Annotated in this window: 54 protein-coding genes and 5 tRNA genes (1 of these 59 only partly in view); 34 read left to right on the top strand and 25 right to left on the bottom strand. The window is 66.3% G+C overall.

What is annotated here, in order from left to right; translation table 11 throughout:
* From RWX87_RS00915 to RWX87_RS00900, 4 genes are all read left to right on the top strand, one after another.
* On the top strand, positions 1-1,065 hold the 3' portion of the coding sequence (locus RWX87_RS00915; RefSeq protein ID WP_314685910.1) for a phosphoglycerate kinase. Its footprint begins 141 nt before the window's first position; the window shows 1,065 of its 1,206 coding nt (coding positions 142-1,206); its start codon lies off the left edge, out of view; it ends in the stop codon at positions 1,063-1,065.
* 163 nt (positions 1,066-1,228) lie between these two features.
* Entirely contained in the window at positions 1,229-2,041 is an 813-nt protein-coding gene (gene tpiA / locus RWX87_RS00910; protein WP_314685908.1) for a triose-phosphate isomerase, read from the top strand.
* A 144-nt stretch (positions 2,042-2,185) separates the two neighbouring features.
* Positions 2,186-2,434, top strand: coding sequence for a preprotein translocase subunit SecG (secG, locus tag RWX87_RS00905; protein ID WP_314685928.1), 249 nt, complete (start codon positions 2,186-2,188; stop codon positions 2,432-2,434).
* Between the two features lie 89 nt (positions 2,435-2,523).
* Positions 2,524-3,351: an HAD hydrolase family protein gene (locus RWX87_RS00900; protein ID WP_314685906.1), complete on the top strand. Its 828-nt coding sequence runs from the start codon at positions 2,524-2,526 to the stop codon at positions 3,349-3,351.
* 219 nt (positions 3,352-3,570) lie between these two features.
* On the opposite strand, the gene tal is transcribed toward RWX87_RS00900, so the two are convergent.
* Together tal and tkt are read right to left on the bottom strand one after the other, a co-directional pair.
* Positions 3,571-4,674 carry a transaldolase gene (tal, locus tag RWX87_RS00895; RefSeq protein WP_314685904.1) on the bottom strand — a complete coding sequence of 368 codons (1,104 nt, stop codon included), beginning with the start codon at positions 4,672-4,674 and terminating at the stop codon, positions 3,571-3,573.
* Positions 4,675-4,786: 112 nt separating this feature from the next.
* Entirely contained in the window at positions 4,787-6,889 is a 2,103-nt protein-coding gene (tkt, locus tag RWX87_RS00890; protein ID WP_314685902.1) for a transketolase, read from the bottom strand.
* A 292-nt stretch (positions 6,890-7,181) separates the two neighbouring features.
* Between tkt and hrcA the strand changes: the two genes are divergently transcribed.
* Both hrcA and dnaJ read left to right on the top strand, forming a co-directional pair.
* Complete coding sequence (hrcA, locus tag RWX87_RS00885; protein ID WP_314685900.1) at positions 7,182-8,246, top strand: heat-inducible transcriptional repressor HrcA; 1,065 nt, start codon at positions 7,182-7,184, stop codon at positions 8,244-8,246.
* A gap of 49 nt (positions 8,247-8,295) precedes the next feature.
* Positions 8,296-9,444 carry a molecular chaperone DnaJ gene (gene dnaJ, locus RWX87_RS00880; protein WP_314685899.1) on the top strand — a complete coding sequence of 383 codons (1,149 nt, stop codon included), beginning with the start codon at positions 8,296-8,298 and terminating at the stop codon, positions 9,442-9,444.
* Positions 9,445-9,478: 34 nt separating this feature from the next.
* On the opposite strand, the gene RWX87_RS00875 is transcribed toward dnaJ, so the two are convergent.
* Positions 9,479-10,279, bottom strand: coding sequence for a fructosamine kinase family protein (locus tag RWX87_RS00875; protein WP_314685898.1), 801 nt, complete (start codon positions 10,277-10,279; stop codon positions 9,479-9,481).
* 224 nt (positions 10,280-10,503) lie between these two features.
* Between RWX87_RS00875 and RWX87_RS00870 the strand changes: the two genes are divergently transcribed.
* Positions 10,504-11,367, top strand: a complete 864-nt coding sequence (locus RWX87_RS00870) for an undecaprenyl-diphosphate phosphatase (RefSeq protein WP_314685896.1) — start codon at positions 10,504-10,506, stop codon at positions 11,365-11,367.
* An 85-nt stretch (positions 11,368-11,452) separates the two neighbouring features.
* Here the strand turns inward: RWX87_RS00870 and RWX87_RS00865 are convergent, their stop codons facing one another.
* Positions 11,453-12,334, bottom strand: a complete 882-nt coding sequence (locus RWX87_RS00865; protein ID WP_314685894.1) for a PAC2 family protein — start codon at positions 12,332-12,334, stop codon at positions 11,453-11,455.
* Positions 12,335-12,505: 171 nt separating this feature from the next.
* Here RWX87_RS00865 and RWX87_RS00860 point away from each other — a divergent pair.
* The 18 genes from RWX87_RS00860 (at position 12,506) to RWX87_RS00775 (ending at position 26,629) form a co-directional block, all read left to right on the top strand.
* Positions 12,506-12,578, top strand: a tRNA-Gly gene (locus tag RWX87_RS00860).
* Positions 12,579-12,606: 28 nt separating this feature from the next.
* Positions 12,607-12,677: transfer RNA gene (locus RWX87_RS00855), tRNA-Cys, on the top strand.
* A gap of 42 nt (positions 12,678-12,719) precedes the next feature.
* Positions 12,720-12,791, top strand: a tRNA-Val gene (locus RWX87_RS00850).
* A 54-nt stretch (positions 12,792-12,845) separates the two neighbouring features.
* A tRNA-Val gene (locus RWX87_RS00845) sits at positions 12,846-12,918 on the top strand.
* Positions 12,919-13,114: 196 nt separating this feature from the next.
* Positions 13,115-13,426, top strand: coding sequence for a hypothetical protein (locus RWX87_RS00840; protein ID WP_314685892.1), 312 nt, complete (start codon positions 13,115-13,117; stop codon positions 13,424-13,426).
* Between the two features lie 128 nt (positions 13,427-13,554).
* Positions 13,555-15,585: a threonine--tRNA ligase gene (thrS, locus tag RWX87_RS00835; protein WP_314685890.1), complete on the top strand. Its 2,031-nt coding sequence runs from the start codon at positions 13,555-13,557 to the stop codon at positions 15,583-15,585.
* Between the two features lie 100 nt (positions 15,586-15,685).
* The gene (pgsA, locus tag RWX87_RS00830) at positions 15,686-16,348 is read left to right on the top strand and encodes a phosphatidylinositol phosphate synthase (protein WP_314685888.1); all 663 of its coding nucleotides are present in this window, start codon (positions 15,686-15,688) and stop codon (positions 16,346-16,348) included.
* Between the two features lie 88 nt (positions 16,349-16,436).
* Positions 16,437-17,195, top strand: coding sequence for a YebC/PmpR family DNA-binding transcriptional regulator (locus RWX87_RS00825; protein WP_314685886.1), 759 nt, complete (start codon positions 16,437-16,439; stop codon positions 17,193-17,195).
* Between the two features lie 2 nt (positions 17,196-17,197).
* Positions 17,198-17,785 (top strand): crossover junction endodeoxyribonuclease RuvC, encoded by a 588-nt coding sequence (ruvC, locus tag RWX87_RS00820; RefSeq protein WP_314685884.1) that lies wholly within the window; start codon positions 17,198-17,200, stop codon positions 17,783-17,785.
* A gap of 123 nt (positions 17,786-17,908) precedes the next feature.
* The gene (gene ruvA / locus RWX87_RS00815) at positions 17,909-18,556 is read left to right on the top strand and encodes a Holliday junction branch migration protein RuvA (RefSeq protein ID WP_314685883.1); all 648 of its coding nucleotides are present in this window, start codon (positions 17,909-17,911) and stop codon (positions 18,554-18,556) included.
* Positions 18,557-18,558: 2 nt separating this feature from the next.
* A complete protein-coding gene (ruvB, locus tag RWX87_RS00810; protein ID WP_314685881.1) occupies positions 18,559-19,665 on the top strand; it encodes a Holliday junction branch migration DNA helicase RuvB in 1,107 nt (368 codons plus the stop codon).
* A 59-nt stretch (positions 19,666-19,724) separates the two neighbouring features.
* Entirely contained in the window at positions 19,725-20,228 is a 504-nt protein-coding gene (gene yajC, locus RWX87_RS00805; RefSeq protein ID WP_314685879.1) for a preprotein translocase subunit YajC, read from the top strand.
* Positions 20,229-20,324: 96 nt separating this feature from the next.
* Positions 20,325-20,906 (top strand): adenine phosphoribosyltransferase, encoded by a 582-nt coding sequence (locus RWX87_RS00800; RefSeq protein WP_314685877.1) that lies wholly within the window; start codon positions 20,325-20,327, stop codon positions 20,904-20,906.
* Between the two features lie 56 nt (positions 20,907-20,962).
* Complete coding sequence (gene sucC, locus RWX87_RS00795) at positions 20,963-22,171, top strand: ADP-forming succinate--CoA ligase subunit beta (RefSeq protein ID WP_314685876.1); 1,209 nt, start codon at positions 20,963-20,965, stop codon at positions 22,169-22,171.
* On the top strand, positions 22,168-23,094 hold the full coding sequence (gene sucD / locus RWX87_RS00790; RefSeq protein ID WP_314685874.1) for a succinate--CoA ligase subunit alpha: 927 nt from the start codon (positions 22,168-22,170) through the stop codon (positions 23,092-23,094). The genes sucC and sucD overlap by 4 nt, the downstream gene beginning before the upstream one ends.
* Positions 23,091-24,503 (top strand): DUF6350 family protein, encoded by a 1,413-nt coding sequence (locus tag RWX87_RS00785; protein ID WP_314685872.1) that lies wholly within the window; start codon positions 23,091-23,093, stop codon positions 24,501-24,503. The genes sucD and RWX87_RS00785 overlap by 4 nt, the downstream gene beginning before the upstream one ends.
* Positions 24,451-26,073, top strand: coding sequence for a bifunctional phosphoribosylaminoimidazolecarboxamide formyltransferase/IMP cyclohydrolase (gene purH / locus RWX87_RS00780; protein ID WP_314685926.1), 1,623 nt, complete (start codon positions 24,451-24,453; stop codon positions 26,071-26,073). Before RWX87_RS00785 ends, purH begins: the two co-directional genes overlap by 53 nt.
* Positions 26,074-26,344: 271 nt before the next feature.
* Entirely contained in the window at positions 26,345-26,629 is a 285-nt protein-coding gene (locus tag RWX87_RS00775) for a DUF3017 domain-containing protein (protein WP_314685924.1), read from the top strand.
* On the opposite strand, the gene RWX87_RS00770 is transcribed toward RWX87_RS00775, so the two are convergent.
* A complete protein-coding gene (locus RWX87_RS00770) occupies positions 26,546-27,481 on the bottom strand; it encodes an aquaporin (RefSeq protein WP_314685870.1) in 936 nt (311 codons plus the stop codon). The genes RWX87_RS00775 and RWX87_RS00770 overlap by 84 nt on opposite strands.
* Positions 27,482-27,668: 187 nt before the next feature.
* Here RWX87_RS00770 and RWX87_RS00765 point away from each other — a divergent pair, with 187 nt between their 5' ends.
* The 9 genes from RWX87_RS00765 to RWX87_RS00725 all read left to right on the top strand — a co-directional run bounded on the left by RWX87_RS00765 (position 27,669) and on the right by RWX87_RS00725 (position 38,893).
* Positions 27,669-28,472 (top strand): pseudouridine synthase, encoded by an 804-nt coding sequence (locus RWX87_RS00765; RefSeq protein ID WP_314685869.1) that lies wholly within the window; start codon positions 27,669-27,671, stop codon positions 28,470-28,472.
* A complete protein-coding gene (gene der, locus RWX87_RS00760) occupies positions 28,469-30,598 on the top strand; it encodes a bifunctional cytidylate kinase/GTPase Der (RefSeq protein ID WP_314685867.1) in 2,130 nt (709 codons plus the stop codon). The genes RWX87_RS00765 and der overlap by 4 nt, the downstream gene beginning before the upstream one ends.
* Positions 30,599-30,723: 125 nt before the next feature.
* Positions 30,724-30,797: transfer RNA gene (locus RWX87_RS00755), tRNA-Pro, on the top strand.
* A 145-nt stretch (positions 30,798-30,942) separates the two neighbouring features.
* On the top strand, positions 30,943-32,373 hold the full coding sequence (locus RWX87_RS00750) for a UTP--glucose-1-phosphate uridylyltransferase (RefSeq protein ID WP_314685865.1): 1,431 nt from the start codon (positions 30,943-30,945) through the stop codon (positions 32,371-32,373).
* A gap of 273 nt (positions 32,374-32,646) precedes the next feature.
* A complete protein-coding gene (locus tag RWX87_RS00745) occupies positions 32,647-34,602 on the top strand; it encodes a WYL domain-containing protein (protein WP_314685863.1) in 1,956 nt (651 codons plus the stop codon).
* A gap of 1 nt (position 34,603) precedes the next feature.
* Entirely contained in the window at positions 34,604-34,969 is a 366-nt protein-coding gene (locus RWX87_RS00740; RefSeq protein ID WP_314685861.1) for a hypothetical protein, read from the top strand.
* A 49-nt stretch (positions 34,970-35,018) separates the two neighbouring features.
* Positions 35,019-37,574: a DEAD/DEAH box helicase gene (locus RWX87_RS00735; RefSeq protein ID WP_314685860.1), complete on the top strand. Its 2,556-nt coding sequence runs from the start codon at positions 35,019-35,021 to the stop codon at positions 37,572-37,574.
* Positions 37,575-37,713: 139 nt separating this feature from the next.
* A complete protein-coding gene (locus RWX87_RS00730) occupies positions 37,714-38,061 on the top strand; it encodes an RNA polymerase-binding protein RbpA (RefSeq protein WP_314685858.1) in 348 nt (115 codons plus the stop codon).
* Between the two features lie 91 nt (positions 38,062-38,152).
* Positions 38,153-38,893, top strand: a complete 741-nt coding sequence (locus tag RWX87_RS00725; protein WP_314685856.1) for an HAD hydrolase-like protein — start codon at positions 38,153-38,155, stop codon at positions 38,891-38,893.
* 273 nt (positions 38,894-39,166) lie between these two features.
* Here the strand turns inward: RWX87_RS00725 and RWX87_RS00720 are convergent, their stop codons facing one another.
* The 20 genes from RWX87_RS00720 to pyrH all read right to left on the bottom strand — a co-directional run bounded on the left by RWX87_RS00720 (position 39,167) and on the right by pyrH (position 56,511).
* Positions 39,167-39,538, bottom strand: a complete 372-nt coding sequence (locus tag RWX87_RS00720; RefSeq protein WP_314685854.1) for a hypothetical protein — start codon at positions 39,536-39,538, stop codon at positions 39,167-39,169.
* A 15-nt stretch (positions 39,539-39,553) separates the two neighbouring features.
* A complete protein-coding gene (locus RWX87_RS00715) occupies positions 39,554-40,204 on the bottom strand; it encodes a MerR family transcriptional regulator (RefSeq protein ID WP_314685852.1) in 651 nt (216 codons plus the stop codon).
* A gap of 139 nt (positions 40,205-40,343) precedes the next feature.
* Positions 40,344-40,781 (bottom strand): FHA domain-containing protein, encoded by a 438-nt coding sequence (locus RWX87_RS00710; RefSeq protein ID WP_314685850.1) that lies wholly within the window; start codon positions 40,779-40,781, stop codon positions 40,344-40,346.
* Between the two features lie 5 nt (positions 40,782-40,786).
* On the bottom strand, positions 40,787-41,614 hold the full coding sequence (locus tag RWX87_RS00705) for a DUF881 domain-containing protein (RefSeq protein WP_314685847.1): 828 nt from the start codon (positions 41,612-41,614) through the stop codon (positions 40,787-40,789).
* A 4-nt stretch (positions 41,615-41,618) separates the two neighbouring features.
* Positions 41,619-41,951 (bottom strand): small basic family protein, encoded by a 333-nt coding sequence (locus tag RWX87_RS00700; RefSeq protein ID WP_314685921.1) that lies wholly within the window; start codon positions 41,949-41,951, stop codon positions 41,619-41,621.
* Entirely contained in the window at positions 41,951-42,910 is a 960-nt protein-coding gene (locus RWX87_RS00695; RefSeq protein WP_399552262.1) for a DUF881 domain-containing protein, read from the bottom strand. The genes RWX87_RS00700 and RWX87_RS00695 overlap by 1 nt, the downstream gene beginning before the upstream one ends.
* 2 nt (positions 42,911-42,912) lie before the next feature.
* A complete protein-coding gene (locus RWX87_RS00690) occupies positions 42,913-43,524 on the bottom strand; it encodes a CDP-alcohol phosphatidyltransferase family protein (protein ID WP_314685844.1) in 612 nt (203 codons plus the stop codon).
* A 10-nt stretch (positions 43,525-43,534) separates the two neighbouring features.
* Positions 43,535-44,386, bottom strand: coding sequence for an ATP phosphoribosyltransferase (hisG, locus tag RWX87_RS00685; protein ID WP_314685843.1), 852 nt, complete (start codon positions 44,384-44,386; stop codon positions 43,535-43,537).
* Between the two features lie 30 nt (positions 44,387-44,416).
* Entirely contained in the window at positions 44,417-44,680 is a 264-nt protein-coding gene (locus RWX87_RS00680) for a phosphoribosyl-ATP diphosphatase (protein ID WP_314685842.1), read from the bottom strand.
* 35 nt (positions 44,681-44,715) lie between these two features.
* A complete protein-coding gene (rpe, locus tag RWX87_RS00675; RefSeq protein WP_314685841.1) occupies positions 44,716-45,381 on the bottom strand; it encodes a ribulose-phosphate 3-epimerase in 666 nt (221 codons plus the stop codon).
* A 66-nt stretch (positions 45,382-45,447) separates the two neighbouring features.
* On the bottom strand, positions 45,448-46,476 hold the full coding sequence (lgt, locus tag RWX87_RS00670; protein WP_314685840.1) for a prolipoprotein diacylglyceryl transferase: 1,029 nt from the start codon (positions 46,474-46,476) through the stop codon (positions 45,448-45,450).
* A gap of 97 nt (positions 46,477-46,573) precedes the next feature.
* Positions 46,574-47,482 (bottom strand): tryptophan synthase subunit alpha, encoded by a 909-nt coding sequence (trpA, locus tag RWX87_RS00665; protein ID WP_314685839.1) that lies wholly within the window; start codon positions 47,480-47,482, stop codon positions 46,574-46,576.
* A 5-nt stretch (positions 47,483-47,487) separates the two neighbouring features.
* Positions 47,488-49,581: a tryptophan synthase subunit beta gene (gene trpB / locus RWX87_RS00660; RefSeq protein WP_314685838.1), complete on the bottom strand. Its 2,094-nt coding sequence runs from the start codon at positions 49,579-49,581 to the stop codon at positions 47,488-47,490.
* A gap of 111 nt (positions 49,582-49,692) precedes the next feature.
* The gene (gene trpE, locus RWX87_RS00655) at positions 49,693-51,249 is read right to left on the bottom strand and encodes an anthranilate synthase component I (protein WP_314685837.1); all 1,557 of its coding nucleotides are present in this window, start codon (positions 51,247-51,249) and stop codon (positions 49,693-49,695) included.
* Positions 51,246-51,659, bottom strand: a complete 414-nt coding sequence (gene hisI, locus RWX87_RS00650) for a phosphoribosyl-AMP cyclohydrolase (protein WP_314685919.1) — start codon at positions 51,657-51,659, stop codon at positions 51,246-51,248. Before hisI ends, trpE begins: the two co-directional genes overlap by 4 nt.
* A 115-nt stretch (positions 51,660-51,774) precedes the next feature.
* Positions 51,775-52,560, bottom strand: coding sequence for an imidazole glycerol phosphate synthase subunit HisF (gene hisF, locus RWX87_RS00645; RefSeq protein ID WP_314685836.1), 786 nt, complete (start codon positions 52,558-52,560; stop codon positions 51,775-51,777).
* A 96-nt stretch (positions 52,561-52,656) separates the two neighbouring features.
* Positions 52,657-53,799, bottom strand: a complete 1,143-nt coding sequence (gene rlmN / locus RWX87_RS00640) for a 23S rRNA (adenine(2503)-C(2))-methyltransferase RlmN (RefSeq protein ID WP_399552263.1) — start codon at positions 53,797-53,799, stop codon at positions 52,657-52,659.
* A gap of 302 nt (positions 53,800-54,101) precedes the next feature.
* A complete protein-coding gene (locus RWX87_RS00635) occupies positions 54,102-55,094 on the bottom strand; it encodes a phosphatidate cytidylyltransferase (protein WP_314685834.1) in 993 nt (330 codons plus the stop codon).
* 34 nt (positions 55,095-55,128) lie between these two features.
* Positions 55,129-55,683: a ribosome recycling factor gene (frr, locus tag RWX87_RS00630; protein WP_314685833.1), complete on the bottom strand. Its 555-nt coding sequence runs from the start codon at positions 55,681-55,683 to the stop codon at positions 55,129-55,131.
* An 81-nt stretch (positions 55,684-55,764) separates the two neighbouring features.
* Positions 55,765-56,511 (bottom strand): UMP kinase, encoded by a 747-nt coding sequence (gene pyrH / locus RWX87_RS00625; protein ID WP_314685832.1) that lies wholly within the window; start codon positions 56,509-56,511, stop codon positions 55,765-55,767.
* Positions 56,512-56,871: the final 360 nt, after the last annotated feature.

Genomic DNA, 56,871 nt, shown 5'->3' with positions numbered 1-56,871 from the left:
AAGGAGGGGGCCAGGGTGATTCTCATGGCCCATCTCGGACGCCCGAAGGGCAAGGTCGTCCCCTCCCTGTCCCTGGCCCCCGTCGCCGCCCGTCTCGGCGAGCTGCTCGGCGTGAACGTCCCGCTCGCCGCGGACACCTACGGTCCCGACGCCCAGGCGAAGGTCGCCGCGATGCGGGACGGCGACGTCGTCCTGCTGCAGAACGTCCGGTTCAATCCCGAGGAGACCAGCAAGGACACGGCCGTGCGCGCCGCGTACGCGAAGAGGATCGCGGCTCTCGGCGAGGTGTTCGTCTCCGACGGCTTCGGCGTCGTCCATCGGGCGCAGGGTTCCAATTTCGACGTGGCCGCCGACCTGCCGTCGGCCGCCGGTCTGCTCGTCGAGAAGGAGGTCAGGGCCCTGTCGCGTGCGACGGTGAACCCCGACCGTCCCCTCACCGTGGTGCTCGGCGGCTCGAAGGTCTCCGACAAGCTCGGCGTCATCGAGAACCTGCTGGACAAGGCCAACCGTCTGGTCATCGGCGGCGGGATGGTCTTCACCTTCCTCAAGGCCGAGGGCCATGACGTCGGCACGTCGCTGCTCGAGGAGGACCAGATCGACAAGGTGAAGGGCTACATCGCGACCGCGAAGCAGCGTGGCGTCGAGCTCGTGCTTCCCACGGACATCGTCGTGAACGCCGGATTCCCCACAGGCGACACCCCGATCGACCCTCAGATCGTCCCCGCCGACGCCATTCCCGCCGACCGCATGGGTCTTGACATCGGACCCGCCTCGGCGAAGCTGTTCCACGAGGCGATCGTCGATTCGAAGACCGTGGTCTGGAACGGCCCGATGGGCGTCTTCGAGGTCCCCCAGTTCGCAGAAGGCACCCGTGCCGTCGCACAGGCCCTGGTCGATGCGACCGCCGCAGGCGCGTTCACCATCGTCGGCGGCGGCGATTCCGCCTCCGCGGTGCGCAACCTCGGATTCCCGGAAAGCGGCTTCTCGCACATCTCGACGGGCGGCGGCGCCTCGCTGGAGTTCCTTGAGGGCAGGGAGCTTCCCGGGCTCAAGGTCCTGGAGTAGCATCGACCCCGACGTTCCGGGCACGTCAGGCGGAGTTCGTTCCGACCTGACGTGCCCGTCCGTTATGTGGCATGGGGGAGCGCGCATCGTCATGGGCGCCGGCGACCGAAGCGCTTCGCGGAACGTGACGAAGCGTGGATCGCCGAAAGGGCAGGAGGCGTGGATGACCCGCAAACCGCTGGTGGCCGGAAACTGGAAGATGAACTTCGACCATCTCGAGGCCACCTACTTCGTGCAGAAGCTGGCCTGGCTGCTTCGTGACGCGCGCTTCGACGCACGGCGCTGCGAGGTCGCCCTCATGCCGCCCTTCACAGCCATCCGCAGCGTCCAGGTGCTCGTCGAAGCCGACCGTCTGGACCTCAGCTACGGCGCCCAGGCCGTCTCCGTCACCACGCAGGGGGCGTTCACCGGTGACGTGTCGGCCGACATGCTGTCAAGTCTCGGCTGCACCTACGTGATCGTCGGGCATTCGGAACGGCGTCGGTACCATCCCGAGGACGACGCGAACATCGTCGACCAGGTCAGAGGCGTCCTTGCCGCGGGGATGCACCCGATCCTGTGCGTGGGGGAGGGCTTCGAGGAGCGTCGTGAGGGGATCGCCCTGGACTTCGCCGTCGGACAGGTCAGCGACGTGACGCGGGACCTCTCCGACGAGCAGGCGGCGAACATCCTGGTGGCCTATGAGCCGGTGTGGGCCATCGGCAGCGGTCTTGTCGCGACGCCGGATTCCGCGCAGGAGGCCGCCCGCGCGATCCGTAGGCATATGCGCGGCGTCTTCGGCGACCAGGTCGCTTCCGACGTGAGGGTGCTGTACGGGGGGTCGGTGACCTCCCGCAACGCCGCAGAGCTTATCGCCGAACCGGACGTCGACGGCTTCCTCGTCGGAGGCGCCTCGCTGGACGCCGAGGAGTTCGCCTCCATCGCGCGCATCGTCGAGAAGTCCACGCGGAAGGGCCATGCCGGCCTCGGTCGATAAAGCCGGCGGGCGGTCCAAGGCGGGCGGTGCCGAATCATCACCGTCACATCCGTCGGCGCCCTTCAGGAGAGGACTCGCAGCGGGCGCCCCCGTGGAGTATGGTGGTGTCGTACTCATCGAGTGGGAGGTCCATCCGTGTCAGCAATGGCCGTCGTCAAGCTAGTCCTGCAGATCGTGCTCGTTCTCACGAGCGTGCTTCTCACCCTTCTCATCCTTATGCATAAGGGCAAGGGCGGCGGGCTTTCCGACATGTTCGGCGGCGGTCTGACGCAGAACGCCGGCACTTCGGGCGTCGCCGAGAAGAACCTCAACCGCTGGACCGTCATCATCGCGCTGATCTGGGTGGCCATCATCATCGGTCTGGGACTCATAACCAAGTTCAATCTCGTCTGAGGGCCTATTCGGGCGTGCGTCCATCGTCATCTGGACTTGCCGGTCATGTCGTCGCATCGCACGACCGTATCCAACGCCGTTCCTCTCGTATGACTCCCCTGCTCGTCATGGCCGACCTTGACGGAACCCTTCTCCATGACGCCCCCACCTTCGAGGAGAGGTTCCTCACTCCGCGAACCATCGAAGCGGTGCGCGCCCTTCGTGATGCGGGAGCTCTTTTCGGCGTCTCCACCGCCCGTCCGGTGAGCACCGGACTCCCTCTCGTCGATATGCTTCACCCCGACGTCTGCGTGTATCTCAACGGCGCCCTGATCGATCTGGATCCGCAGTCCTCGGACTTCGGACTGCTCACGTCGGGCAGCCTCCCGGATGACGGACACGTGCTGTCCGTCGGGTTCCCCTCGGCCCGCGGATGCGAGGTATGCCGCATGCTCCTGTCCCGGATACCGGGGCTGCGCATCGGTCTGGTGATGAATGACGTGAGGTACACGAATTTCGACGTTTCCGTGTACTGGAAGACGCAGGTCTTCCGGTACACGGACTTCACCGACGTGCCCGACGGAATGGCCGACAAGATCATCGTCTTCCCCCAGGCGGGCCAGGAGGATATCCTGCGTCCTCTGATTCCCTCCGACTTCGCCGTCGGAGTCTCCGAGGGGGTGATGTGGATGCTCATGCACCCCCGAGCCAACAAGGCTGATTCGCTGCGCACCGTCTGCTCCCGTCTGGACGTTCCCGAAGCGGCGACGGTGGCCTTCGGCGACGACCTCATCGACATCCCCATGCTTCGCGAATCCGGTCTGGGGGTGGCCGTGGCAAACGCCGTGCCGGATGTCCTCTGCGCGGCCGATGCCGTCTGCCGCTCCAACAACGAGGATGGGGTGGCCCGATGGATCGAGGACGAGCTCAGCCTCTGAAGCAACGGACGACCCCGGATGCCCCCGAGACATCACGACCCCGAAACCCACGGACTCACCGGAGGACGAAGGACTCGGCTCAAGGAGGCGTCGTGGTCGACGAACGGACGAGGAAGCCGGACCGAACGAGGAAAAAAGAAGAGACCGGTGGGGTTTCCCACCGGTCTCTTCTCATTCCGTGGCGTCCCGAATGCGGTGCGTCACATCAGGGAATCGGAATCAGGCGTTGACCCGGTCGATCCCGGCCTGGGTGTCGGACAGCACCGAATCCCAGGAGGCGATGAACTTGGCCACACCGTCGGCCTCGAGCTCGTCGGTGACGTCCTTGATGCTGATGCCGAGATCGGCGAGCTTGTCCATGATGGCCTTGCTCTCCTCATAGCTCCCGACGATCGTCGGAGCGCCGTCGCCGTGGTCGGCGAGGGCGTTGAGGGTCTTCTCCGGCATGGTGTTGACCACGAACGGGGCCACGAGCTCGTCGACGTACTTGCAATCGGAGTAGGCGGCGTTCTTGGTGCCGGTGGAGGCCCACAGCGGACGCTGCTTCTTGGCGCCCTTGGCCTCGAGAGCGGCCCAGCGCGGGTCGGAGGCGAACTTCTTCTCGAAAAGCTGGTACGCCAGCCGCGCGTTGGCGACGGCCGCCTTGCCTTCAAGGGCCTTGGCCTCCGCGGAGCCATTGGCCTCGAGCAGCTTGTCGACCGCGGTGTCCACGCGGGAGACGAAGAAGGAGGCGACGGAGCCGATGTGCCCGAGGTCGTGACCGTTGGCGTCAGCCTGCGAGATGCCCTCGATGAAGGCGTCGATGACCTGCTCGTAGCGCTCGATGGAGAAGATCAGGGTCACGTTGACGGAGATGCCCTTCGCCAGCGTCGCGGTGATGGCCGGCAACCCCTCCAGGGTGGCCGGGATCTTGATCATGGCGTTGGGGCGGTTGACCTTCTCCCACAGCTCCACGGCCTGCTTCTTCGTGTTCTCGGTGTCGTGGGCCAGGCGGGGGTCGACCTCGATGGAGACGCGTCCATCGACGAAGTCGGTCCGCTCGGCGACCTCGCGGAAGATGTCGGTGGCGTTGCGCACGTCGGTGGTGGTCAGCTCGCGGACGGCGGTTTCGACGTCGACCCTGCCGAGCTCCTTGAGCTGGGCGTCGTACGGACCGACCTGGCTCAGGGCCTTCTGGAAGATGGAGGGGTTGGTGGTCACGCCGACGACGTTCTTGTTGGCGATGAGATCCTGCAGGGAGCCGGACTCGATGCGGGTGCGGGACAGGTCATCCAGCCAGATCGAGACGCCGGAGTCGCTGGTGCGCTGCGTTGCTGCTGTCATTGTTGTTGTTTCTCCTTCGTTTCCATGGTCATGGAAAACATTCATGGGCGGCGGGGCCCCGCACCCGAAGGGAGCGTCGGACCCCGCCATGGGGATGCTGCCGGATCGCGGGTCAGGCGGCCTTCGCGTCCTCGATGGAGGCCTTCGCCGCCTCGACGACGTGCTCGGCGGTGATGCCGAGGTCGATCATGTTCTGCGCCCCGTCACCCTGCAGGCCGAACTGCTCGATGGAGATGGCCTTGCCGTAGTCGCCGATGTACCTGTACCACGGCATGGCGATCCCGGCCTCGATGGAGACGCGGGCACGGACGGACTTCGGGAGGACCTCCTCCTTGTATTCCTCGTCCTGCTCCTCGAACCACTCCATGGACGGCATCGACACCACCCGGGCCTTGATGCCCTCGGCATCCAGGGTCCTGGCGCCAGCGACGGCCCACTGGACCTCAGAACCGGTGGCGATGATGATGACGTCGGGGGTTCCGTCGGCGTCGACGAGGACGTAGGCGCCCTTGCGGACTCCCTCCCTGGCCTTCGCCTTGGTCTCGTCGAGAGCGGGGACTCCCTGGCGGGTGAGGATCATCGCGGTGGGCAGCGTGTTCTTCTTCTCGAAGAACGCGCGGTAGGCCTCGGCGGTCTCGTAGGCGTCGGCAGGACGCACGACCTCAAGCTGCGGGATGGCGCGGAACGCCGCCAGATGCTCGATGGGCTGATGGGTCGGGCCGTCCTCGCCAAGGGCCACGGAGTCGTGGGTCCACACGTAGAGATTCGGGATCTTCATCAGCGCCGCGAGACGGACGGAGGGCCGCTCGTAGTCGGAGAACTGGAAGAAGGTGCCGTTGAACGGGCGGGTGTCCGAACCGAGCAGGATGCCGTTGGTGATGGCGCCCATGGCGAACTCGCGCACGCCGAAATGCAGCTGGCGTCCGTATTCGGAGGTCTCGGGCCATGTGCGGGTGGCATCGGCGGACGGGCCGAAGGACTTGGCGCCCTTGATATCCGTCTTGTTGGAGCCGCCGAGGTCGGCGGAGCCGCCCCAGAGCTCCGGCATGACCGCGGCGACGGCGTTGAGCACGGCGCCGGAGGAACCGCGCGTGGCGGCCTTGGATCCGGGCTCCAGACCCGCCTCCAGGTCGTCGATGGCCTTGTCGAAGCCCTCGGGCAGCTCGCCGGCCTTCAGACGGTCGTACAGGGCGGCCTTGTCGGGATTCGCCTTGCGCCAGGCGGAGAACCTCTCGTCCCAGGCCTTGTGAGCGGCAAGACCGCGCTCGGCGACCTTGCGGGCGTGGGCCAGGGCATCCTCGTCGACGGGGAAGTCGACGTCGGGGTCGAAGCCGAGAAGCTTCTTGAGCCCCGCCACGGCCTCGGCGCCCAGCTTGGAGCCATGGGCGGCCTCGTTGTTCGTCTTGCCGGGGGTCGGCCACGCGATGAGGGTGTCGACCTTGATGAACTTCGGGCGGTCGGTGACCTTCGCGGCCTTGTCGAGCGCGGCGGCCAGAGCCTGGACGTCCTCCTTGTAGGAGCCGTCGGGCTGGATGAAGCTCACCTCGTCGGTGTACCAGCCGTACGCCTCATAGCGCCTGAGGATGTCCTCGGAGAACGTGAGCTTGGTATCGCCCTCGATCTGGATGTGGTTGGCGTCGAAGATGACGGTGAGGTTGCCGAGCTTCTGGTTGCCGGCGAGGGAGCTGGCCTCGGAGGAGACGCCCTCCTCGACGTCGCCTTCGCCGCAGATGACCCACACCTTATGGTCGAACGGGGAGGTGCCGGCGGGGGCGTCGGGGTCAAGCAGACCGCGCTCGAAGCGCTGGCCGTAGGCGAAGCCGACGGCGGAGGCGAGTCCCTGGCCGAGCGGGCCGGTCGTCATCTCGATGCCCGGGGTCAGGCCGTACTCCGGATGGCCCGGCGTGCGGGTGTCGGAGCCGCCGCGGAAGTACTTGAGGTCATCGAGGGTCAGGCCGTAGCCCGAGAAGTACAGCTGCACGTACTGGGTGAGCGAGGCGTGTCCCCCGGAGAGGATGAAGCGGTCGCGGCCGGCCCACTGCGGGTCGTTGGGGTCATGCGTGATGTAGTGCTGGTACAGGGTGTAGGCGATAGGGGCCAGAGAGACCGGGGAGCCCGGGTGGCCGTGTCCGGCTCTCTCCACCGCATCGGCGGAGAGGACCTTGGCCATTTTGACGGCGCGCTCGTCCAGTTCAGACCAGGTGAAATCGGTCATAGATGATCTACTTTCCTTCCCAATTCCGGGGATACCTCGGGCGCCAGGCCTCCGGCTTGCGCCGTGCCATGACCTCCCTCGCATTGCGTCTTCATGCTAGTCGGGACAGACGACGTCTTCCGTCGGGAAAGGCGTGTTCGCAAGGCCGCGACGAGCGGGCGCGAGGTCCTCCCGTGACGAAATCGTTAGCAGTCGTGACGCCGGAGTGCTAAAACTGGTGAAAAGCCGGAAGGGGCACGACGCCGCGGAATAATTGCCCGGGCGCGACCCGCGGCGGAGAAGGGAGGCGGCCATGCAGTCGCGGCGCATGACTGTTCTGCGCGCGATCGTCGGGGACTACATACGCTCCCAGGAACCCGTGGGATCCTCCTCGCTCGCGCATCACCATGACCTCGGGGTCAGCTCCGCCACGATCCGCAACGACATGGCGGCGCTGGAGGACGAGGGCTACCTCGTCCAGCCCCACACCTCGGCGGGGAGGATCCCCACCGAGAAGGGATACCGCTATTTCGTCGACCGTCTGTCCACGGTGGTGCCCCTCTCGTCCGCGCAGAGACGCGGCATCGCGAACTTCCTCCGCGGCTCGGTGAGCCTTCAGGACACGCTGCGTCGCGCGGCCCGTCTTCTGGCCGACATCACCGGGCAGGTGGCCGTCGTCGCCTCGCCCTCCCTGTCGAAGTCGACGCTCAGACACGTCGAGATGGTGCCCGTGTCCGCGGAGACGCTGCTCGCCGTGGTCATCACGGACAGCGGCAGGGTCGCCCAGCATCTCATGCGGGCGGAGCCCATGCCCGACGACGGCACGCTGACCGGCTTCTGCCGCGCGGTGAACACGGAGGCGGCCGGACTCTCCCTGGCTCGGGCGGCCAACCGCATCCGCCTCGTCGTCGGCTCCGACGTGCGCGCCCTGGCGGAGACCCTCGCCGGCACGCTCGAGGACATGGCCGTCGACGAACGCGAGTCCGAACTGTACCTGGCGGGGACCTCCCGACTGGCCCAGCAGACCAGTGCGACCGATCTCGCGCCGCTGTTCGACGCACTCGAGGAGCAGGTGGTGCTGATGAAGCTCATGAACGCCCTGAGCGAGGAGAGGTCGGACACGGGCGTCGGCGTCGCGATCGGCTCGGAGACCGGCGCGACCGAACTGCGCAACGCCTCCGTGGTCACCAGCGGGTACGGGCACACGCTGGTCGCTTCGAGCCGCGGGGACGGAACCGACCGATCGCATCCGCTGGCCTTCGTGGGGTCGATCGGACCCACCCATATGGACTACGCGGCCACCATCGCGGCGGTGAGGGCGGTGGCCCGCTATCTCACCGCCTTCATCACGCCGTCGGACGACAAGGACGCCACCTGACGCGCCCGCATGGCACAATATGACCGGAACAAGCGACGAAGGACGGGCAGTGACGGACTACTACGAGGTTCTGGGCGTCGAGCGCACGGCGAGCGACGAGGAGATCAAGAAGGCCTACCGGCGGATGAGCCGCAAGTACCATCCCGACATCGCCGGGCCCGAGTACGAGGACAAGTTCAAGGAGGTCAACAGCGCCTACGACGTGCTCTCGAACCCCGACAAGCGACGCATGTACGACTCCGGCGTCGACCCCAACGACCCGGGAGCGTCATCGGCGCCACAGGGGTTCGGCATGGGCGATGTCGGCGACATCTTCGGCCAGTTCTTCGGTGGGGCCTTCGGCGGCGGGCAGTCGCAGGGTCCCACGCCCCGCACGCAGCCGGGGCGCGACGCCCTCGCCCAGGCCTCGATCGACCTCAGGACGGCGGTCTTCGGAGGAACCGCCCACGTCAGGATCAGCACCTTCGGACTGTGCGGCGAATGCTCGGGCACCGGCACGGCATCGGGGGAGAAGCCGACGACCTGCCCGGAATGCCACGGGTCCGGATACCGCCAGAGGGTGGTGCGCACGCTGCTCGGCCAGATGATGACGACGGCCCCCTGCGAAAGATGCTCCGGACACGGCACCATCATCGAGCATCCCTGCCCGTCCTGCCTGGGACACGGCCGCGTGAGGGTCACCCGTGAGGTCGGCGTGACCATCCCCGCGGGCATCGGCGACGACACGCGCCTGCGGCTCGCCAACCAGGGCGAGGTCGGTGAGGGCGGCGGAGCCGCAGGGGACCTCTACATCGACGTGAGCATTCGCAGGGACAAGCGCTTCACCCGCCAGGGCGACGATCTGCACTGCTGGATCCGGATTCCCATGACCTGGGCCGTTCTCGGCCACAGGACGGACATCGACACCCTCGACGGCAAGCAGACGGTGGACATCCCCGCCGGATCCCAGCCGGAGGACGTCACCACCCTCAAGGGGCTTGGCGTGACGCGCCTGCGCAGACCGTCCGAACGCGGCGACCTCATCGTCCATCTCCAGGTCGAGATCCCTGGACGCATCAGCGAGAAGGAACGACGCCTCATCGAGGACTTCGCCTCGAGCCACGACGGGAGCGCGGACGATTCCGGCCCGGCTCCCCGATCCTCCGTCGAAGGCGGACGCAAGGGGTTCTTCGACAAGATCCGCGACGTCCTCGGCTGAGAGCCCTGGCCACCGTCATGTCGCTGGTCCCGCGCTAGCCCTCCTTCAACAGCGACCGGCACATGGCCCGGTACTCGCTGACGTACCCGCCGCCGAAGAACACGCAGTGCCCGGCGATGGGATACAGCTGCCAGAGCGTGCGCCTCTCCCGCCATCCGGCGGCGAGGGGATGCACGCTCTGGTAACCGTCAAGGATGGAGCCCAGCGAGGTCATGCCGAACAGGTCCAGCATGGCGAGATCCTCCTCGCGATGCCCTCCATGAGCGGCCGGATCGATGAGAACGGCCTCGACGCCTCCGTCCGCGGCGCCGGTCCACATGACGTTGCCGCTCCACAGATCCCCGTGCACGCGGCTGGGGGAGTCGTCACCCGCAGGCCCGAGCAGATCCGGCAGCCTGCCGATGACCCGCTCGGTGAGCTCGACGTCGGAACGGTCGAGGGAGCCGCGGGAGACGCCCATCTCGACCATGGGACGCAGACGTCCCTGCGCAAGATACGTCGCCGGATCGCTCCACTCGCCGACATCCATGGGGACCGGGTCCTGCAGGGGACCGAAATAGCAGGTCCCGTCATAGCCTTCTGGGGCCGCGCCGAAGCAGTCCGCCCCGCTGTCATGCATCCTGGCGAGCCCCGCGCCGAAGGCCCATGCCGCGCGGACGGTGGGGGAGACCGGCTCCACGCGCTCGATGTCGAGATGATCATCGCCCCATCCGTACACCTTCACGACACGAGGCCCGCCCTGGGCAGTCGCCTGCCCAAGCCATTTCAGACCCCTGCCCTCACATTCGAAGAAGCCCTTCGGGGCGAAGGCCCTGCTTTTTCTGTACGTGGACATTCCAGCCTCCCGGTCTATGGCCTTTTGCATGGCGACTCAAAGCACGCCGGAACGACCCCGGCACACCTCCCATGGCACCTCTTCAGACTCGTCTCCCACGGCGACAACATACGGCCGGTCATGCGACGTCGCACCGCACGGCCACCTCGGCGGGTATGGTATGTCACGGCATGGCAGGTCCGCCCGACGGGAGGGACCGGCCGAGGCACGGCGGAAAGGACACCATGAACTTCTTCCAGGCGATTATCCTCGGGCTGGTGCAGGCGCTGACGGAATACCTACCGGTGTCCTCCAGCGCACATATCCGCATCATCGGCGACCTCATGATCGGGTCCGACCCGGGAGCCGCGTTCACGGCCATCATCCAGCTGGGCACCGAGCTGGCCGTCATCCTTTACTTCCGGCATGACATCGCAAGGATCCTCACCCACTGGTGGCGCTGCCTCATGGGACGCAACGGCCGGGACCGCGCCCATCGCCTCGGAGCGGGGGACCGAGACGCGGCCCTGGGCTGGTACATCATCATCGGCACCCTTCCCATCGTCATCGCCGGTCTGCTTTTCCAGAACGTCATCGAGACCACCCTGCGCAATCTGTGGATCACCGTCACGGTTCTGCTGGTGTTCGGTGTGATTCTGTGGATCATGGACGCCCGCTCACGACAGATCAGGACGATGAACGACATGACGGCGAAGGACGCGCTGCTGTTCGGCATCGGGCAGATGCTCGCCCTCATCCCCGGAGTCTCCCGTTCCGGAGGGACCATCACCTTCGGCCGCGCGATGGGGTACACGCGCGAGGCGGCGGTCCGCGTGAGCTTCCTCATGGCCATCCCGGCGGTGTTCGGCGCCGGCATCCTCGAGGGGGTCAAGGCGCTGCATGACTACAAGGCGGATGCGATGTTCCCAGGCTGGGGGGCGACGATAGCGGCCACGGTCGTGAGCTTCGTCGTGGGATACGTCGTCATCATCGGGTTCCTGCGCTTCGTGTCGACGTTCTCGTACCGCGCCTTCGCGATCTATCGCATCGTCCTCGCGATCGTGGTCGCGCTGCTGCTCATCTCCGGGGTGCTTCCCGCCCTCGACTGAAACCCCGGGGCGCGGGGTGGGTCCCTGCGGCGTCGCCGGGACCGCGCGGGCAGGGATGAGCCCCCCCCCCCCCGCATGCTCATCGTCAGTCGCAGCCGCAGTCCTCGGAAGGCGTGCCGCCGTTCCTTTCGCCTCTCCCGCCCATGCGTCGCAGATAGTCCTCGGTCTCGTGCACCAGCTGCTCGGCCTGCACGGTCCCCGGCGAAGCCACATGCCGCGCGTGGCTCGCCCTGTCGTAGTCGGTCTCGAGTCGTCCGACGTAGTCGGCCAGCTCGTCGTTGCATCGCGCCAGAACAGACGCCTGCGAGCGCCATGCCTCCGCCTTCTGCGCCAGATCGCCCTGGTCCAGGTCGGTCCCGATCACGCAGGAAAGACCGTCGAGCATCTGCAGGGTCCCCTGCGGGCAGTCGTCGCTTCCGAGGTACTTGGGGACGGATACCCACATGCTGGTCGTGTCCAGCCCCTCCTCGTCCGCCATGCCATCCAGCACCGTGGGAATCCCCACGGGACCGTTGTACTCACGGTCCATATCGCAGGTGCACTGGGAGTCGGACACGTCCAGGGGGAGCGGCCGGGTGTGGGGACAGTCGGCGAACATCGATCCCAGGGTCACGATGCGATCCACGTCGAGCTCCTCGGCGATCCGCAGGCTCTGTCGGCAGTATTCGATCCACCGATAGTTGGGCTCGGGAGCGATCTGCGCGTACAGCCGACCTTTCTCCCCCATGTCGACCTCGTAGAAGGTGGTCTGCGGCCAGAGGATGCGCGCGCGACCGGTGACGTGGCACATCATGGGCCGCGCCACCTGATAGTCGTAGTAGCCGTCGCAGCGGATGTGGCGCACCTCCCGGGACTCATAGCGCGCGACGAGGTGTCGCACGACGTTCGTCGCGGACTGGCACGCGTCGTTCCACCCCTCGAAGGCCACGACCAGCGTCGTCTTCGGATCTCTCCCGTCAGCACCCATAGGAACCAATGTAACCGGGAGGACATGGCCCGGAACGCATGCCGCCCGTCTTCAGCCATCGGTGAATGGTCGCCGGACGCCTCGACCCGGGATACGACACGCGCATTTGCCACAGGATGGGTTGTCGTTTACAGTAGTGCCTCGTGCTTCGGCGGCCAGTCGGAGAGCATCGCGGACATAGCTTAGTTGGTAAAGCGCGACCTTGCCAAGGTCGAGAGCGCGGGTTCGAGTCCCGTTGTCCGCTCTAAGGTCCGAGGAGTTGATGACCTTACGGTGGGTTAGCCAAGCGGTTAGGCAGCGGCCTGCAAAGCCGTATAGACGAGTTCGACTCTCGTACCCACCTCTCATGAAACAGAATCGTATGTTCTGCGGAATGGTATGACCCGGGCGGTTGGCGCAGAGGTAGCGCACTTCCCTGACACGGAAGGGGTCACAAGTTCGAATCTTGTATCGCCCACACGGAACGGGGGTGGACGCCGGAAGACCGGCGTCCACCCCCGGGCTGACAGCCGGGTGATTGGCGCAGCGGCTAGCGCACTTCCTTCACACGGAAGGGGTCGTAGGTTCGATTCCTACATCACCCACCCGAATCGCCCGACCGGCGCGATATCCATGGTTCGACTCATGGATATCGCGCCTTTCTGCGCACGTCATGCGCCGGTGGAGTAGAATGGCCTAGATCGTATACAGGGGTGTCATCTCCCGGGATTCCTTGACGAGGCGTCCGATCACCGCGACGGCAGGCAGCGACGATTCCGGGCCTCATGGAAGGTCGGGATCATGGGGACGATCATCGCCATTCTTCCCTATGCCTCACTTGCGGCGGGGCTTTTCCTGCTGTTCGTCGCTCTGGTGCGCGGGCTTCACGGCAATCTCATGCTTCTGGTTCTTGGCGTCGTCCTGTGCGTCCTGGCCCTTGTGCCCGAGGTCTGGAGCGCTCTGGGGGCGCTGTACGGCGTGACCCCCTCCCAGCCGACCTCGTCCTCGTCGACATCGCAGGCCCTTCCCTCGTCGACGTCCGAACGAATGGAGCGGACGACGCCTCGCATCGGGGTGCTCCAGACGTCCTCGTCCGACGTGGACCGGACGTAACCGCATCCCGCTTCGGCGGACCGGAACCGGCCCTGTCCCTTGTCGCGAATCGACCGTATAGTGACGGCGTTGCACGACAGTCCAGGCCTGCACCCTAGTACCGCGGGCCCCGATAGAAAAGGACGACAATGGCCGAGGAAACCATCTCCATAACAGTCAGCGGAACGACAAGGGAGGTGGCGTCGGACACCACCGGAACACAGCTGTTCGTGGATGACCGCGACGTGATCGCCGTGAGTCTCAACGGCGAGCCCCGCGACCTGTACACCCCTCTGAAGGACGGCGACTCCCTCGAACCCATCGCGCTGGACAGCGCGGAGGGGATCGCCATCATGCGGCATTCGGCTACGCATGTCATGGCCCAGGCGGTGCAGGAGATCAGGCCGGACGCGAAGCTGGGAATCGGCCCCGTCATCGAGAACGGCTTCTACTACGATTTCGACGTCGACCGCCCCTTCACCCCGGAGGACCTCAAGCAGATCGAGAAGCGCATGCAGCGCATCATCCGCGAATCCCAGTCCTTCCGCCGCAGGGTCGTCACCGAGGCCGAGGCGCGTGAGGAGGAGAAGGACCAGCCCTACAAGCTCGAGCTCATCGGCGACAAGGAGGCGGCGCTCGACCCCGAGACCTCCACCGAGGTGGGTTCCTCCGAGCTGAGCATGTACGACAACATCGACCGCGACGGGAACGTCGTATGGAAGGACCTCTGCCGCGGACCGCATCTGCCCAACACGCGCTACGTCAGGGCCTTCAGGCTTGAACGCAGCGCCGCCGCCTACTGGCGGGGCAGCGAGCACAACCCCATGCTCCAGAGGATCTACGGCACCGCGTGGCCGACGAAGGAGTCTCTCAAGGCCTACATGACGCGCATGGAGGAGGCGGCGCGCCGAGACCATCGCAAGCTCGGCCAGGAGATGGACCTGTTCTCCTTCCCCGACGAGATCGGGCCCGGCCTTGCCGTGTTCCACCCCAAGGGGGCGGCCGTCATCAACGCCATGGAGGACTACTCCCGGGACCAGCACCGCCGCCATCACTACAGCTTCGTGCAGACCCCCCATATCACCAAGGGCGGCCTGTACGAGACCTCCGGCCATCTGCAGTGGTACAAGGACAACATGTACCCGCCCATGCGCGTCGACGAGGAGCGCGACAAGGACGGCAACATCACCAAGCAGGGCTTCGACTACTATCTCAAGCCGATGAACTGCCCCATGCACAACCTCATCTACAGGTCCCGGCAGCGCTCCTACCGTGAGCTTCCGCTGCGGCTGTTCGAGTTCGGAACCGTCTACCGCTACGAGAAAAGCGGCGTGGTGCATGGGCTCACCCGCGTGCGCGGCCTGACGCAGGACGACTCGCATATCTACTGCACGCGCGAGCAGATGAAGGACGAGCTCGCCAGCCTGCTCACCTTCGTCCTGGGCCTGCTCAAGGACTTCGGACTGAACGACTTCTATCTCGAGCTCTCCACCAAGGACCCGCACAAGTTCGTCGGGTCGGACGAGGTCTGGGAGGAGGCCACGAGCACCCTCGCCGAGGTCGCGAAGGACTCGGGCCTCGAGCTTGTCGACGATCCGGGCGGCGCGGCGTTCTACGGGCCGAAGATCTCCGTGCAGGCCCGCGACGCCATCGGGCGCACATGGCAGGTCTCGACCATCCAGCTCGACTTCAACCTGCCGGAGCGCTTCGGGCTCGAGTACATCGCGGCCGACGGTTCGCACCAGCGGCCGGTGATGATCCACCGGGCCCTGTTCGGCTCCATCGAACGCTTCTTCGCCATCCTGCTCGAGCACTACGCAGGCGCCTTCCCGGTGTGGCTCGCCCCCGTGCAGGTGATCGGAGTGCCCGTGGCGGACGAGTTTGCCGCGCATCTGACGACCTTCATCGCCGGCCTCGAGGACGACCTCGTCCGCTGCGAGCTCGATGAGTCCGACGACCGCTTCGGCAAGAAGATCCGTAGCGCCTCGAAATCGAAGGTCCCCTACACCATCATCGCCGGCGAGGAGGATACGAGCAACGGCGCGGTGAGCTTCCGCTTCCGCGACGGCAGCCAGCTCAACGGCGTTCCCGTCGCCCAGGCGCATGACTGGATCGTGCGCACCATCCATGACCATGTCCTGGTCAACACGGCCGACGACTTCCGGGCCGCCACCAGGTGATGCAGGAGGGGGCGGCCTCTGCGTTCCACGCGGGGGCCGCCCCCATGGAACGCATGCGATTCGGCGGCGTCCCCACCAGGCGGCAAAGAAAGGACATCCCGTGCTCGAACGCCTCAGATCGCCCTTCAAACGGCTGATCGCACCCGTGGCGAGATGGCTCGTATCCCTCGGACTGACGGCGAACGCGGTGACCGTGATCGGAGCCGTGGGCACCATCCTCGCCGCCGTGGCGACCGGGGTCACGGGGTGGCTTTTCGCCGGCGCGGCGGTGATGACGATTCTGGTCATCTTCGACTCCCTCGACGGGTCCATCGCCGCCATCACGACCGGAGGGACGCCATACGGCGCCTTCCTCGATTCCACGCTGGACAGGATCGCCGATTGGGCCGTCCTCGTCTCCGTGACCCTCTACTTCATTCTTCACACGCCCTGGTCGCGGACGTGGAACAGCGCTCCCACGGCCGCCGACGCCGTGGCATGGACGGGCATCGTTGCAGCACTGGTGGCCGTGATGACCTCGTTCGTCACCTCCTACGCGCGCGCACGAGCGGAGTCGGTCGGATACGAGGCGAAGAACGGCGTCGCGACGCGTTCCGACCGTCTCGCCATCATCCTCGTCGGCATGGCGCTGGCGGGGCTCACGGGCGTCGACGCCATACTCGCGGCCGATATGGTGCTGCTCGCCGTTCTGGGAGCCGTCACGGTGGTTCAGCGCATGGCCTTGGTGCACCGCGAGATGACGCGGGACGACGAAGGCGCCTAAGCCCGGTCCCGCGTCATACCAAGGGTCATGTCGGCTTCTGGCCTTACAATCATGTCGTTTTCCGTATACCCAACCTGCTAGGAGCAATATGTCAGGGCATTCCAAGTGGGCGACCACCAAGCACAAGAAGGCCGCCATCGACGCGAAGCGCGGCAAGCTGTTCGCGAAGCTCATCAAGAACATCGAAATCGCGGCGCGCATGGGCGGAGGGGACCCCGACGGCAATCCGACCCTGTATGACGCCATCGTCAAGGCCAAGAAGGCCTCAATGCCCGCCGACAACATCAAGCGCGCGGTCAAGCGCGGGTCCGGCGATGAGGCCGGGGCCGCCAACTACGAGGACATCGTCTACGAGGGCTACGCCCCGGCCGGCGTCGGCCTCATCATCGAATGCCTCACCGACAACCGCAACCGCGCCGCGGCGGAGGTCCGTTCGACGCTGACCAAGGGCAACGGCTCGCTGGCGACCTCCGGTGCGGTGAGCTTCAACTTCGAGCGCAAGGGCCAGATCGTCGTTCCCGCCGAAGGCGTGGACTTCGACGCCCTGTTCGACAAGGCCGCGGAGGCGGGTGCGGAGGACGTCCAGGATGACGGCGACGAGTACACGGTGGTGACCGACCCCTCCGATCTCATCGAGGTGCGCAAGGCCCTGCAGACCGCCGGAGTGGACTACGACTCGGCCGACCTCGTCATGATGCCGAAAACCGAGGTGGAGCTCGACCTCGACGACGCCCACAAGGTCTCCCGGCTCATCGACAATCTCGATGACCTCGACGACGTCCAGAACATCTACAGCAACTGGACCGCCTCCGACGAGGTGATGGAGCAGCTCGCCGAGCTGGAGTAGCCGTGATCATTCTCGGCGTCGACCCCGGTCTGACGCGCTGCGGCGTCGGAGTCATCGAGGCGGGGGAGGGCCGCAGGCTCTCCTTCGTCCATGTCGACGTGGTGAGGTCGGATCCGCACGTCTCGCAGGATCTGCGCCTCCTTGCCATCTATGACGGCCTCGTCGCCAAGATGGACCGCTTCGCCCCCGACGCCGTCTCAATCGAACGCGTGTTCGCCCAGGAGAACCTCAACACGGTGCTGGGGACCGCCCAGGCGGCCGGTCTGGCCATGCTCGCGGCGGCACAGCGGGGCATACCGGTCGCTTTGCATACCCCGACGGAGGCCAAGATGGCCATCACCGGGAACGGAACCGCCCAGAAGATCCAGGTCGAGCGGATGGTCATGCGCATCCTGAGGCTCAACGCCATGCCGACCCCGCCGGACGCCGCAGACGCCCTCGCCCAGGCCATCTGCCATGCGCTCAGACCAGCCGGAGCCCTGCAGGGCGGCGAACGCGAGGAGCATCTCACCGAGGCCCAGCGACAGTGGGCCCTGGCCGAGCAGAGGCGTCGCGGTCGTCGGCGGATCAACGGCGACAGAGGCATGTAGCCGGATCCATCCCCATCCCTGCATGGCCGTGCGTCGTCCGGTTCCTCTCGGATTCGAAGGCTCGCGGCCGTGTAGTAGGATATCGAACAGATGTTCGAAGACGTATTCGAGGGGAGGACGGGCATGATCGGCATGCTTCGCGGCCAGGTCGTCTCCGTGGACGGGAACGCCGCGCTCATCCTCGTGGGAGGAATCGGATTCGACGTCCATATGCCGCATCGTGACCTTGCGGCGCTGCATGCCGGGGCGGACGTCAGCGTGTCCACGGTTCTCGCCGTGGCCCAGGACCAGCCCGTGCTCTACGGCTTTCTGACGGCCGCCGCGAAGCGCATGTTCCTTCAACTGCAGAAGGCCAGCGGAATAGGCCCCAAGGTGGCGCAGTCCCTGCTGTCCACCCTTACGCCGGACGACCTCGCCCGCGCCATCGCCGACGGCGACGCGGCGGCCCTGGCTAAGGCTCCGGGACTGGGACGCAAGGGGGCGCAGAAAATCATCCTCGAGCTCAGGGGCTCCATCGACGTCGACGCCTCCGCTGGCCCCGTCGGCTCCGCGGACGATGTCACGGAGCCGACGGTGGACCGCCAGGTGGTCGAGGGACTCGTCTCCCTCGGCTGGTCCGAGCAGGAGGCCGGACGGGCCGTGTCGCACGTTCGTCTGGAGGGACGGAACGACGATTCCGTCAGCGCCGCGACGAAGACGCCGGACGCCGTCCCGGAGGACGCCGCCGGGCTGCTTCGCGAGGCGCTGGCCTGGCTGGATAGAGGGAGATAGGCATGACAGCGGCACAAGCGCGGAACGAAGACGCCGCCGTCGCACGAGGAAACGCCGGCGCACGTGAGGAATCCCTGCGCATGGTCTCCTCCGCCCCGGTGGGCGACGAGCCCGTCAGCGACGAGGAGCTGCGTCCCCATGCCCTGGACGGATTCATCGGTCAGCCCCGGCTCAAGGCCCAGCTCCAGCTTTTCCTCGACGCCGCCCGCAAGCGCGACGTGCCTCCCGACCATATCCTTCTGGCCGGCCCTCCCGGACTGGGAAAGACGACCCTGGCGATGATCGTCGCCAACGAGCTCGCCGTCCCCATCCGCGTGACGTCGGGCCCGGCGATCCTCCATGCGGGCGACCTCGCCTCCATTCTCAGCTCCCTGGACACCGGGGAGGTTCTGTTTATCGACGAGATCCACCGTCTTCCCCGTGCCGCGGAGGAACTCCTCTACATCGCCATGGAGGACTTCAGGGTGGATGTGATGGTCGGAAAGGGACCGGGAGCCTCCTCCATCCCGCTGACGCTTCCGCGCTTCACCGTCGTGGGGGCAACGACCCGGGAGGGGATGCTTCCCGCGCCGCTGCGGGCCCGCTTCGGCTTCACCGCGCATCTGGACTTCTACCCCCATGACGAGCTGGAAAGGCTGGTCGACCGCTCGTCCGGCGTGCTGGGCATCACGCTGGGGCCGGGCGCGGCCGCCGAGCTGTCCCTCAGGTCCCGCGGGACGCCGCGAATAGCGAACCGTCTTCTGCGTCGCGTGCGCGACTGGGCCATCGTCCATGACCTCGACGTGATCGGGCAGAAGGACGTCCATGACGCCCTGGCTCTGTACCAGATCGATTCCGAAGGGCTCGACCGACTTGACATCGCCGTGCTCAGGGCCATCGTCACAAGCTTCGCGGGAGGTCCCGTCGGCCTCAACAACCTCGCCGCCATGGTCGGCGAGGAGGCCGAAACCGTGGAGACCGTCTGCGAGCCGTATCTCGTTCGGGAGGGCTTTCTGGTGCGTACGCCGAAGGGACGCGTCGCCACCAGACGCGCATGGACGCATCTGGGCCTCGACCCCGATGACGACCAGGGCGGCGACGCGGCATCGGATGTCAGCAAGCTCTTCTAGCATGATGTTCCTGGACGTCCGACAGCCGTCGTCCCCCCAGTCCGTGAGGAGTCAGCGCAGTGGATCAGAACACCCTGTTCATCATCGTCATCGTCGTCATGCTCGCCGGCATGATGTTCTGGCAGTCCCATAAGGCCAAGCAGCAGCAGCAGAAGGTCAAGGACTTCCGGGAGTCGCTCCAGCCAGGCACCGAGGTGATCACCATCGGCGGGGTCATCGGCAAGGTCGTCTCCGTCGACTCCCGCTACGAGGAGATCGTCATCGACTCGGACGGTTCAGTCATGCGCTTCACCTTCCGCTCCATCTCGAAGGAGTACGTCCGTCCCGCCTATGTGGATGACAGCGAGGTCGACGAGCACGGCAACCCGCTGCCCTCCGCCAACCCCACCGACGCGGACGGCGCGGATCAGGTTCCGGTGGACTCCGATCCAGATGCGACGGTCCCCGACTCCGGAGACGGGGTCCGGGTGGAGCCGATACAGGAGCCGGAAGCCTCCGACGCGTCGACGATCCAGAAGGATGCGCCGGGCGCGGGGAACGTCGCCGCACCCCGAGAGCTTTAGCCCGTCATCGGGATGCGGGCGCCTGATCGTCATGCCCTCATCCCGCCCGAATGACGGACTTCGCAGAGCACATACAGCAGTCAAGGACAGGCAGGCATGGCAGACAGCGATATCAGCATCGACAAGCTGAGCAACGTCGACAGGAAGGATGCGGAATACCTGGTCTCCCTCATCCGGTCGATTCCCGGATTTCCCAAGAAGGGGATTCTCTTCCGCGATTTCATGCCCGTTCTGGCCGATCCCCGGGGTCTGCGGATCATGATCGCGGCGCTGGAGGCATCGCTTCCGGTCCCCGCCGACTCCTTCGATTCCGTGGCCGGTCTGGAGGCCCGGGGCTTCCTCTTCGGTCCGGCCCTGGCATGGCGGCTCGGCAAGGGCTTCATCGCCGTGCGCAAGGCCGGCAAGCTTCCCCCGAAGACGGTCGGCGAGCAGTACTCCCTGGAGTACGGAACCCAGACGATCGAGGTGGAGACCTCGGCGGTCTCTCCGGGGGAGCGCGTGCTCATCGTCGACGACCTCATCGCCACCGGTGGAACGGCGAGCGCCGCCGCCGACCTCATCGAGAAATGCGGAGGCCTCGTCGCGGGCTTCAGCTTCGTCATGGAACTCGAGGGACTTGACGGAACCGCCGCCCTCAAGGGCCGTCCCATCAGCTCCCTGCTCACGATGCCGGCCTGAACCCGCGCCGTCGCTTCCGAGGAAAAGATCCACCACGAACCAGAGGTGAGCGAGGAATGGACCTCTACGAATTCCAGGCCAGACAGCTACTCGAGGAGGCAGGCATCCCCGTGCCGTCGGCGGTGTACGCCGCCACCGTCGGTGACGCCGGGAACGCCGCTGACGACGTCGGCTACCCCTGCGTCGTCAAGGGCCAGGCGACGATAGGACACCGCGGACAGGCGGGAGCGGTGCGTCTGGCACGGAACCGTGACGAGGCCGAGGTCCTGGCGGAGAAGATCCTCCCGATGAGAATCCATGGCCATGCGGTCAACGGCGTGCTCGTCGCCGAGGGCAAAAGCATCCTGCACGAGTACTACGTCTCGATCTCGATCGACAGGTCCTCTCGTGACTTCGACGTCCTCGCGACGGCCAACGGCGGGACGGAGGTCGAGGAGGTCGCCCGGATGCACCCCGAATCCGTTCGGCGGCTGCATATCGAGGCGCTTGATGACTTCGGACCCCAGGATGCACGGCGCATGGCCGAGGACATCGGCTTCTACCATGCCGACGTCGACCAGGCGGCCGAGGTTCTGCTGCGCATGTGGCGGTGCTTCCGCGACAACGATGCCACACTGGTGGAGATCAACCCTCTGGCGAAGATCGGCGATCCGGATGACGAGTCGTCCAAGTCGCTGTGCGCCCTGGACGCGAAGATCTCCCTCGACGACAACGCCGCCTTCCGCCACCAGGGCTGGACGCGATTCGAGGACACGGCGCATCGCGATCCCTTCGAGGCGCGCGCCCGCGAACTCGGCCTGCACTACGTGCATCTCGATGGCCAGGTGGGGGTCATCGGCAATGGGGCCGGCCTTGTCATGAGCTCCCTGGATGCCGTCGCCGGGGCCGGGCGGACGCAGCGGACCGGGGTCAGGGCAGCCAACTTCCTCGACATCGGGGGAGGGGCGTCCGCGAAGGTGATGAGCGACAGCCTGGGCATCGTCCTGTCGGATCCGCAGGTGAGATCCGTGCTCATCAACGTGTACGGAGGCATCACCTCCTGTGACGAGGTGGCGAGGGGCCTGCTGGACGCCGTCGCCGAGCACGACCCGTCGCTGCCCATCGTGGTGCGCTTCGACGGCAATCAGGCCGCGCGAGGGCTCAGTATCCTCAGCGCTGCGCGCGATCCTCGCATCCTCGTGAGGTCGACGATGGAGGAGGCGGCGCAGGCCGCCGCACAGGCCGCCGCGGAGCCCTCGGAAACCGCGAAGGAGGGCTCGCGATGACGCTGTTCATCGAGGACGGAGCCCCCGTCATCGTCCAGGGCATGACAGGGCGCCAGGGGATGCTTCACACCTCCAGGATGCTCCGTGCAGGGACGAGAATCGTAGGAGGCGTGAATCCGCGCAAGGCGGGGGAGATCGTCGACTTCCCCGGCGCCGCCGACGGCGAGGACGCCCATATCCCGGTCTTCGCCGACTGCGCCGCCGCCAGACGGGCCACCGGCGCGCGGACCAGCGTGGTCTTCGTTCCGCCGAGGTTCGCCAAGGACGCGATGGTCGAGGCCATCGAGGCCGGCATGACGCTTGTCGTCGTCATCACCGAAGGCATTCCCGTCGCCGACACCGCCTACGCCGTGGAGCTCGCCCTCAGGCACGGAGCCCGCATCGTGGGACCCAACTGCCCGGGCCTGATCACCCTGCCCGAGACCACGGACCGGCATGGCTGCAATCTGGGCATCATCCCTGACGGCATCGTCGGCCGCGGGCCGCTCGGCCTCGTGTCGAAGTCGGGCACGCTGACCTATCAGCTCATGGGAGAGCTTGCGGACATCGGCTTCACCGCCTGTCTGGGCGCCGGAGGCGACCCGATCGTGGGCACCACCCTTCAGGAGGCCCTTCAAGCCTTCGAGGCGGACGCGGCCACGAAGGGCGTGATGATGATCGGGGAGATCGGGGGCGGCGCCGAACAGGACGCGGCCCGATGGGCGGACACGCATATGACGAAGCCCGTCGTCGCCTACATCGCCGGGTTCACCGCTCCCGAAGGGCGTCAGATGGGACATGCCGGAGCCATCGTCTCGGGTGACAGGGGAACGGCAAAGGACAAGAAGAAGACACTTGAGGCCGCGGGGATTCCCGTGGGAGCGACCCCCGCCCAGGCCGCTCATCTCATGCGGGAGACCCTGCGCGGGGTCCTCGGCGCGTGAAGCCAGCAGCCGTGGGGAGACTACGGGGGACGCTCGCGGGGGGAGCCGTCGCCCTTCTTTCCCTGACGGTCTCCTCCCTGGGGGTGGGACTGCTTCTCGCGCTGACCCTGCTGGTGATCTCCATGGAGGAGGGCGGGGACAACCTCTCGCAGTTCTCGGTCTCCCTCACCGAGGCGGCGATGCTTCTGGCCCAGGGCGTGGGCTTCCGCTGGGGCGTCGTGACGCTCACCCTCATCCCACTGCTGTTGACGTCTCTTCTCATCGCACTGGTGATGACCCTCGCCCAGCGGCTGTCCACATCGGCGTCGGGCTTCATCGCGGGGCTCACCGTCTGGCTCGTCGTCAACGCCGTCTTCACGCAGGGGGTGCAGGTCGTTCTGCTCGACCCCCTGTGGCTCGTTCTGGTCAAGACGGGATCGGTGTTCACCGTGGGTTATGCCCTCGCCGCCATGCCGGCCTCGCCGATCATGACGCGTGTGCGGGGCACCTGGCGTGATCGCCTGCCTCCGGAGATCACCCGTATGCTCGGCATCGGCTTTCGACTCGCCGCGACCCTGGTCATCGCATCCCTTGGCATCGGATGCCTCGTCGTCATCGCATGGACGATGATGGACTGGCGGGCGATGCTGGCCGTGTTCGACATGACGGGCATGGGCACCGGGTCCCGCATCCTGACCACCGTCTGCACCCTTGCCTGGCTTCCCAACCTCTGTCTGTGGGCGGCCTCATGGGTCTTCGGATCGGGATTCTCCATCGGCGCCCTGGCCACCTTCACGATGTGGACGGGACAGTCCGCCGAGCTTCCCGCCATCCCCGTCCTGGGGCTGCTTCCCGGACAGGTCGAATTCTCCACGCTCCGAACCTGCCTGCTTCTTCTCCCCGGGGCGATTTCGATGGTCCTGATGCTTGCCGCCATGCTCTCGAACCGCGGGTTCGCCGTACGACCGACGCGCATCGGAGACGGATCCGACCCGCGCGCCTTCGTCCGCGACCTCCTGCGCCTCGCCTACCCCGCGGGATCGGCGCTTCTCGCCGTCATTCTTCTGTCCGCATCCGCCAGCGGCCTGTTCGCGCTGTCCAACGGATCACTGGGAGTCAACCGCCTCAGGAATCTCGGAGTCTCCGTGTCGGATGCCACGAGGGCCGTCGTTCGCCCGGCGGTCCTCGGACTGCTGTCCGGCTGGCTGTTCGTCGTCATCGCCGCGGCCGGCGTCTTCGCAATACGCTGGATCCGCTCGTCCCTGCAGAGGCGACGGGAAGCCCCGACGGAGGGAACGGGGGAGAGCGACGCGACCCTCGCGGGGACGCCGCCCCCGAGAATCGTCACATCCGGACAACAATCCAAGGAGGACAATGATGACAACATCGAACCGACCGATACGACGGGCTCTGGTATCCGTCTATCATAAGGAGGGGCTCGACGTGCTCGCCAAGGCCTTCGTCTCGGCGGGGGTGGAGGTCGTGTCCACCGGTTCGACCGCACGCAGGCTCCGCGAGCTCGGGGTGGGCGTCACCGAGGTCAGCGACGTCACGGGGTTCCCCGAAAGCCTGGGAGGACGCGTCAAGACCCTGGACCCGCACATCCACGCCGGAATCCTGGCCGACATGACGAATCCCGAGCATGTCAGCGAGCTGAAGGGACTGGGCATCTCTCCCTTCGATCTCGTCGTCGTCAATCTTTATCCCTTCGCCGACACCGTCCGCTCGGGGGCCGACGAGGCCGCCTGCATCGAGAAGATCGACATCGGCGGCCCGTCGATGGTGCGGGGCGCCGCGAAGAACAGCGCCAGCGTCGCCGTCGTCACCGACCCGGACGACTACGCCCTCGTGGCGGAGCGCATCGCGAACGGCACGGGATTCAGCCTGGAGGAACGTCGCTGGCTGGCCGGCAAGGCATTCGCCCACACCGCCTCCTACGATGCGACCATCGTCGAGTGGGCCTCGAAGCGGTGGTCCAGACCAGGCAGCGTAGCCGCGCCCGCGGCCGAGGATGGGATCGGGGAGACGGAGTTCCCACAGCCGCTTACCAGGACATGGACGCGATCCCATGCCCTGAGATACGGCGAGAACCCCCATCAGCAGGCCGCCCTCTATCTCGATCCTCTCGCCCCTGGCGGATTCGCCCACGCCGCCCAGCTCGGCGGCAAGCCGATGAGCTACAACAACTACGTCGACGCCGACGCCGCCTGGCGGGCCGTGTGGGACTTCGCCCCGGCAATCGCCGTGGCCGTCGTCAAGCACAACAACCCCTGCGGACTCGCCATCGGCTCCACCGTCGCCGAGGCCCACCGCAAGGCCCATGCCTGCGACCCGCTCAGCGCCTACGGCGGCGTCATCGCGGCCAACACGACCGTGAGCATGGAGATGGCCGAGGGCATCCACCACATCTTCACCGAGGTCATCGTCGCCCCCGACTACGAGCCGGGGGTCGTCGACTTCCTGCGCCAGCACAAGAAGAACCTGCGCATCCTCAAGGTGCAGGAGCCACCGACGTCGCCCACGCAGCTGCGGTGCATCGACGGGGGCCTTCTCGTGCAGTCCACGGATCTCATCGACGCGCCCGGCGACGAACCCGACGCCTGGAGGCTCGTCTCCGGGGACTCCGCCGACGCGTCCACGCTGCGCGACCTGCGCTTCGCCTGGCATGCGGTGCGCTGCGTGAAGTCGAACGCCGTGCTGCTCGCGCATGACGAGGCCACGGTGGGCATCGGCATGGGTCAGGTCAACCGCGTCGACTCCTGCCATCTGGCGGTGACGAGGGCGAACACCCTGGCGGAGGGAACGGACAGGGCCACGGGCTCGGTCGCCGCCTCCGACGCCTTCTTCCCCTTCCCGGACGGGGCGCAGATCCTCATCGACGCCGGCGTGAAGGCCATCGTGCAGCCCGGCGGCTCCATCCGTGACGACGAGGTCATCGCGGCCGCCAGGAAGGCCGGAGTGACGATGTATCTGACCGGCACGCGGCATTTCTTCCACTGATTCACCGACCACGACGTTAATCAGGCCGGCACAAGGCGTCGGATGGCGACCTGCGCCGGCCTGGTGTTCCGGCGCGCGTCTGCGCCTCGGACCCCTTATGCGCTCCGGGATGAGCCCGCCGTCGAGGCCTATGGGGGGTATCGTGGGAAGCCAACGGAACCAAGGCCCGTCCAAGGTCCCGGCGAAACCGCTCTCCACGACATGGGAGGTACGCGATCCCGGAACGCCGGCGAGTACGATCACGGAACGGTGGGAAGGTCAGGTGGGACGAATGCCGAAGCACCCCTTCGTCTCGGAGAATCAGGAGGGACGCCCGGTCTTCGAATGGTCCGTTGCGCTCGTCACCCTCATCGCCATCCTCCTCGCCGCGCTCGGATACGCGATGGAGGCCACGGCGACTCTTGCCGTGACCTCCATCGTCTGCGGGGTCCTGCGTCTCGCGCTGCGGGAACGCAGCCCCTGGAAGGTGCGCTCAGTCGGATTCGACGCGGCTATCGGCATCCTCTTCGGACTCGGTCTGCTGCTCGTCTTCCTGAGCATCGGGATCATCGTCTGAGGCATCCGAATCGGTCTCGTCGTCATCGTCCTCCGCATCGGCGGCGTCCTGCGCGACCGGACCGGTCGCACGGCCGGAGAGCATCTGGGCGACAATGACGACGAGGGCCACGAGGGCGGCCGCCAGCACGGGGCATATCCAGAACACCCAGAGCTGCTGCAGAGGCTGCTGCGACAGACCCTGGTTCTGGGCGAACACGGCGATTCCCGTGGATCTGGCGGGATTGAGCCCCGCCCCCGTCAGCGGATAGGCGACGGCCGCGCCGAGCCCATAGGCCATGCCCATGACCAGGCCGTGGTCCTCGGTCGGGCTTCCATCCTGTCGAAGGGTGCGCAGGGCGGCCGCGATGACGATCATCGAGCCCACGACCTCGACGAGCACGGCGAGACCGATGCTGAAGCTGATGTTCACGCTGCTCAGGGTGGAGTATGACACGGAGCCGTCATCGAATCCGTTGACGACCGGCGTCAGCCAGACGGAGGCCTTCACCGAGGAGGACGTGGGAAGAAGAAAGCGCAGCAGGGCACCGGCCCCCAGGGAACCCAGAATCTGGGCCACGATGTAGATGAGCCCATCCAGCGGGGCCGTGCGTCCGGTGAGCATCGCGGCCACGGTGACGGCGGGGTTGTAGTGTCCTCCCGACAGCTTCCCCATCACCGTGGTGACGGCCGCATACGCGAGTCCCGTGGCCACCGCGATGAAGGCCATGTTCACGCCATACATCGCGGTTCCATAGGAGCTCACCATGTAGATGGCCAGGAAGACGAACAGGCTTCCGACGAGCTCGGCGCCCGCCCGGAGCGCCAGAGGGGTCGCCACGGACGGGAGGCCGACGGCTGTGCGATTGCTCATATGCTGATCCTTAGTGTGATGAGGGAATCCCCGAAACGCAAGTCAGTGTATCAGCCCGTCCTGCGGTCCGGCTCTTCGCGCGGCCGGCGGAACCGGCATTGAGATACCATGGACGGCGCCATGCATGTGCGATCCGAAAGGGTGGACGACGGCAGGGCTTTGACGAAACGGCCACGTTGGGAGAACGATGCCACACCCCTATGAACAGCAGTCACCAAACGACGAAGCACGGCAGGCGCACAGGCCGCATGGGACGGACGACGAGGAGGGAATCCGCCTCCAGAAGATTCTTGCGCAGGCGGGCTTCGGATCGCGGCGGGCCTGCGAGCGCATGATCCTCGACGGCAGGGTCGAGGTCGACGGCGAGCTGGTCACCCAACTGGGGGCGCGCGCCGATCCCTCGCACCAGCAGATCCGCGTTGACGGCTCGCGTGTGAGGATCAACACGAACCATGTCACCCTGGTCCTCAACAAGCCGCGACGGGTGCTCAGCACCATGGACGACCCCAAGGGCCGCTACACGCTGCGCGACATCGTCGGCGACCGCTACGAACGCATCTTCCATATGGGACGCCTCGACTACGACTCCGAGGGCCTCATCCTCATGACGAACGACGGGGAGCTCAGCGAGCACGTCATGCATCCGCGCTATGAGGTCGAGAAGACCTATGTGGCCACCGTCGAAGGGCGCATACCCGGCACCGTCTGCCGGCGTCTGGTCACCCAGGGGGTTCGCCTCGACGACGGCCCGATCAGCTTCGACCGCTGCGCCATCATCGATTCCAGCCGTGAGACGACGATCGTCAAGGTGGTGCTGCATTCGGGTCGCAACAGGATCGTCCGGCGCGTGCTCGCTTCGGTGGGCTTCCCCGTCCGTCGTCTGGTGCGCACCCAGATCGGTCCCATCCGGCTGGGGGATCTCAAGCCGGGTTCCTACCGAGTGCTCTCGTCCACGGAGGTCCGGTCTCTGTCCAAGGAGGTGGGTCTGTGATCCGCGTCGCGATCGACGGCCCCGCAGGGGTCGGCAAATCCTCGACCTCGAGGGCATTGGCCCGGCATTTCGGCCTCGCCTATCTGGATACGGGGTCGATGTACCGGGCCTGCGCCTGGTGGTGCCTGCATCACGGGATAGACCTCGACGCCGATCCCATCGACGCGCAGACCGTCACGGAGACCGTGGGGGAGTTCTTCACGGGAGGGCACGCTGACTTCGGCGTCGACCCCGACGAGCCCTCCGTCCACGCCGACGGGAGGGACATCAGCGAGGCGATCCGCTCCGCCGAGGTCTCCTCGCATGTCTCGAAGGTGTCCGGGGTCATCCCCGTCCGGCACGTCCTCATCGCCGCCCAGCGCGCCATCATCGAGGGGGAACGCGCTGAGGGCTCCTTCTCGGCGGGGAAGGGGATCGTCGTCGAGGGCCGGGACATCACCACCGTGGTGGCGCCGGACGCCGAGGTCCGCGTCCTGCTCACCGCCCGCGAGGAGGTGCGCCAGGCGCGCCGCAGCGGGCAGATGGTCGTCGGGGTCGGGGGCGAGGACGTCGCCGCACGCGATCGTGCCGACTCCGCGGTGACGAGCTTCCTGTCCGCGGCCGATGGAGTGACGACGCTGGACAACTCCGACCTCACCTTCGACCAGACACTCGACGCGCTTGTCCATCTCGTGGATGACGCGATCGAGGAGCAGAACCGACGGCTGTATGCCGCGAATCTCGAAGGCTACGACCTTGACGAGGACGACCTGCGACTCATCGAGGAGACACGGGTCCCGGGCGCCATGGACACGCAGGCCGGTCCCGAACCGATCGGCGTCCTCGCGGTCGTGGGGCGTCCCAACGTGGGCAAGTCCACCCTCGTCAACCGGATTCTCGGGCGTCGCGCCGCGGTGGTCGAGGATACCCCGGGTGTCACCCGGGACCGCGTCGCCTATGACGGCGAATGGGCGGGGACGTCATTCCGTCTCCTCGATACCGGAGGCTGGGAGACCGACGTCGCGGGACTCGACTCCGCGGTGGCCTCGCAGGCGGAGGTCGCGATCCGGATGGCCGACGCCCTGGTGTTCGTCGTCGACGGACAGGTGGGAATGACGGCCACCGACGAGCGGATCGTCGCGCTGCTGCGCTCCTCCGGACGTCCTGTCACGGTGGCGGTGAACAAAATCGACGGACAGAACGCGGAATACCTCTCCGCCGAGTTCTGGAAGCTCGGCCTGGGACAGCCCTACGGCATCTCGGCCCTGCACGGACGCGGCATAGGCGACCTTCTGGACGCCGCCGTGGGCTCCCTGCGGAGGACGACGCGGCGATCCGGAGCGGCCACGCCCTCCGGTCTGCGTCGCGTGGCTCTTGTGGGGCGTCCCAACGTGGGCAAGTCATCGCTGCTCAACGAGCTCGCCCATGAGCAGAGGTCGGTGGTCGACCCCACCGCCGGGACGACGCGGGATCCCGTCGACGAGGTCATCGACATCGGCGGGGACGACTGGCTGTTCATCGACACCGCGGGGATCCGTCGCCGTCAGCATCGTCTGACGGGCGCCGAATACTATTCGGCCCTGCGCACGCAGGCCGCCATCGAGCGCGCGGAACTCGCCCTGGTGCTGTTCGACGCCTCCCAGCCCATATCGGATCAGGACCTCAAGGTCATGAGCCAGGCCGTCGACGCCGGACGCGCCGTCGTGCTGGTCTTCAACAAATGGGATCTGGCGGACGAGTTCGTCCGCCAGCGCGTCGAGCGACTGTGGAACACCGAGTTCGACCGGGTGACCTGGGCCAGACGCGTCAACCTTTCGGCGAAGACCGGATGGCACACCAACCGGCTTCCCGACGCCATGCGCGAGGCCCTGGCCTCCTGGGACCGCCGGATCTCCACGGGACGGCTCAACGCGTTCCTCGGACGTCTGCAGTCGGCGAATCCGCATCCCCTGCGGGGAGGACGCCAGCCGCGCATCCTCTTCGCCACCCAGGCCTCCACGCGCCCGCCGCGTTTCGTGATATTCGCGACGGGATTCCTCGAGCACGGCTATCGACGTTTCATCGAAAGGTCGCTGCGCGAGGAGTTCGGCTTCGAGGGCACCCCCGTCCAGATCTCCGTGACGGTGCGGGAACGCAGACGGCGCTGACGGCTCTCCCGTCCAGAGCCCTCCGCAAGCCAAGAAGACGACACGGGCGGACGAACGAGGGCACGCCGGTTTGAGCGCTCGGACGGCCTGTGGTAGGCTGTCCACTCGGTGCCGCAGGCACCGTTCGGGCCGTAGCGCAGCTTGGTAGCGCACTTGACTGGGGGTCAAGGGGTCGCGGGTTCAAATCCCGCCGGCCCGACGATATGGCGACGGGGTTTTCCGTCGCCTTCGTCGTCGGGACGGCAGATTCCCATGACGATGTCCTCTGGGGGCCTATGGGGTCGAGGAAGTCGCCATGCTCCTCGCGCGCCCGGATAATCGACGTCGGCGAATCAAAGGAGTCCATGGTGACAGACCCGTTCGATGCAGCGGCCGCGAAGATGAGGGATGCCGCGATGAGCGACGTCGCCATCGCTCAGTTCCATCGTCTGTACGACGCCTGGAAATCGGATTCCGGTGGGGCCTGGATTCGCGAGCAGGACGTCGAACCCGTGACCGACGTGCCCAGCTTCCACGACGTGTACGACACCATCGACCATGACAGGGCCGTCGCGGCCTTTGCGAGGACGGCCTTCCTCAAGCTCAATGGCGGGCTTGGCACGTCCATGGGTCTGTCGGGCGCGAAGTCGCTGCTTCCGGTGCGCCGCCACAAGGCACGGCAGATGCGATTCATCGACATCATCCTTGGCCAGGTCATCATGGCCCGACATCGTCTGGGCGTCCCGCTTCCCCTGACGCTGATGGACTCCTTCCGGACCTCGCGCGACACCATGCGCGTCGTCGACCGCAACCGGCATTTCAGGCAGTCCGATGTACCCCGGGAGATCATCCAGCACCAGGAGCCCAAAATCCTCGAATCGACGGGTCTGCCGGTCGACTTCCCCAAGAATCCGGATCTTGAATGGTGCCCCCCCGGGCACGGCGACCTGTTCTCCACCATCTGGGAGTCCGGACTCCTCGATGCGCTGGAGAGCAGGGGCCTTCGATACCTCTTCATCTCCAACTCCGACAACCTCGGGGCCAGACCGTCGAGAACCCTCGCCCAGCATTTCGAGAACACCGGGGCCCCCGTCATGGTGGAGGTCGCCGTCCGCACCGACGCCGACCGCAAGGGAGGGCATCTGGTACGTGACCGCAGAACCGGACGTCTGCTGCTGCGCGAGATGACGCAGGTGCACCCCGACGACCGATCGGCGGCCCAGGACATCTCGCGTCATCCCTACTTCAACACCAACAGCATCTGGATGCGCATCGACGCTCTCAGGGACCTTCTCTCCCGATATGACGGGGTGCTGCCCCTTCCCATCATCGTCAACCACAAAGAAGTCGACCCCACCGACCCGGGGTCCGACAAGGTCGTCCAGCTGGAGACCGCCATGGGTGCGGCCGTATCCCTGTTCGACGGGGCCCTCTGCGTGCAGGTGGATCGCATGAGGTTCCTGCCGGTCAAGACCACGGACGACCTGTTCATCATGCGCTCCGACCGCTTCCATCTCACCGATTCCTTCGAGATGGAGGACGGGGACTACCACTTCCCTTCGGTCAGTCTCGATGAGCGCTACTACCGCAACATCGAGGACTTCGACGAGCGCTTCCCCTATTCGATGCCCTCCATCGCCGCGGCCCGGTCCGTCACCATCCAAGGCGACTGGACCTTCGGCCGCAACGTCACTATGTACGGCGACGCGCGCCTTGAGGACCAGGGCCATCCCAGCTATGTTCCCGACGGGCAGTTCGTCGGACCTCAGGGCATCGAGCCCGACGACTGGGTCTGATCCCGTTTCGGTGTGCTCCGAAGGGCCTCACGGCATGGCGTTCCGGTCCTCTTCCCCTGAAAGGCTCCGGACCCACTCGCGGCCATCCGACAGGGCTTTCCGGCTATCCTCCCCGTCGCTCGGCCAAGCCTGAAACCGGGACATGACATCGGGAAGCGGGCTGACACATTGTGGTGAAAACGCCGACATCCGCGTGCGGACGCTCTACTATGGAACAAGGTGCGCGCCGACAGGCCGCACTACACATGGAACGATAACGATACGCGAGGACCAATGGCAGAGGGAAGCAGCGGGAGGCGGCGTTTTTCCGACAAATGGGGCAAGCACGAGCTCGACGTGCTCGCGGTTCTGTCGTCGGCGTTCCCACAATGGCTGACCTCCCGCCAGATAGCCCAGAGGGTCAAGGCATACGCCGACTCCTATGGCGAGCTGGCCGATCAGGCGGCGAAGGCAGCCTTCGCCAAGCAGTTCCAACGCGATCGGGCCAAGCTGGCCGCCATGGGCATCGCCATCGAATCCCGTCAGCCTGAGTACTCGTCCAAGTCCGAGGGACAGGACTTCGCCTCGTACAGGCTTCAGCTGGGTGACGAGCCACGGGTGCGTCTGCGGTTCGAGCAGGAGGACCTTCCCGTTCTCGCCGCAGCCAACTATCTCGCCAGATCCATGTCGATATCCTCCATGTCCGCGCGGGAGCCCGTCGAACAGCACGCCTCGCGCACGACTCCACGCGTGCCGCAGACGCCCGTACCGGGGCTTGGTCTGGACTCCATCGCCCCGGGACTCGGTACGCAGACCATTCCCGACGCCCTGGTGAAGGTCATCGACTCACGGCGATTCGCGGCCACGGTCGACGTGGACGGCGAGCATCTCAACGTCGCCTATGCGGACTCCGACGATCTGGCGATGTTCGTGCTCGAACATCCCGGCGCCTCGATCATCAGCCCGCACGAGGCCGCCGACGCCTTCCACCGCCGTCTCACCGCGGCCACCCGTTTCAGCCTGGCCGATTCCTCGCGGGGCGAGGACGGGGACACGGTGGTCTCGCCGTCCATCAGCCGCCAGGACCATGACGCCGAGGATCCGGAGGCGTCGGATCCTCTGCAGCAGCATGGAGGGGCCTCCTTCCAGACGGGAAGCGAGGTCGACCGGCGTCTGCGGCTCATGCTGTTCCTGTCGGCGCATCTGGGGGAGGAGTTCTCCCTGGCCGAACTCGCGGAGCGCTTCGTGGGCTCCGCGCAGGATGATGACGCGATGAAGCGCGCCATCTCGGTCGTCCGCAAGGACATCAACACGCTGACGACGGTATCCGACGACGGGGAGATGGCCGGAAGCCAGTTCTTCGACATCGACTGGTCCCTGCTTGACTCCGAAGGCATCGTCTCCGCGACCAATTCCCTGGGTCTGGAACGACTCGCCGGGATCTCCCAGCAGTACCTGAGCATGCTCACCGCCTCCGTCAGCTATCTCGCCCACGCCCCGCTGCTTCCCGACCGTCAGCGCTCCCAGGCGGAGTCCCTGTACATGACGCTGCGTCAGCACGTCCGGCCCGGGGAGACGCCGTGGCTGAGCCTGACCGGGTACGAGCTCGAGCCTCGCAGCTTCTCCGTCGTCCGCCAGGCCATCGACACCGACTCGCTGCTCGATATGGAGTACACGGACGGCGCCGGACGCACCAGGCGCAAGCTGGTCGCCCCGTCGAAGATCTTCGTGGACGAAGGCGTCTACTACGCCGCCGTCTGGACCGACGTGGCGGAGGCCGCCCCGGAGGGGCTGCGGGGGCTCGTCTCCAAGGACATGACGCTCAACAGGGTCAACGGCCTTCCCCGCGTGTGGCAGGTGCTGCGTCTGGCGCGCATCGAGCGCGCCGTCCTCGTCACCCCGACAAGCCGTCCGGAGATCCCGGACATCCCGGTCGGGGAGCTGCGCAAATGGAGCTTCGACAACGGGACGCCGGCGGTGTTCATCACCGATCGCCCCGGCCTGTCCTTCATCTCCACGCTTCCCGGCGCCACCGTCGAACGTTGCGGAACGGGGGAGAAGGTCCATCTCATCGTCTCCTCCGACTCGTGGTTCGTCGCCTTCTGCATCTCCCACGCCCGGCATATCACGGCCGTCGCCCCGGAGACGCTGCGCACGATGATCCTCGCGCGGGCGCGCCGGGAGCTCAGCGTCGGACAGCCCGAGGCCTCACGCGCCCAGACCGTCGCCTCCGGCGACGCGGAGCGCTGAGATGCCCTGGTGGATCTGGCTGGTTCTGGTCGCCTTCATGCTCGTGTGCCTGACCACGGGAGTCGCGCTTGCGGTCCGCTCGGGGCTTCGTGCCCTGCATGACGCATCCGCCGTGTCGGATCGCGTCTCCGCACATCTGGAGAGGATGTCCGAGCCGTCCGCGGAACGACCTGCCGAACCGGCGTCCTTTGCACGGCCGCTTCGTCTCACCGCGGCGAGATACGGCGACGCCCGGGTCGGCGTCGAGCGTCGGGCACGCCGCAGACGGGACCGGCACCGGGAAATCTGGAGATCCTGGACGTCGGACGGATCAGGACGGGAATCGGCCGCGGACGATCCGGGGTCCCGGCACGGTCTGGTCGGGTGATTCCCGACGGGCGCGACGCAACGTTCGGCAAGTCAATGACGGGAGAGACATGACCCAGCCGAGGATCCACGACCGCCACGGCCGGGAGGAACCGTCCCCCTCCGAACGTTATGCCCGCTATATGGAGGAGCGCCGGCATGACGCCACTCAGGCGGCCCGATTCGCCCGGACTCTGCCCTTCGACCTCGATGACTTCCAGTCGCAGGCGGACGACGCCCTGGAGGCTGGACGCAACGTGCTCGTGGCCGCACCGACGGGTGCCGGAAAGACCGTGGTCGCCGACTTCGCCGTGTTCCTCGCGCGGCGGCGCGGCGTCAAGGCCTTCTACACGACCCCCATCAAGGCGCTGAGCAACCAGAAGTACCATGACCTCGTCGACGCCTATGGATCCGACGCCGTCGGCCTGCTCACGGGCGACACCTCGGTGAACTCCGAGGCGGACATCGTCGTCATGACCACCGAGGTCCTGCGCAACATGCTGTATGAGAGGTCGACCACCCTCGACCGTCTCGGCTATGTGATCCTCGACGAGGTCCATTACCTTGCGGACCGCTTCCGAGGGCCCGTATGGGAGGAGGTCATCATCCACCTTCCCGCCTCGGTCAGAATCATCGCGCTCTCGGCCACCGTGTCCAACGTCGAGGATTTTTCCGGTTGGATCTCCTCGGTGCGAGGCGCGACCTCCCTGGTGGTCTCCGAGCATCGACCGGTGCCGCTCGAGCAGCATGTCATCATCCAGCGGGACGAGGCCCACGAGCCCGAGCTCATCGACCTGTATCGTTCGGATTCGGCCGGACGGACGACCACCCAGATCAATCCGCATCTTCTGCGCCGTCTCGACGATCTCGATGCGAGGGCCGTCCGTCGGTCCTCGCCGTCGGTACGCAGACGACGACCCAAGCGGGGGGAGGAGGACCGCCGGGAGAGCGTCCGACGGCATGTCCCGAAGCGCTGGGCCGTGGTCGATGAGCTTCACTACCTCGATCTTCTGCCGGGAATCTACTTCATCTTCTCGCGCGCGGGATGCGACCGGGCCGTCGAGCAGTGTCTGGCGGCGGGACTCGAACTCACCACCGATGAGGAGTCGGAAAGAATCGCAGGCATCGTCGACCGGATGGTCGCCGGCCAGCTTCCGGATTCGGACCTCAAGGCCCTGCACTTCGCGAGGTTCCGCTTCGCCCTGCAGGAGGGTTTCGCCCCCCATCACGCCGGGATGATCGCCCTGTTCCGGCAGATCGTGGAACACCTGTTCGAGATGGGACTCGTGCGAATGGTGTTCGCGACCGAGACCCTTGCTCTGGGGATCAACATGCCCGCGCGCTGCGTGGTCATCGAAAAGCTTGAGAAGTTCGATGGAACGGCCCATGTCCCGCTGACCCCCGGGGAGTTCACGCAGCTCACGGGACGCGCGGGGCGACGCGGCGTGGACGACCTCGGCCACGCCATCGTCGTCGACCACCAGGGCTTCGTCCCGGCGATGGCGGCCGCGCTGTCAAGCCGACGCGTCTATCCTCTGCATTCCAGCTTCCGTCCGACCTTCAACATGGCGGTGAACCTGCTGAGCTCCAGCGACTACGGCACCGCGCGGGCGACGCTGGACCACAGCTTCGCGCAGTGGGAGGCCAACGAGTCCTCCACCGACCTGGAATCCCGCATGAGGGTTCTCGAGGAGGCGCTGGCGTCATACGAGAAGGCCTTCCGGTGCGAGCACGGGGATTTCAGGGAGTACATGACGATTCGGATGCGGCTCAGCGACCTGCAGAAGCGGGGGAGAGGCGACATCGCGCGGCGTTCCGCCGACTCGCCGCAGGAACGCCGCCGAGCGCTTCGCCGGCTCGACGCCGACGTCGTCGTGCTCAGAGACGAGGAGCGGCGACATCCCTGTCGATCCTGTCCGGATCTGGACCGGCATCTGGTCTGGGGCCATCGCTGGATGCGCGAGACCCGTGAGCTTGAAAGTCTGCGCCGCCGCTACGAGGAGAGGACGGGTTCGGTCTCACGTCGCTTCGACTCCATCTGCTCGATCCTCGAATCCCTCGGGTATCTGCAACGAGAAGCCTCCGCCGCCCTCGCTCTCACCGGCCGGGGGCAGGTCCTGCGCCGCCTGTACGGCGACCACGACCTTCTTGTCGCCGAGGCCCTGGTGGACGGCGTCCTGGGGAATCTCGGTCCCCGCGAGCTCGCGACGGTGCTCTCCGGAGTGGTGTACGAGGCCCGACGTGGGGGGAACGACGAGCCTGGCCGTTACCCGGGCGGCGAGGACGGCGGAATCGCGCGAGCCTGCGCCAGGCTTCGGGGTCTCTGGTCCAGTCTGGAGGAGACGCGTGAGGAGGGCGGTCTTGAAGCCTCGGATCCTCTGGATTTCTCCTTGGTTCCGGCCGTCCATGCCTGGGCCGGCGGAAGCGACCTCGCCGACGTCCTCGCCCAGGGGGATATGACCGGCGGGGATTTCGTGAGGACGATGAAGCGTCTCTCCGATCTCCTTGGGCAGATCTCCTCGGCCTGCGAGGCCCGTCCGGACGTCGTCTCCGTCAGACGGGGGACGGTTGACGCCGCCCGGGATGCCATCACCAGGGGAGTGGTGGCCTATTCCGGCGTCGATTGACGCCTTCGCGAATGCGCGTTCTCTGTCGGCGCATCAGGGAATGCAGCAGTGGTCGCAGCTGTTCGATAGCGTGGTAGAGGAATCATGACCGCAGACGGTCCGCGCGATAGGCGCATGGACCGTCGATAAGGAGGCAGGAATGGCCGAACGCAGTCTGCGCGGCATGAGCATCGGTGCGAAGTCGCTGGAGTCGGACGACAACGTCGACTTCGCGGCGCGCATGGACGTCACCTACGTCTGTCCGAATGGGCATCGCACCATCGTGCCCTTCGCCGAGGGCGCTGAAACCCCTGACGAATGGGAATGCCGCTGCGGTCAGACCGCCCATCTTGAGGGCGAGGCCGACAAGGAGGCCGACGAGATCGCCAAGCCGACGCGCACGCATTGGGACATGCTGCTCGAAAGGCGCACGAAGGACGAGCTCAAGACCCTTCTGGAGAAGCGTCTGCGGATGCACCACGACGGCTGGATTCCCGATTACGAGTAGTAGTCGGATTCGCGCGCATGCCCCAGAGATCGGCCGCCATCCCGTCTTGAGGCATGCGCATGAACCATCCGACACGGAGAAGGGACAACTGATGGGCGAGGGCCACACGACCGACACGAACCCTGCGGCACGTCGGATCGTGCTCCTCGATCTCGACGGCACGCTGACGAAGTCGGATGCGGGCATCATCGCCAGCGCCACCAGGGCCTTCCAGGAGATGGGACGTCCCGTTCCCGACGCGGCCGAGATGCGCCGCTTCGTCGGACCCGCCATCATCGAGTCGATGCGCCGCAACGGCGTCCCCGAGGACCAGCTCGATCGGGCGGTGGCGATCTATCGCGACTACTATTCGCGGACCGCGAGCTTCGACGACCCCGCGCATCCCGGCTCGAAGGTTCCCGGAATGCTGGTCAATTCGGTGTACGAGGGCATTCCCGAGCAACTTCGCCTTCTGCGATCTCAGGGCTTCATGCTGGCCGTGGCGACATGCAAGCCGGAATTCCAGGCCGTGCCGGTCTGCCGGCACTTCGGGCTTGACGTTCTCGTCGACGCCGTATACGGGGCGAGCAGGGACAACTCGCGCATCGCCAAGGACCAGGTGATCCGCTACGCCTTCGATGGCATCGGCTTCGATGCCGGACGCGGCGACCGGGCCCTGATGGTCGGCGATCGCTGGACCGACGCCGATGGGGCGCGCGCCTGCGGTCTGGACTGCCTGGGCTGCGGATGGGGCTACGCCGAACCCGGCGAGCTCAAGGCCCACGGCGCCTACCTGACCATCGATGACGTGTCCGGTCTTGATGATGCCGTCAACGAGTATTTCATCGTCTGACTCAGACGATGATGAGTCCCGTGGATTCCGTTATGTCCCATTGGCCCCGATGAGATGTCGTGAGCAGTGATCCGAGGCCGTTTCGGTTTGTCCGATAATGTACGTTATGTCAGATTATGAACAGAGAGCCGCTCTCGCGTCTCCCCTTCCGACACGCCACCGGCATAGGCGACCAATCTCATCGCATGCGAGAAGTCATCGGCGGTAACGGCCACCACCGGGACGACCGTCCCTCGCGGCGATGATCAGACGAGGAGCGAGCATCCTCGCGTTCTATCTCGTATGGGAACGCAGACGTCTGTCCATCTCGGCACGCATGGCATGGACCGCGCGCCTATACAACAGCACGACCTGCACGGCGGCGAAGACGGCGAGCCCCGCAAGCGCGATCCACCCCCAGCGCTCCCATTCGGCCGCGATGGGAGCGGCAAGACCAGGCTCGACGATCGCATACGCCGGCAGAACGGCGAAGCCCAGCAGGAGATAGAGGACGTGCAGCCAGGCCGTTCGCCATCCCACAGGCATGACACGACGCCTCGCTGACGAATCCTTCGTCAGGAAGCCGCCCCCATGCAGACAACTGACGCAGACCGCCGCTCCGCAGAGGGCCGCGGCGGCAGCCACAGCGACCGGAAGCAGCAGCACGGCACCGGTCAACGCTCAGGCCGATTCGCGCATGGCATGGCGTTCGGCGAGCTCACGGCGAAGTCTCATCTCGGTGATGTCATCGATGGGACGACCCGACGCCTGCCTGGGCTTGACGCCGTCGAAATCCACATAAGGCTCGTTCTCAAGGGCGTCATGGATGCTGTGCCACAGGGAGCCCACGGAGACGGCGAATACCGCGCTGCCCTGGCGCAGATACTCGGCCATCTGCTGGTCCTCCGAGCATTCATGGACGTTCTGGCCATCGCAGACGATCGTGATGCCGGACAGCTGGTCGACGGTTCGCCGGGACAGGAATCCGATCGCCGTGGTCACGTTCTGCAGATTGATCCCCACATCCAGAAGACGCTTCGACACCGCAAGAATCAGCACATCCCGGAAGGAGTACAGACGCCGGGAACCCGATCCGTGCGACGGCGTGATGGAGGGTTCGACGATCTGCTTGCGCGCCCAGTAGTCAAGCTGGCGATAGGTGATTCCGGCGACCTTGGATGCCACGGCGCCGCGATATCCCCGGCTCGGTCCGTCCACCTCGTCCACCCCGGCAAAAAGCTCCCCCTGTACGGCGTCATCGGGGAGAAGATCCTCACTATCGTCAAGAGGGATGTGAAGATGCAGCTGGGGCTTCGTGGCCATGGATGACATGTCTTCTCCTCCTCCGCCGTGCCCCGACACACGACTCATGCGCATTCCGCCCGGTCAGCGACGGCAGCGGCCAGTCTAGCACCGCGATCGTGACGCCCCGGATTCCATCCAGTCGTTTCCCGATTCGCGCCATCCCGCATCAGGCGACGACGGCCGTGCGAGTGAAGAACACGAGCCTGAACTTCCCGATCATGATCTCATCACCGTTGTGCAGGGCGGCGGAGTCAACCCGACGTCTGTTGACGTAGGTCCCGTTGAGGCTGCCGGCGTCCATCACCCTGAACGTGGAGTCCGCTCGGCGGAACACGGCATGGGCACGGGAGACGGTGGAGTCATCCAGGAGGATGTCCGCATGGGGATCCCGACCGACCGTGACCTCGTCCTCGTCAAGCAGGTAGCGCGACCCCGTCACCGCTCCCCGTGTGGAGATGAGCAGCGCGCTGCCGGGCGACAGGCGCGCGATGGTGTCGAGGTCGTCCTGCGTCAGCGGCCTGTCCCCCGTCGACGTCACGGGTATGGTGATGGCCGGGATTCCTATGATCGTGGTCTCCCCGGCGCTGGGAATGGGATCTGTCATGTCTGCTATTCTACCGTCCTCGCATACGTGTACTGCTTCGACTTCCTGGTCTCGCTGATCTGGACCTTCTTGGAGGACGTCACCGTGACGGTCGACCCGAACTTCACCTTCAGCTTCGATCCGACTCCCCCGGCGATGCTCACGGCGTTCTGAAGGTTCTGCGGATTCCCGATGGCACGGATCCGGTAGGGCGGTTCCAGGAAGACCCCGTCGCATTCGAGGCCGTCGGTGGTGTCGGACACATACGTCGAGGTCACGATTCTCACGGAATTGAGGGCCATCACCTCGGCGCCGGCGTTGCGAAGCTCCTCGATGAGCTGGAACATCGTCGCCGCATCGATCTTCTGCTTCGTGCCCTGACCGATGCGGATCACCACTCCTTCGCCCTGGGCGGCAAGACGCCCCGAAAGCAGGCCGTTCGTCTCCTCGTTCTGCTTGGCGATCTTCTCGGCCTCCTTCTGCTTGTCCACGGCCTCCTTCAGTGACGTCAGCTGGCTCTGGAGCTGGTTGCGCCGCTGCTCGAGGTTCTGCACCTGGGTGCTGGTCTCGGTGATGAGCCGCGTCAACTCCTCCTCGCTCATCGTCTCGTAGGTGGACGTCTTGTTATTGAGCTGGATGGCGTAGCCGAAGCCCAGGAAAGCGCACATGACGACGATAAGCGCGCTCGTCAGAAGCCTGGCCGGAATCCCCCGGTGCACGGAGGGATGCCTGGCGGGATGGCGGCGGACGACGGGAAAGGACCCCGTGACGATTCTGTCGTTCTCCCTGTCGCGGGCGCCTTGACTGTGCGGCGTGCGATGCGCGGGCCGCCTCTCGCCTCTTCCGTTCGACATCGCATCACCCATGGAATATGAAGCGTCGGATGGCCGAGACATTGGAGAATATGCGGATTCCAAGAACGACGATGACGGCGGTCTGGAGCTGCGATCCGACGCCGAGCTGATTGCCGAGCAGGACGAGAAGGGTGGCCGTCACGACGTTGGAGACGAAGGATATGACGAAGACGCGGTCGGAGAAGCTGCGTTCGAAGTATGCCCGTGCCGCACCAAGAAGGGCGTCCAGCGCCGCGACGACCATGACGGGAAGATAGGGCTGGATGACGATGGGGATGTCCGGACGCACGAAGATGCCGATCACCACCCCGATGATCAGTCCAAGGACAGCAGCCATCATCCGTCCTTTCTGGCATACGAGAGCTCGCCGGATGCCGCGGCTTCCAGTGTAATGGACGAGGACTTGTCGACGTGCGGATAGATTCCTGCCTGGGCGAACGTCGAATAGAGTTCCTTCTGCTCATCCGAACCCACCGCCTTGGCCAGCGTCGTCCTGTTCCCGATCGCCTGGATGCGATAGGGGCTGTCGATGCCGTTCGCTCCGATGAGAATGGTCTGTCCCGCGGTGCGAATCGAGGTCTGGACCCCCAGCCTATGACCATTGACGGCGATGGCCTCGGCACCTGCCTGCCACAGGATGGAGACCAGGGTCTGCAGATCGGCGTCGGTGACGATTCTCAGACGCGACGTCGACGATGTGGAATCCGAGGAGGCGGCCAGCGGGTCGGCGAGGGTGAGGATGATTCCCTCCCCCGCGACCTCCACCGCGCCGTTCACCATCTCGTCGTGCGACAGGACCGAATCGTCCTGCGACGCCCCGATCTTCTTCGACTGGGCATCGACTCTGCCACGCAGGGAGGAGACCTCGGAGTTCAGTGCATCAAGGCTGGTGGTCTGCTGCTCGAGCTCCTTGGCGAGGCTGGCACGGATCTGCTTGCGGGGGTCGGTGTTGAGCACTCTGACGAAGGCGCTTCCGACGAATCCCACGGCGATGCAGATGACGACGACCAGGGCACGGGTCATCCACGTCCTCAGTGTGGAACGGCGACGAGGCATGAGACGGGCGTCCAGGAACAGCGGATCCACCGGACGGTTCGTCAGATCATCGATGAGCCTGAGCGAATAGTCGTTGGCATGACGTCTGGGAATCGGGGATGCGACATCGGCTGCGTCCGGTCCGAGGACATGATGGGAGCCCAGACGGCGTGAATCCCTGGAGAAGACGACACGCGAGTGCAGAAGTCCGCGATCCGAATCAACGGGGAGACTGACGGGATCGTCCATATCCGCACCCATCCCTACCCCCGACGGCGGAGCAGGGCGTAGCCCTGCCACGCGTACAGCAGGCCCGCCAGCCAGTACAGGGCGATTCCCCAGATGAAGATGGACAGGGAGATGACATGGAGCACCGTTCCGAAGGGATCGGGCCACAGGTCCGCGATGATGAGGGTGACGATGGACGTCATCAGCAGCGCGGTTCCGGACTTGCCCACGAAATGAACGGGAAGGGGCCCATAGTCATGCTGCGCGAGCACGAGGATCTGGGTCGCCATCAGGCAGTCGCGCAGCCCCACCACCAGAAGCATCCACCAGGGGATGATGCCGGCGATCCCCAGGGCGAGAATGCTGCAGAAGATGAGCAGCCTGTCGGCGAGCGGGTCAAGGATCTGTCCGATGCGGCTGACCTGGTCGAAGCGACGCGCGATGATGCCGTCCACGCCATCCGACACCGCGGACAGTCCCAGAACGACCAGGGCCGGGGCCATGTCATGACCTGCGATCAGCGCGGCGATGAACGGTATGGAGATGATGCGCAACACGCTGATGAGGTTCGGGACGGTGAGATACACGTCCCTCGGCTCCGGACCATACCCCTCCCGGCGCCCCCTGCCTGCGGATCCCTCGGACATCGGCGCCTGGTCAGATCCTCGAGGCCTGCAGCGCGGTGACGATGATCCCCCGCGCGCCGACGTCGTAGAGACGGTCCATCAGCTGATTGACCTTGTCCTTGGGAACCATGACGCGCACCGCCGACCACTGCTTGTCATGGAGGGGCGAGATGGTCGGGCTTTCGAATCCTGGCGTGACCTCCACGGCGCGGGAGACCTTGGAGACGGGAATGTCGTAGTCCATCAGAACGTAGCGGTGGGCCGTCAGGACGCCCTCGATGCGCCTCTTGAGGACGACGAGGCCATCGTCGTCCTCGGCGAGGCGCGGCGAGCGGATGAGAATGGCCTCGGAATGCAGGATCGGGTCGGCGAAGACGCGCAGTCCCGCATTGCGCAGCGTCGTCCCCGTGGACACGACGTCGGCGATGAGGTCCGCGACCCCGAGCTGGACCGAGGATTCCACGGCTCCGTCGAGATGGATGATGTCGGCGGCGATGCCGTGGGCCGCCAGATAGTCATGGACGAGCTTGTCGTAGGAGCTGGCCACACGTCTGCCGTCGATGTCCGACAGCTCGGAGATGGCCGAGTCCCTGGGGGCGGCGAAGCGGAAGGTGGATGCCCCGAATCCCAGAGGGAGATCCTCGACCGCGTCGGTTCCGGAGTTGAGCAGCAGGTCGCGTCCCGTGATCCCGACGTCGATGGTTCCCCTGCCTACGTACACCGCGATGTCGAGCGGCCGCAGGTAGAACAGCTCGATGCCGTTGTCGGGGTCCTTGACCACCAGCTGACGCGGATTGCTCCGCAGGCGGTATCCCGCCTCGGAGAGCATGGTCCAGGACGGTTCGGACAGCATGCCCTTGTTGGGCACGGCGATTCTTAACATGGATGTCCCCTCCGGGCGGCCTCGAGCCGCTCACAGATTGCCGTAGATGTCCTCCAGCGTGATGCCCTTGGCGATCATCATCACCTGCAGATGATAGATGAGCTGGCTCATCTCCTCCGCGGTCCGATCCGCTCCCTCATATTCGGCGGCGATCCAGGTCTCCCCCGCCTCCTCGGCGATTTTCTTGCCGATGGCATGGGTGCCTCTGGCAAGCTCCGCGACGGTGGATGACCCGGGGTCCTGCCGCTCGGCCTTGTCACTGAGCTCCGCGAACAGCGATTCGAACGTCTTCATGTGATCTCCGATTCCTTCCGTCCCGCGACCGCGGGCTATGCCCTGAAGGCCTTCTGCCCTGCGGAACGGATGTCCGCGATGGCCTTCGCTCTGTCCTGGGATCCGTACACCGCGGAGCCGGCCACGAGCACGTCGGCTCCGGCCGCGGCCACCGTGGCCGCGGTGGCGGGACCCACTCCCCCATCCACCTGGATGCTGGTCCCCAGGCCCCGCCTGGTGATCTCGTCGCGCAGGCGACGGACCTTGCCCATCTGGTTGGCGAGGAACCTCTGCCCGCCGAAGCCGGGCTCCACGGTCATGACGAGAACCATGTCGAATTCGTCCAGAACGTCGAAGATCGGTTCGACCGGTTCGGCCGGACGGACCGCGAAGCAGGCCTTGCAGCCCATCTCGTGCAGCTGGCGGGCGAGTCTGACGGGCGCATGCGTGGCCCCCATATGGAAGCTGATGGAGGCGGCTCCCAGACGAGCGTATTCGGGCGCCCAGCGGTCGGGATCCTCGATCATGAGATGCACGTCGATAGGGAGCGTCGTCACCTGGCAGATCCTGGCGATGACGGGCTCGCCAAGCGTGAGATTCGGCACGAAATGATGGTCCATGACGTCCACATGGACGAGGTCGGCCGTGGCTATGGCATCAAGGTCGCGCTCGAGATTGCAGAAGTCCGCGGAGAGGATGCTGGGTGCGATTCGTATGGTCATGATGCCCATTCTAGGAAGGAAGACAGACGGGATGGGAATTCAGGGTCGGCGTGGTGCCGAATCGTCCTAGGATTCCGCGGATTCCGCATCCGATTCCCCATCACCCCGCGGCTTCTCCCCGTCCCCGCGCACCGCATCTCCGCCGGTGTCCTCCTGCGGGACCCCCTGCTGGGGCGTGTCGCCTCCCACGGGATGGCTCCGGCCTTCGGCAGCCGCCTCGGCCACGGTGACGGCCTGCAGTCCCCTGCGCAGGTCAGCGGCGGAGGAGCCCACCCGCTGAATGACGATGAAGGCCACGACGCCGAGGACGAACACCACCATCGACACCCATACGTTGATGCGCACACCGAGAAACTCGTGCGCGAAGTCGATGCGCAGCGTCTCGATCCAGGTGCGTCCGGCCGTGTACCACATGACGTACAGGGCGAAGATCGAGCCCGCACGCAGTCGGTCCGCGGCTTTGCGCCCGATGATGACCAGCAGCGCGGCACCGATGAGGTTCCAGATCATCTCGTAGAGGAACGTGGGCTGGAACAGCGTTCCCGTGGGGCAGGTCGATCCGTCGTAGCACTCCTCGCTGGATCCGATGGCACTTCCCGAGGAGTTGATCTTCAGTCCCCATGGCAGCGTGGTCGGAGCCCCGTAGAGCTCCTGGTTGAACCAGTTGCCGAGTCGACCGATGGCCTGGGCGACGAGAAGACCGGGAGCCACGGCATCGGCGAGCAGGGCCATGGGATAACGCCGGTGCCGGCACCACGCCCAGGCTCCCAGGGCGCCGAAGAGGATGGATCCCCAGATTCCCAGGCCACCATGCCAGATGCGGAAGATCTCCACCCAGTCGCCGTTCGGCCCGAAGAAGCGCTCCGGCGTGGTAACGACGTGATACAGCCGCGCTCCCACGATTCCGGCGGGAACGGCGCACAGGGTGACGTCGAGGACCTGGTCGAAGGTGCCTCCCATTCGCCTCCACCGCACGGTGAGGATCGTCACCGCGGCGATGATGCCGGCGAGCATGCACAGCGCGTAGATGTGAATGGTGATGGGGCCGATCGTGAACTCGGACACCGTCGGGGACGGTATATACGCCAGCGTCATTCCTGCTCTCCCTCGTCTCGTTCCTTCGACGCGGCGGTGCCGCGACGAACGCGGTCCATCGCCCGCATGGTCCTCCGGCGGTCGCTCTCCTGGACCCTCAGCCCTTCCGCGCCGAACGGACCCCTTCGGCGAGCTCGCGGGTGCGCGCCGCCAGATCCTCAAGCCCGCGCACGGGATCCTTGAGGGATCCGTCATCCTCCAGCAGCGTATGGACCAGCGCGGAGCCCACGATGACGCCGTCCGCGTAGGAGCCGACATGCCTGGCCTGCTCAGCCGTCGACACGCCGATGCCGACGCAGACGCGGTCCGCCCCGGCCGCGCGCGTGCGGGCCACAAGCCTTTCGGGGGACGTGGACATGGTCGACCGCTCTCCCGTGACCCCCATGCGGGAGGCCGCGTAGACGAAGCCTCGGGCGTTGGCGGCCGCCACTTGGAGCCGCCCGTCGGTGGAATCGGGAGACACGAGGAAGATCCGGTCCAGACCATAGCGATCCGAGGATTCGATCCACTCGCCGGCCTCGTCGGGGATGAGATCGGGGGTGATGAGGCCGGCGCCGCCGGCCTCGGCGAACTCGCGCGCGAAGCGCGTCACCCCGAAGTGGAGGATGAGGTTCCAATAGCTCATCACCAACGGAACGGCACCGGCCTCCGCGACCGCCTGCACGGCCTCGAACACGTGCGCGATCCGCTCCCCCGCGCCGATGGCGATCTGCGAGGCCTTCTGGATGACCGGGCCATCCATGACGGGATCGGAATAAGGCAGTCCTATCTCGACCACGTCGACGCCGTTGCGCACGATCGTGCGCAGGGCCTCGAGCGATGTCGCCGAATCGGGGAAGCCATAGGGGAGATACCCGATGAAGGCGGGTCTGTTCTCGGTGGACTTCAGCTCATCGAGACGCGCCGCCGTCGGACTGGGCCGATGGCTGATTCCCAGAGGCTGTCCCGAGGGTGTGGTCGTGGCCGTCTCATCCGAGGCGAGGCCTGCCGTCATATGGTTCGTCATGGTGTTCACTTCCCGTCCACCGAGGTGCCATGGGACCCATTGGCCTCCAGCGCCCTGCTCTGCTCGTCGGTGAGATAGCCGAACCACCGTCCGGCGGTGGCCACGTCCTTGTCCCCCCGACCCGAGACGTTGACGATCATCACGGGGCTGTCGACCCCCCTGGCCTTGAGGTCGGCGGCGGCTTTGTAGGCGCCCGCGACGGCATGCGCGCTTTCGATGGCCGGGATGATCCCCTCGGTCTCGCACAGGTCCTTGAAGGCACCCATCGCCTCGTCATCGGTCGCCCACGAATAGTGGACCCGGCCGAGCTCCTTGAGCCAGGCGTGTTCGGGACCGACGGAGGCATAGTCGAGGCCCGCCGAGATCGAATAGGTGTCGAGGGTCTGCCCCTCGTCGTTCTCCAGCAGATAGGACTTCGCGCCCTGGAAGACGCCGAGCTGGCCGGTGCCGGGGGCGAAGCGGATGGCGTGCTCGCCGGATTCGGGTCCATGTCCGCCGGCCTCGAATCCGTACAGCTGGACGCGGTCGTCATCAAGGAAGGCGTTCATGACGCCGATGGCGTTGGATCCGCCGCCCACGCAGGCGCAGATGGCGTCCGGATGGTCGATGCCGAAATCGTTCTTCAGCTGGCTTTTGGCCTCCTCGCCGATGATCTTCTGGAAGTCGCGCACCATGGTCGGGAAGGGATGGGGGCCCGCGACCGTACCGAGCAGATAGTGGGTGTCCTCCACGTTGGTGACCCAGTCGCGCAGGGCCTCGTTGATGGCGTCCTTGAGGATGCGGGTGCCCTGCGTGACCTCGACGACCTCGGCGCCGAGCAGACGCATGCGCGCCACGTTGAGAGCCTGGCGTCTCGCGTCGATCTGTCCCATGTAGATGCGGCATCGAAGACCGAGCAGGGCGCAGACCGTCGCCGTGGCGACGCCGTGCTGCCCGGCGCCCGTCTCGGCGATGACGCGGTGCTTGCCCATGCGCCTGACGAGAAGGGCCTGTCCCAGGGCGTTGTTGATCTTGTGGGCGCCGGTGTGGTTGAGGTCCTCGCGCTTGAGGAAGACGCGCGCGTGGACGCCGACCCTCCTGTTGAGCAGGGCAGCGAAGCCCGGGGCCTCCGTCAGCGGCGAGGGACGTCCGACGTACTGGTGGTTGAGCCGGGCGAACTCCCGATGGAACGCGGGATCGGCCTTGGCCTCCTCGTACACGCCTTCGAGCTCGTCAAGGGCACCGACCAGGGCCTCGGGGACGTAGCGTCCGCCGAATCGTCCGAAATACGGTCCCTGATGAGTGCTGAGAGGAAGGCTCTCCGAGGCGCGCACGCGATGGCCCGCCGCGACGAGCCGGGAGACGGCAAGGGCGTGATCGTCGGCGGTGGCGACGCCTTCGCCGACGAGGACGGCGTCCGCGCCCGCCCGCGCGTAGTCCTCCACTTCGACGCTTCCGAAGATTCCGGACTCGGCAACGCGGATGACATCCGCCGGAAGGTCGTCGGCAAGCTGCCGATAGCGGTTCACATCGACCCTCAGGTCCTTGAGGTTGCGGGCGTTCACGCCGATCACCGAGGCCCCGGCCGCGATCGCCCGATCGATCTCCTCGCGGGTGTGCGCCTCGACCAGCGCCGTCATGCCGAGCTCGTGGACAAGGTCGAGCAGCCGACGCAGCGTGGCGTCGTCCAGGCCGGCCACGATGAGCAGCACGAGGTCGGCGCCGTGGGCCCTGGCCTCCCAGACCTGATAGTCCGTGGCGATGAAGTCCTTGCGCAGCACAGGGACATGCACGGAGGAGCGCACCACGTCAAGATCCCCGAGGGATCCGAGGAAACGACGCCGCTCCGTAAGCACGGAGATCGCCGAGGCTCCGCCCCTTTCGTAGTCACGCGCCAGTGCGCCCGGATCGGGGATGTCCGCAAGATGGCCCTTGGACGGGGATGACCGCTTGATCTCGGCGATCACCGGAACGGCGTCATCCCGACGGAGCCACGCCCGGGCGTCCAGGGGCGCGGACGCCGCGACGGCGGCCTTCCGCACCTCATCCAGGGACACGTCCCGTTCCCGGGTCCGCGCATCCTGCAGGGCTCCCGCCATCAGATCGTCGAGTACCGTCACAGTCCTCTCCTTCGCTTGTGCCTTCGGGCAACTGTAGTCGCCGACGTGGAATGCCGTGGATCGGCCCCGGATCCTTCGGCGGGCCATCGGGACGGCCCGCCCGGCCGAATCTCACAGGTTGCGCAGCCTGGCCGCGATCTGCACGGCCTCGACGCTCGCCTCCGCCTTGTTGCGGGTCTCCTGCCATTCGTTGGCCGGCACGGAGTCGAGCACGATGCCGGCACCCGCCTGCACCGAAGCCTCATGGTCGCGCAGGAAGGCCGTCCGGATCGCAATGGCCATGTCCATGTTCCCTGAGAAGTCGAAGTAGCCCACCGTGCCGCCATAGATGCCACGGTCCGCCGGCTCGAGCTCGTCGATGATGTCCACCGCCCGCGGCTTCGGGGCGCCCGACAGGGTGCCCGCGGGGAAGGCCGAGGTGAACACGTCGAAGGTGCCCACCCCGGGCGCCACGCGTCCCGTCACCGTGGAGCAGATGTGCATGATGTGGCTGAAGCGCCTGATGTCCATGAGGGAGACGACCTCCACGCTGTCCGGCACGCACACGCGGCTGAGGTCGTTGCGCGACAGGTCGACGAGCATGATGTGCTCGCTGCGCTCCTTGGGGTCGGCGAGCAGCTCCTGGGAGAGCCGCTCGTCCTCCTCGGGCGTGTTCCCGCGCGGGCGCGAGCCGGCGATGGGGAAGGTCATGACATGACCGTCGTCGACCTTGATCAGCGTCTCCGGACTCGATCCGATGACGGAGAAGTCGCGCCCCTGCGGATCGGTGAGAGCGAAGAAGTACATATAAGGGCTGGGATTGAGAGTGCGCAGCACCCGATAGACGTCGAAGGGGTCCGCCGGGGAGTCGATGTCGAGTCTCTGGGAGATGACGACCTGGAACACGTCGCCCTCGACGATATGCCGCTTCGCGGCCTCCACCGACCGCTCGTACCGGTCCTTCGGCGTGCGGAAGCGCAGCTCGGGGGTCGGCGCGTCGGGGTCCAGCACGCTCACCCTCGTCTCGCCGTCGACGGGCGTGGCCGCCGCCCTCTGCATGCGGTCGAGCCGGGCCACGGCACCGTGGTAGGCCTCATCGGCCCGCGTGGGACGGTCATCGACGTTGACGGCGTTCGCGACCAGCCAGACCGAACCCGACACATGGTCGACGACGGCCACGTCGGTGGCGAGCGACAGGGCGAGCTCGGGCTGCCCCGTCTCGTCCGGGGCCTGGGCCCTCAGCGTCGGCTCCCAGTGCCGGATGGCGTCCCATCCGACCGATCCGACCAGACCGCCGGTGAGGTTGGGAAGGCCTTCGACATGGGGGGCCCGAAGCACCTTGAGCGCGGCATGGGCCACCTCGATGGCATCCCCCTCGCGCGGGATCCCGGCGGGAACCGTCCCCAGCCAGGCCGCACGGCCACGGTCGGAACGCAACTGGGCCATCGAGTCGACGCCGATGAAGCTGTAGCGGCTCCAGGACCCACCGTATTCCGCGGATTCGAGGATGAAGGTGCCGCTTCGTCCCCCCGCAAGCCGTTCATACAGTCCGACCGGCGTGAGCGAATCGGCGAGCAGCCGCCGGACTATGGGGATGACCCGGTATCCCTCGTCGGCCAAGGCATGGAAGGTGGCGCGATCCGGCCATGTCTGGCCCCATCCCAAATCCTTCACGCTGCACTGCGTCATCTTTCATCCTCCTGCTCCGGGGTGCGATGCCCCTCCACGACCGGCAGGGGGCCGCCGGCGTCGAAACAGGAGTGCGCCCCGGTGTGGCAGGCGGCGCCCACCTGGTCGACCTCGACGAGCAGCGCATCGCCGTCGCAGTCGAGCGACACGCCCTTGACGTACTGGACGTGCCCCGAGGTGTCGCCCTTGCGCCAGAACTCCTGACGTGAACGGGACCAGAAGCTCACGCGGCCAGTGCTCAGCGTGCGACGCAGCGCCTCGTCGTTCATGTACCCCACCATCAGCACCTCATGGGTGTCGTACTGCTGCACCACGGCCACGACGAGCCCTTTCGGGTCGCGCTTGAGCCGTGAGGCTATCGCGGGGTCGAGCCGATCCCGGGTCTCCGAGTCCGATGCTGCCACCGACATGCGTGTGGACTGAGCCATATCGTCTTCCGTTCTGCGTCCCGCCGCCTTCGCGGCACCGCCGATCACATGTCCGGGGACGCCTGATGCGTTCCCCGGTTCGTCCTGTCCGGGTCGGTCAGGCTCCCGGGACCGCTCTTACCGTGTATCCGGCGCGTCTGAGTTCGCCTTTGACGTCGGCGATGGTCATCACGCCGAAATGGAACACCGAGGCGGCGAGCACGGCGTCGGCTCCGGCGGCCACGGCCGGGGGGAAGTCCTCCGGTCTGCCGGCGCCGCCGCTGGCGATGAGGGGGATGGTGACCTCCTGCCGCACATCCCGGATCATCTCGAGATCGAAGCCGTCACGCGTGCCATCGGCGTCCATCGAATTGAGGAGAATCTCGCCGGCTCCCAGCTCCTGGGCCCGTCGCACCCACCACAGGGCATCGATGCCCGTGGACGTCCTTCCGCCCATCGTCGTGACCTCGTACCCCGAGGCCGTATGGCGCTCGCCGCGTTCGCGCCGTGCATCGACGGAGAGGACGAGCACCTGGTTGCCGAATCGACGCGCGATGCGCTCGATCAGGGTGGGGTCGTTGATCGCCGCCGTATTGACGCCCACCTTGTCGGCTCCGCAACGCAGCAGCGAATCGACGTCCTCGACGCTGCGCACGCCCCCGCCGACGGTGAGTGGGATGAACAGGCGCTCGGAGGTGCGGCTGACGACGTCGACCATCGTCCGGCGATGCGAGCTGGAGGCCGTGACGTCGAGGAAGGTGAGCTCGTCGGCCCCCTGGCGGTAGTATTCCGCAGCAAGTTCCACGGGGTCCCCGGCGTCGCGGAGGTGATCGAAATGCACGCCCTTGACGACGCGTCCGGCGTCCACGTCAAGACATGGGATGACACGAACAGCCAACGACATGGAAACCTCCCTCGGCCTGGCGCCCGCCGGCGCTGGAGTCCAGCCTAGCGACCCCCTTCGTCAAAAGGGGTGGCCCCTCCGATGGAGCAGCGACGATCAGGAGACGGTCGGAACGTCCCCGTCCATCGTCTGTCCGGCTCCCTCCACGGCACGTGCGGCGAGCTGGCCGCAGGCGCCGTCGATGTCGCTGCCCCGAGTGTCACGCAGGGTGGCCGTGATGCCGGCGGCATGAAGCACTTCGAGGAATCGGTCCTCGTCCTCCGGCTTCGACGCCGTCCACCGTGACCCCTCGATGGGGTTCAGCGGGATGGGGTTGACGTGCACCCAGTCGTCCCCGTAGTGGTTGAGCCGTCTCGCCAGCTCCCGGGCGTGCCGTTCCTGGTCGTTGATGCCCCGCATCAGCGCGTATTCGATGCTCACGCGACGCTTCGTCGCAAGGAAGTAGTCATGCGCCGCGTCAAGCACCTGCGCGGTGTCGAAGCGTCTGTTCATCGGGACCAGCTCGTCACGCAGGGCGTCGTCGGGCGCATGCAGCGACACGGCAAGCCGGATGGGCAGCCCCTCGGCCGAAAGCCTGCGGATGCCGGGGACCACCCCGACGGTGGACACCGTGATGTTCCTCGCGGAGATGCCGAACCCCTTCGTTTCCGGCGCAGAGATGCGCCGCACCGCGGTAACGACCGACCGGTAGTTGGCCATGGGCTCGCCCTCGCCCATGAACACCACGTTGCTCAGCCGTCCGGGGCCTCCGGCGACCTGCCCGTCACGCATCATGCGGGCGGCGACGCGGACCTGCTCGAGAATCTCCGCGGTCGACAGGTTCCTGGTGAGTCCCAGCCCTCCCGTGGCGCAGAAGGGACACCCCATCCCGCATCCGACCTGGCTGGAGATGCACAGCGTGGCACGGGTGGGATAGCGCATGAGGACCGATTCGATGAGCGAACCGTCGAACAGACGCCACAGCGTCTTGATGGTCATGCCCTCGTCGGCCGTCTGATGGGTGACCTCGGTGATCAGAGGCGGAAGGAAAAGCCTGCCGATCTCCTCCCTCCGGTCGGCCGGAAGGTCAGTGAAGCCGCTGACGTCCACGTCGAGATGACCGTAGTAGTGCGAAGCCAGCTGCCGTGCGCGGAATTGCGGGAGGCCGAAAGAGGCCATGGCCTCCGCGGCCTCGGCGTCGCTCATGTCGGCAAGATGGCGCTGCGGCCTGCCTCGTCGGTGACGCCCGGACGCCAGCACCTCCCGGAATTCAGAAGACGATGCCCTGCGCTCCGGGAATGAGGGGTGCCGAGACCGTGAGACGGTTGGGGCCGGAACGTCCTCCCGGGTGTCGTCGGCGGTGTCGTCGGCCTCGTCGGACCGAGCTTCATCCCTGCCATTCTCCTGCGTCACCGCATTCCTCCGTCTCGTGGGCATGAGTGCCCGCCCGTCATCCGAACAGACCCGTCCGGCGATTCATCCGATGCCCCCATCGACGTCACGGGCATGGCTGCGACGACCGGCTTCGGCATTGCGACGACCGGACTTCCCGGCGAGAAGCCTCATAGCCCCACCATCCATAGCAGGGCGGCGAGGAACGGGGCGGACAGCAGAATGGAATCGACCCGATCCATGACCCCCCCGTGCCCCTTGAGCAGATGTCCCATGTCCTTGATGCCGATGTCCCGTTTGAGCATGGAGGCGCACAGATCGCCGAACGTGCCGACGATGCCGACCATGACGCCCGCCACCAGAGGAACCCACCAGCGGTCAGCCCAACGGTGGGACCATGTGCAGACGAAGATCGCATAGGCTCCGATCGTGGCGAGCAGCATGGATCCGGCGAGACCCTCCACCGATTTCTTGGGCGAGATGCGCGGCGAGAGCCTGTGCCGTCCGAACCACGCACCGGCGAACAGTCCCCCGGTGTCGCTCAGGGCGGGAAGGAACACGAGGACCAGCGCATGCGCGAAATGATGACCGTTGAAGGTCAGCGGCAGTACTATGCAGGAGGCCAGAAGCGGGACGTACATCAGCGAGAACATCGACACGGCCATATGGCTCAGCCTGCTGTGGTGAAGCTCCCCCGTCTCATGGTTGAACGACGATTCGGTACGGGCCGATGGCTCGGCGCTGGCCAGCTTGTCCGCCACCGCCAGGGAGAGCCGGTTGCCGAAGCTGAGCGTCATGGTGGACATGACGACCACGGCGAGCATCGACAGAGCCATGGCGACCGTCATCGCCATCACATGCCGCGACGAGTAGTAGGTGACGACCAGGGTCGCGGTGGAGCAGATCCAGAGGGTCACCACGGGGATGTGAAGTCCCACCGTGGCGAAGTCGACGCGCAGCTCCCACAGGGCGAGAATCATGAAAACCACGATCAGCAGCAGGAAGAGGTCCATGCTGATCCATAGGCAGGCGAGGATGATGACGACGAGCACGGCCGCCGTCGCCACCGCCTGGGGCATGTTCCTGCCGGCCCTGCGGTTGATCTGCTCGACGACCTGCTCCACGTCCTCCGGGGAATCGTCATGCGGTCTGCGAACGCTCATCGGCCGTCCTTCGGATGCGTCGACCCGGACAGGGTCAGACCTCCATGATCTCGCCGCGCTTGGTCTCGAACAGCTCGTCAAGCTGGTCGGTGACCTGCCGGGTGAGCTTGTCGAGCTCCTTGAGAAGACGGTCCCCCTCGTCCTCCCCCATCCCGCCGTCCTTGACGCTGCGGTCGATCTCCTCCTTGGCCTTGCGCCGGATGTTGCGCACGGCCACCTTGCCGTCCTCCGCCTTGGTCTTGGCGAGCTTGACGTACTCGCGTCGACGATCCTCCGTCAGCTCCGGCATGGTGATGCGGATGACGTTGCCGTCGCGCCGGGGGCTCACGCCCAGATCCGAGTCGCGGATGGCCTTCTCCACGGCGTTGGCCTGCGAGGCGTCGTAGGGCGTGACCGACAGGGTGCGCGGCTCCGGCACCCCGATGGACGCGACCGACTTGATGGGCGTGGGAACCCCGTAGTAGTCCACGGTGAGTCCGTTGAGAAGACCGGGATTGGCGCGTCCCGTGCGGATGCCGGAGAAGTTCTCCTTGGTCGCCTCGACCGACTTGGCCATCTGCTCCTTCGCCTGGGTTATCGCTGATGCCATGATGATCCTTCCGATTCTGGGAACTCGTCCCGGTGTGGCCGTCATTCGACGGTGAATGCCGTGTACCGGCCGAGGTCTTCCTTACCCGGCCACGCTAGACTCGACGTCCGACACCAGCGTGCCGATCGGCTCCCCAAGAAGGGCCCTCGTCACGTTGCCATCGCCCTCCAGGCCGAAGACACGGATGCGTTTGCCGTTGTCGCGGGCCATGGACAACGCCGAGGCGTCCATCACCGACAGGTTGTCGACCAGGGCGCGGGTGTAGCTCAGAGAGGTGAAGCGACGGGCCGTGGAATCGCGACGGGGATCGGCGGTGTAGACGCCGTCCACGCCGTTCTTGCCCATCAGCACCTCGTCGCAGTGGATCTCCAGCGACCTCTGGATGGAGACGGTGTCGGTGGAGAAGTACGGCATGCCGGCGCCGGCGCCGAAGATCACGACGCGCCCCTTCTCCAGATGGCGGATGGCCTTGAGGGGGATGTAGGGCTCGGCCACCTGCCCCATGGCGATGGCGGTCTGGACCCGCGTCGCCTGCCCCTCCTGCTCGAGGAAGTCCTGCAGCGCGAGGCAGTTCATCACGGTCCCCAGCATCCCCATGTAGTCTCCGCGACTGCGGTCGATCCCCGCCTGCTGGAGCTCGGCGCCACGGAAGAAGTTGCCTCCCCCCACGACGATGGCCACCTGCACCCCCTGGCCGACCGCAACCGCTATCTCGCGGGCGATGCGACGGACGATATGCGTGTCGACGCCGACCGATCCTCCGCCGAAGGCCTCACCGGAGAGCTTGAGAAGAACGCGCCGTGAACCCTCGGCCATCTCGTCCGCCATGTCAACAGACCCCCTGTCCACGGCGCGCACGCGCCCGGAATCGAACCATGGCAAGGCTACACGGCGATCGCGACAGACGGAGGGGTGAGTCCATCCCGATGGGCTCGAGGACGGGAGGGGTCGGCCACTCATCGGAAAGCGGCGGTTTGAGCCACTGCGCCCCGTCGCTTCCGCGATGTCCCTGCGCACACCACGGGGTCTGCGCGCGCCCACACGGCGAACGCATGACGGAAGGTCCGATGAAGGTCCGGACGAAGGCGAATCGGGCGGGAGCATCCGACTTACCGGGGGGGACCCCCCCCGGATGCGGCGCGGCGGGGGCGTGCAACACGGGCTGTGCGGACCCCGGGCGGCCGTCCG

Source organism: uncultured Bifidobacterium sp. (genome assembly GCF_963540075.1).
GTDB lineage: Bacteria > Actinomycetota > Actinomycetes > Actinomycetales > Bifidobacteriaceae > Bifidobacterium.
Note: the sequence above shows the minus strand (reverse complement) of the source record. Positions and strands in the feature narration are given on the sequence as shown.

Bases quoted from the DNA above. Each gene is read 5' to 3' on its own strand.
- RWX87_RS00735 (WP_314685860.1), top strand. From the start codon at position 35,019: ATGACCCAGCCGAGGATCCACGACCGCCACGGCCGGGAGGAACCGTCC.
- tpiA (WP_314685908.1), top strand. From the start codon at position 1,229: ATGACCCGCAAACCGCTGGTGGCCGGAAACTGGAAGATGAACTTCGAC.
- tkt (WP_314685902.1), bottom strand. From the start codon at position 6,889: ATGACCGATTTCACCTGGTCTGAACTGGACGAGCGCGCCGTCAAAATG.
- RWX87_RS00635 (WP_314685834.1), bottom strand. From the start codon at position 55,094: ATGAGCGTTCGCAGACCGCATGACGATTCCCCGGAGGACGTGGAGCAG.
- purH (WP_314685926.1), top strand. From the start codon at position 24,451: ATGACAACATCGAACCGACCGATACGACGGGCTCTGGTATCCGTCTAT.
- trpE (WP_314685837.1), bottom strand. From the start codon at position 51,249: ATGACGCAGTGCAGCGTGAAGGATTTGGGATGGGGCCAGACATGGCCG.
- secG (WP_314685928.1), top strand. From the start codon at position 2,186: ATGGCCGTCGTCAAGCTAGTCCTGCAGATCGTGCTCGTTCTCACGAGC.
- RWX87_RS00775 (WP_314685924.1), top strand. From the start codon at position 26,345: ATGCCGAAGCACCCCTTCGTCTCGGAGAATCAGGAGGGACGCCCGGTC.
- hisI (WP_314685919.1), bottom strand. From the start codon at position 51,659: ATGTCGGTGGCAGCATCGGACTCGGAGACCCGGGATCGGCTCGACCCC.
- RWX87_RS00715 (WP_314685852.1), bottom strand. From the start codon at position 40,204: ATGTCATCCATGGCCACGAAGCCCCAGCTGCATCTTCACATCCCTCTT.
- hisF (WP_314685836.1), bottom strand. From the start codon at position 52,560: ATGTCGTTGGCTGTTCGTGTCATCCCATGTCTTGACGTGGACGCCGGA.
- ruvA (WP_314685883.1), top strand. From the start codon at position 17,909: ATGATCGGCATGCTTCGCGGCCAGGTCGTCTCCGTGGACGGGAACGCC.
- RWX87_RS00710 (WP_314685850.1), bottom strand. From the start codon at position 40,781: ATGACAGATCCCATTCCCAGCGCCGGGGAGACCACGATCATAGGAATC.
- RWX87_RS00730 (WP_314685858.1), top strand. From the start codon at position 37,714: ATGGCCGAACGCAGTCTGCGCGGCATGAGCATCGGTGCGAAGTCGCTG.
- trpA (WP_314685839.1), bottom strand. From the start codon at position 47,482: ATGACGAACCATATGACGGCAGGCCTCGCCTCGGATGAGACGGCCACG.
- RWX87_RS00705 (WP_314685847.1), bottom strand. From the start codon at position 41,614: ATGTCGAACGGAAGAGGCGAGAGGCGGCCCGCGCATCGCACGCCGCAC.
- RWX87_RS00695 (WP_399552262.1), bottom strand. From the start codon at position 42,910: ATGGGTGCGGATATGGACGATCCCGTCAGTCTCCCCGTTGATTCGGAT.
- RWX87_RS00870 (WP_314685896.1), top strand. From the start codon at position 10,504: ATGAACTTCTTCCAGGCGATTATCCTCGGGCTGGTGCAGGCGCTGACG.
- RWX87_RS00700 (WP_314685921.1), bottom strand. From the start codon at position 41,951: ATGGCTGCTGTCCTTGGACTGATCATCGGGGTGGTGATCGGCATCTTC.
- thrS (WP_314685890.1), top strand. From the start codon at position 13,555: ATGGCCGAGGAAACCATCTCCATAACAGTCAGCGGAACGACAAGGGAG.
- RWX87_RS00865 (WP_314685894.1), bottom strand. From the start codon at position 12,334: ATGGGTGCTGACGGGAGAGATCCGAAGACGACGCTGGTCGTGGCCTTC.
- RWX87_RS00875 (WP_314685898.1), bottom strand. From the start codon at position 10,279: ATGTCCACGTACAGAAAAAGCAGGGCCTTCGCCCCGAAGGGCTTCTTC.
- frr (WP_314685833.1), bottom strand. From the start codon at position 55,683: ATGGCATCAGCGATAACCCAGGCGAAGGAGCAGATGGCCAAGTCGGTC.
- RWX87_RS00800 (WP_314685877.1), top strand. From the start codon at position 20,325: ATGGCAGACAGCGATATCAGCATCGACAAGCTGAGCAACGTCGACAGG.
- RWX87_RS00770 (WP_314685870.1), bottom strand. From the start codon at position 27,481: ATGAGCAATCGCACAGCCGTCGGCCTCCCGTCCGTGGCGACCCCTCTG.
- RWX87_RS00900 (WP_314685906.1), top strand. From the start codon at position 2,524: ATGACTCCCCTGCTCGTCATGGCCGACCTTGACGGAACCCTTCTCCAT.
- ruvB (WP_314685881.1), top strand. From the start codon at position 18,559: ATGACAGCGGCACAAGCGCGGAACGAAGACGCCGCCGTCGCACGAGGA.
- RWX87_RS00765 (WP_314685869.1), top strand. From the start codon at position 27,669: ATGCCACACCCCTATGAACAGCAGTCACCAAACGACGAAGCACGGCAG.
- sucD (WP_314685874.1), top strand. From the start codon at position 22,168: ATGACGCTGTTCATCGAGGACGGAGCCCCCGTCATCGTCCAGGGCATG.
- RWX87_RS00690 (WP_314685844.1), bottom strand. From the start codon at position 43,524: ATGTCCGAGGGATCCGCAGGCAGGGGGCGCCGGGAGGGGTATGGTCCG.
- RWX87_RS00840 (WP_314685892.1), top strand. From the start codon at position 13,115: ATGGGGACGATCATCGCCATTCTTCCCTATGCCTCACTTGCGGCGGGG.
- RWX87_RS00750 (WP_314685865.1), top strand. From the start codon at position 30,943: ATGGTGACAGACCCGTTCGATGCAGCGGCCGCGAAGATGAGGGATGCC.
- RWX87_RS00725 (WP_314685856.1), top strand. From the start codon at position 38,153: ATGGGCGAGGGCCACACGACCGACACGAACCCTGCGGCACGTCGGATC.
- pyrH (WP_314685832.1), bottom strand. From the start codon at position 56,511: ATGGCGGACGAGATGGCCGAGGGTTCACGGCGCGTTCTTCTCAAGCTC.
- RWX87_RS00745 (WP_314685863.1), top strand. From the start codon at position 32,647: ATGGCAGAGGGAAGCAGCGGGAGGCGGCGTTTTTCCGACAAATGGGGC.
- RWX87_RS00680 (WP_314685842.1), bottom strand. From the start codon at position 44,680: ATGAAGACGTTCGAATCGCTGTTCGCGGAGCTCAGTGACAAGGCCGAG.
- hisG (WP_314685843.1), bottom strand. From the start codon at position 44,386: ATGTTAAGAATCGCCGTGCCCAACAAGGGCATGCTGTCCGAACCGTCC.
- RWX87_RS00740 (WP_314685861.1), top strand. From the start codon at position 34,604: ATGCCCTGGTGGATCTGGCTGGTTCTGGTCGCCTTCATGCTCGTGTGC.
- hrcA (WP_314685900.1), top strand. From the start codon at position 7,182: ATGCAGTCGCGGCGCATGACTGTTCTGCGCGCGATCGTCGGGGACTAC.
- rpe (WP_314685841.1), bottom strand. From the start codon at position 45,381: ATGACCATACGAATCGCACCCAGCATCCTCTCCGCGGACTTCTGCAAT.
- lgt (WP_314685840.1), bottom strand. From the start codon at position 46,476: ATGACGCTGGCGTATATACCGTCCCCGACGGTGTCCGAGTTCACGATC.
- sucC (WP_314685876.1), top strand. From the start codon at position 20,963: ATGGACCTCTACGAATTCCAGGCCAGACAGCTACTCGAGGAGGCAGGC.
- tal (WP_314685904.1), bottom strand. From the start codon at position 4,674: ATGACAGCAGCAACGCAGCGCACCAGCGACTCCGGCGTCTCGATCTGG.
- RWX87_RS00825 (WP_314685886.1), top strand. From the start codon at position 16,437: ATGTCAGGGCATTCCAAGTGGGCGACCACCAAGCACAAGAAGGCCGCC.